Consider the following 57671-nt stretch of genomic DNA (forward strand, 5'->3'; position numbering starts at 1 on the left):
GGCGACTACGGGGCCTCGGAGGCCCTCGATGCGGCGGATGCCGCGCTCCCGGGCGCGGCCCTCGACCAGCGTGCGAAGCTCCACTCGGCCCGCATCGCGGCTCTCGTCGCCCGTGACGACCTCGACGGGGCCGAGGGTGCCCTGCGGGACCGCCTGGACGCCCTGCGGGCCGCGGGACGCGACGCAGAGGCGCACGTCGAGGAACGCGCCGGCCTCGCGCTCTTCGGGCGCGGCGCCCCCGATGACGTCGAGACGCTTCGCGCGATCCTCGCCGACGGCGACAGCCTGCCGCCCCGCCTCTACGCGGTCGTCGAGGTCGTCCTGGGCATGGCCGTCGCCGAGAGCGACCCGGAGACGGCGCGCGAGCTCCTCGACGACGCCCGCGACCGCGAGGCCGCGCTCGGCGACGATGACCTGCGCCGCATCGTCGCGCTCGCGCGAGCGTCGTTCCAGGGAGCCGTAGGCGCCTTCGACGACTGCGACGCGACGATCGCCGCGGCCCTCGAGAACCCTGCACTCGGCGCCGGCGCTCGTGCCCGGCTGCTCGGGCTGCGCGCCCGTATGCGCGGCGGCCAGGAACGGTTCCTCGACGGCGTAGCCGACGCCGACGAGCTCTGCCGCATCCTGGTCGAGCTCGACGCGCGCAGCGTTCTCGCCGGGGCGTATGTGCTCGCGGCGGCTCTCAACGAAGACGCCGGCGCTCCCGGAGAGGCTGTCGCGCGCTACCGATTCGCCGAGCGCGCCGCGACCGAGAACGGCGACGCCGTGACCGCGGTGCAGTACCGCCTCGCGCGGGCGCTGCTCGCTTCCGGCTCCGCCGACGAGGCCGCTGAGCTGCTCGTGAACGTCTACTCCGACGAGACCGACCGCGAGGAGCCGGCAGCCTCTCGTGCCCAGACGCTCATGCTGCTGGCCCGCGCCTTCGAAGACGCCGGCGAACCCGGCCGCGCCGTCGGTGCGTGGGAGTTCGCCGCCGAACTGTTCGACGAAGGCGAGGCTCCGGCAGGGCGGGCGAACGCGCTGCTGTCGCACGGACGTCTGCTGCACCGGTTCGGCGAATTCGACGACGCCCTCGCCTCCCTCACGACGGCGGTCGAGATCGCGCGCAGCGAACCGGACCAGGCCGGGCTGCTCGCCGAAGCGCGGCACTCTGAGGGCCAGGTGCGGGCCGCTCGCGGCGAGCAGGAGGCGCTTCCGGCCCTCGACGAGGCGCGGGAGGTCGCGAGCGGTATCGGCGCCCCGTGGCTGGTCGCCGACATCACCGACTCGCGGGCGCGGGCGCTCGCGATGCTCGGCCAGGCGGACGAGGCGGTCGCCACCGCGCTGCACGCCGCCGACGCCTTCGCCGAGGTCGGCGATGCGGGCTCGGCCGGGGCGTCCGAGCTGTTCGCCGCTCGGCTCCTCACCCAGAACGAGCGTGCAGGCGACGCCGTCCCGCTCTACCGGTCGGTCATGGAGCGCGCCGCGGAGATCCCGCCACTGCTCCAGGTCGCGGCGGGCGAGCTCGGTGACGTCTACGAAGCCCTCGGCCGTCCGGCCGAGGCAGCCGAGGTGCGCTCGCTCCTCGACGCCTGAGCCCGATCATCCACGACGAAGGGCGCGCCGATTCGCTCGGCGCGCCCTTCGTATTCGTCCGCGGGCTCCCCTCGACGGATCAGGCGCCCGTGCGAATGAGCTTCTTGTTCACGAACTCGTCTGCGGCGAGAAGCCCGAGCTCCCGCGAGGTGCCGCTGCGCTTGACTCCGCCGAACGGCAGTCCGGCTTCGTCCGCGAGCACGAGATTGATGTAGACCATGCCCGCCTCGATCGCATCAGCCACACGCGCGGCCTGCTCCGGCTCCGTCGTGAACACGTACGACCCGAGCCCGAACGGTGTGTCGTTGGCGAGCTCGATCGCCTCGGTCTCGTCGGCCACGCGGTAGACGACGCCGACGGGTCCGAAGAACTCTTCGCGGTAGGCATCCATCTCCGGTGTGACGCTCGTGAGCACCGTGCCCGGGTAGAAGGCGCCGTCGCGGCGCCCACCGGTCACGAGCGTCGCCCCCTGAGCCACGGCACGATCGACCTGCTCGGCGAGCCGCTCGGCCGCAGTGAGCGACGACAGCGGCCCGAGGACCGTGTCGTCGGCGAACGGGTCACCGACCTTCGCGTCGGCGAGTGCAGCGGCGAACTTCTCGACGAACGCGTCGTAGAGCCCATCGACCACGATGAACCGCTTCGCCCCGTTGCACGACTGGCCCACGTTGTCGAGGCGCGCCTCGGCGGCCGCCGCCACCGCGGCATCCAGGTCGTCGGTCGAGAGCAGGATGAACGGGTCCGACCCGCCGAGCTCGAGCGCGACCTTCTTGAGGTTGCGTCCGGCGATCTCCGCGACCGCCGACCCTGCGCGCTCCGACCCGGTCACCGATACCCCCTGCACGCGACGGTCGGCGATCACGTCCGCGGCCTGTTCGTTGCTCAGATACGCGTTCGTGTACACACCGGCGGGAAAACCCGCGTCACGGTAGATCGCGTCGATCGCGGCGGCCGACTCCGGGCACTGCGGAGCGTGCTTGAGCAGGATGGTGTTCCCGACCGCGATGTTCGGCGCCGCGAAACGGGCGACCTGGTAGTACGGGAAGTTCCACGGCATGATGCCGAGCAGCACGCCGAGAGGGCTGCGCCGGATGACCGCGGTGCCCTCCCCCTCGATCGGGATCGGGGTGTCACCGGTGATCTCGTCGATGTGGTCGGCGTAGTACGCGGTGATGTCGGCGGCGAAATCGACCTCGCCCTCCGCAGCGGCGAGCGGCTTGCCCATCTCGCGCACGATGATCGCGGCGAGCTCGTCGCGGCGCTCACGGTGCAGCTCCGCGACTCGGCGCAGCCGGTCGGCCCGCTCGGCCGGCGCGACGACGCGCGACCAGGCGCGGTACGCCTCGTCCGCGCCGGCCAGGGCGCGCTCGACGTCATCGTCGGTCGCGGGATCGTACGTCGCCAGCGTCTCGCCGGTGGCGGGGTTGGTCACGGCATACGTGCTCATCGGTTCTCCTTCGTCTCGTCAGTCGGCGGGGATCAGGGTGTACTTCGTCGAGAGGTACTCGTGGATGCCCTCGAGTCCGCCCTCGCGCCCGATGCCCGACTGCTTCACACCGCCGAACGGGGCCGCCGCGTTCGAGACGACCCCCACGTTCAGCCCCATCATGCCGGTCTCGAGCCGATCGATCATCCGATGCCCGCGCGCGAGGTCTCGCGTGAAGACGTACGAGACGAGCCCGTACTCGGTGTCATTGGCCAGGCGCACAGCCTCGTCCTCGTCCGCGAAGGTCGCGATCGCGAGGACCGGTCCGAAGATCTCCTCGCGGAGGATGTCGCTGCCCGCGGCGACCTCGGTCACCACGGTGGGCTCGAAGAAGGTCCCCTCGCCGTCGATCGCCGATCCGCCGGTGCGCACCGTGGCGCCCCGGGCCACGGCATCCTCGACGAGCGCACCGGTCTTCGCGACCGCCCTCTCGTCGATGAGCGGCCCGATCTGCACGCCGTCCTCGGTTCCGCGACCGATCTTCATCGCCGACACGCGTTCGGTGAGCCGGTCGGCGAACTCGTCGGCGATGGACTCGTGCACGATGAAGCGGTTGGCTGCCGTGCAGGCCTGCCCGATGTTGCGGAACTTCGCGAGCATCGCGCCCTCCACCGCCTTGTCCAGGTCGGCGTCGTCGAACACGACGAAGGGCGCGTTGCCGCCGAGCTCCATCGACACGCGCAGCACCCCCTCTGCGGCCTGTTCGATGAGCTTGCGGCCGACCGGGGTCGAGCCGGTGAACGACAGCTTGCGCAACCGCGGGTCGGCGATGATGGGCGCTGCGACCTCGCTCGAACGCGTCGCGTTCACGACGTTCACGACACCCGCCGGGAGGCCTGCCTCCTGCAGGATCTGAACGAACAGCGTCGTCGTGAGCGGCGTGAGCGCCGCGGGCTTGACGACGACCGTGCAGCCGGCCGCGAGCGCCGGAGCGATCTTGCGCGTCGCCATCGCGAGGGGGAAATTCCACGGCGTGATGAAGAACGACGGGCCGACGGGGCGCTGCGAGACGACCATGCGCCCGGTGCCCTCGGGATTCAGGCCGTACCGCCCCGAGATGCGCACCGCTTCCTCGCTGAACCACCGCAGGAACTCGCCGCCGTAGACGACCTCGCCGCGCGCTTCGGCGAGCGGCTTGCCCATCTCGAGGGTCATCAGCAGCGCGAGGTCCTCCTTGCGCTCCTGCACGAGATCGAAGGCCCGGCGCAGGATGTCGCTGCGCACGCGCGGCGCGGTGGCAGCCCACTCCTCCTGCGCCGCGACGGCGGCGTCGAGGGCTCGGATGCCGTCGGCCGGCGAGGCGTCGGCGATCTCGATGAGCGTGCGACCGGTCGAGGGATCGGTGACGGCGAACGTCGCGCCGCCTTCGGCGTCCACCCACTCGCCGCCGATGAAGAGGCCGCGCTCGATTCCCGCCAGCAGTCGTGTCTCGTTCTCGTGCGTCATCGCGCCACTCCTCTCGCGCGCCGGCTGACCGGCGCATCCTTGGTCAAAGTCTCGCCCCGGAAGAACGCGGGGCGCTTCACGGCCTGCCACACCATCACGACGACGCCGACGAGGATGACTCCCACGCCGAGGATGAACACGAGGCCCACGCCGCCGATCTGCGACCCGCTGCCGTAGGCAGGATCCATCGTGTCGATGAGCGTCGTCACGAACAGCACCGCGAGGATCGCCCCGCCGATCAGCGGGAAGAGGAACGTGAAGAAGACGTTCCGCACCGAGTCGAACCACTGACGCCGGAAGTACCAGACGCAGGCGAACGCCGTGAGGCCGTAGTAGAAGCAGATCATCATGCCGAGGGCGAGGATGGTGTCCCACAGCACGTTCTCGCTGACGATGCGCATCACGACGTAGAAACCCGACGCGACGACCGCCGACACGATCGTGGCGTATCCGGGAGTGAAGAACCGGGGGCTCACTCTCGCGAAGCTCTCGGGGAGGGCGCCGTAGTGCCCCATCGCGAGCAGCGTCCGCGCCGGCCCGACGAAGGTCGACTGCAGCGACGACGCCGAGCTGGTGAGCACGGCGAGCGAGACCAGGAACGCGAGCGGACCGAGGATCGGACCCGAGAGGTGGAAAAAGACGTTCTCCTGGATGTCCTCGTTGCCGAGTCCGAGCTCGCCCGTGCCGACACCGGCGAACATGATCATGGCGATCGCGAGCAGCAGGTAGAGCGCGACGATCATGACGACCGTGATGGTGGCCGCTCGGCCCGGCGTGCGCTCGGGATCCTTGGTCTCCTCGTTCATCGTCAGGGTGACGTCCCATCCCCAGAAGATGAAGATCGACAGCGACAGCCCGGCGGCGAAAGCGCTGAACGTCGGCACCGCGAACGGGTTGAACCACGACCAGTCGAACGCCGTGGCGTCGAACGCGTTGCCCGAGACGGCTTCGACGATCGCCGCGATGGCGAACAGCACCAGCACGACCACTTGGAAGGCGACCAGCCCGTACTGCAGCTTCTGAGTGGTCTGCATGTCGCGGTACGAGATGAACGTCGCCGCTGCGACGAACACGACGCACACGAGCACGTTGATCCAGACGACCGAGGCGAGGTCGGCGATCGACTCCTGTCCCGTGAGCTGCGCGATCAACAGGAAGAGGAAGTCGACGGCGACGCCGGCGAGATTCGAGAGCACGAGGATGGTCGCGGCGACGAGCCCCCACCCGGCCATCCACCCGATCCACGGGCCGAACGCGCGCGTCGCCCAGGTGAAGCTCGTGCCCGAGTCGGGCATGCGGTTGTTCAGCTCGCGGTATCCGAATGCGACGAGGAGCATCGGAATGAAGCCGACCAAGACGATCGCCGGGACCTGGGTGCCGACGACGGATGCCGTCGGCCCGACCGCCGCCGTGAACGTGTAGGCGGGGGCGATGCAGGAGATGCCGATGACGACCGCGCCGATCAGGCCGACCGTCCCGGCGCTCAGGCCTTTCCGGGAGATCCCCCCGGTGACGGGGTCGCCCGCGGGCACCCCCGCCTGTTCTGCTCGGGTCATGCGCTCGCTCCTTCGCGGTCGCTGCGGGTGCGGGGCACCACGATCATGGGGGCGGTGACGACGCGCAGCATCCGTGCGGCCGTGGAGCCCAGGAACAGCCGACGCGGCTGCGCGAGCCGGCTGGAGCCGACGATCACGACCTCACCCGCCTCCCATTCGAGGTGCGACACCGCGTCTTCGATGCCGTCGCCCGCCGCGACCACCGCGGTCACCTCGGCCTCGGGCGGGAGCGCCGAGCGGACCTCGTCGAGGACCTCCTGCGCGTGGTTGTCTCCGACGGTGCGGATGGCACCGGTGTCGAGGCCTGCCGGGAGGTCGAGGGCGACGAGCGAGAGGAGCCGCACTGGCGCCGACGTGGCCGCGGCGAGCTGGATGGTCGCCTCGACGAGAAGCTCCGTGCCCTCGCGCTCCCCCACCGCCGCCGTCAGGCGCGTGATGCCGGTCTCCGCCGGCACCCGGCGGGCACCGCGCGGCACCAGGGCGACCGGCACGTCGGACGAGTGCACGAGCTCGGTCGTCGTCGTGCCCAGTCGATGCCGCCCGCGATGACCGCCGTCGGCGGCGCCGACGACGATGAGCGAGGCGCCGAGCTCGTCGGCGGTGTCGATGAGCCCCGCCGCGACCGACTCCCCGTAACGGACGTGGGCACGGTGCGATATCCCCTCGGGCACCTCGGCAGCGCCCTCGCGCAACCAGCCGGCGGCCTGCTCGCGCAGCAGCCGTTCGTACCCGGCGTCGGGCGGCACGATCCCCGGCTTCTGGGCGGGCAGCACCAGCACGAGATGGAGCGCGGCTCCGGATGCCGTGGCGAGGCGACTCGCGAAGGCGACGGCATCCCGCCCCGCCTTGGTCGCGGTGTAGCCGACGACGATGCGGCCGCCGGACTCCGGGCGGCTCATGCGCGGTCTGCTTCGAGGATCTCGTCCGCGACACGGTGGCCCATGCGGATCGCCCCGTCGACGTGCTGGTACCCGAGCCCGGCGAGGTCGCTGCACGCGACGTGCAACGGCGCGACGAGCTCGAGCTGCTCGGCGCCGTAACGGGTCAGGCCGCCGAGGTCGAAGCTCGCGGCGTACGCACCGCGCGTCCACTCCTCGCTGCCCCAGTCGCTCTCGTAGTAGACGATCGGGTTCTTCGCCTCGGGTCCGTAGTAGTGCGACAGCGACTCGAGGATGCGCTCACGCCGCTCGTCGGCCGAGAGGCGGAAGAGGTCGTCGGCGTTCTGGTCGGAGACGAAGCCGACGAGAGTACCGCGCTCATCGCCGTGGTTGGTGTTGTCGTACGCCTCGTGCGACAGCTCGTAAGGGCTGAACGCCGTGCCCGACAACCCCTGCTCGCGCCAGAATGGCCGGTCGTAGACGGCGTGCACCTTGATGACGAAGCCCATCGAGAAGTGCTGGTGCATCTGGTGCTTCAGGCGCGGCAGCGGCGGCGAGAACGAGATGCGGTTGTAGAGCACGGGGGCCAGGGCGAGCACGACGTGACGCGCACGCACTGTGACCTCGTCGGCACGGACGACGGCACCCGAGTCGGAGTACTCGATCGAACGCACCGGCTGACCCAGCAGCACATCCTCGCCGAGTCGCTCGGCCAGGCGCAGCGGCACCTGCTGCAGACCTCCCACGACGCGCTTGTCGAGGATGAAGTCCGCGTCGACGAGGTGCGAGTACGACCCTGCCGACGCCGCCATGAGCAGCGACTGGAGAAGCGAGAAGGTGTGGGTGGGCTTGGTGAGCATCGCCGAGCCCGTGGCGAACGCGAGGTTGCGCACCGCCTCGTCGTCGTCGGTCTGCTGTCGCAGCCACGCGTCCCATGAGACGCGGTCCCACTCGGCCGCCTTCTCGTGCGCCCACGGGCGATCGGGATCGATCTCGGCGACCATCGCGTCCAGGCGCGCGGTGATCTCGTCGATGATGCGCTCGGTCTCCGGCGCCACGGGGAACATCTCGCCGCGGAAGCGCCGCGCCTGTCCGTCCGGGCCGACGTACACGCTGTCGCCGTCGCGGTACCGCGTGTACGTGTCGAGCCCGAGGTCGGCGAGCGTGTCGATCAGGGCGTGCTGGTCGGGCGAGACCCACTGGCCGCCGAGCTCGAGCATGGCGCCGTCGATCTCGTCCGTCCACAGCCGCCCGCCGACCCGGTCGCGCGCTTCGAGCACGACGACCGACAGCCCGGCCTTCCTCAGGTCGTTCGCGGCGGTCAGTCCGGCTGCGCCGGCTCCGACGATCGCGACGTCGCGGGTGATCTCAGTCATTTCCGACTCCTTCGTTGGCAGAACCCGAGACCGGGGCGACACTCTCCCGGTCGAGCCGACGGGCGCGCAGGTTGCGGCGCACGAGCGGCCAGAACACCAGTAGTACACCGGTGGCGATGAGACTCGTCCACACCTGCGAGCGCCCCGACTCGGTCGTGAGCATGACCACCACGACGGCGGCGATCGCGACGACGAGGAAGATGTTGAGCCACGGGTGCAGCCACATCTTCAGCTTGAGCGCGGCCACCTCCTCGGGCGTCATCCGCTGACGCAGACGCAGCTGGGTGAGGGCGATGAAGACGTAGACGAAGAGGGCGACGAGCCCGGCCGAGTTCATGATGAAGTCGAAGATGCCCGAGCCCGGAGTGAGGAAGTTGACGAGGGTCGCGATGAGCCCGCCGATCGTCGACGCCAGCAACGCCATGACCGGGACGCCGTTGCGCGAACGCTTCGCGACGATCCTCGGGGCGAAGCCCTTGTCGGCCAGGGCCGAGAACATCCGCGACGCCGAGTACAGCCCCGAGTTGAGGACCGAGATGACGGCGGTGAAGATCACGAGCTGCATGATGACGTCGGCCCCGGGGATGCCGAACCGCGACAGCGCGATCGTGAACGGCGCGTTCGCGACATCCGTCGGCGCCGGCAGCTCGTCCCACGGGACGACGGTGACGATGACGAGGACCGAGCCGACGAAGAACAGCAGGATGCGCCAGATGATCGTGCTCGTCGCCTGCCGGATGCCCTTGGCGGGATCGACGGACTCGGCCGACGCCATGACGGCGATCTCGGTGCCGAAGTACGAGAAGATCACGAGCGCGACGCCGGTGAAGGCGACGCCGATGCCGTGGGGCGCGAAGCCGCCGTGCTCCCACAGGTTGGGGACGGAGAAGGTCGCCTGCGGCCACAGTCCGAGCGCGAAGAGGATGCCGGCGCCGAGGAACACCACGATCGCGAGCACCTTGATGCTGGCGAGCCAGAACTCGACCTCGCCGAAGGTCCGCACCGAGATGACATTCGTGCCGACGAAGACCGCCAGCAGGATCAGCGACCAGCCCCAGGAGGGGACGCCGGGGAACCAGGTGTGCATCGTCTCGCCGCCCAGCACCGCCTCGTAGGCGAGCACGCCGACCCAGAAGTACCAGTACAGCCACCCGACGAGATAGGCGGCCCAGTCGCCCAGCCCGACGCGGGCGTACTCCATGAACGAGCCGATCGCCGGCCGCGAGGCGGCCATCTCGCCGAGCATGCGCATCGCGAGGAAGACCAGCAGGCCGCCCAGCAGGTACGACAGGACCGCGGCGGGGCCGACCGTGCGGATCACGTTGCCGGATCCGACGAACAGACTGGCGCCGATGATGCCGCCGAGCGTGATCATCGTGACGTGGCGCGACCTCAGCTTGTTCGAGCGCGCCTTCGTCACCGCCCCGAGCCCCGCGGACGTCTCGGGCGAGACCGGGTTCTCCCAGCCGCTGGAGCTCGGGGCCGCCACGCTCAGACCCGCCCGAGCGCCGCGGCGATGACGTCGAGCCCGTCGTCGAGCAGCTCGTCGCCGATCGAGAGCGGCGGCAGGAAGCGGATGACGTTGCCGTAGGTGCCGCACGTGAGGACGATGACCCCCTCGGCGATGCAGGCCTTCGCGATCGCGGAGGTCAGGGCAGCATCCGGGGCGCCGGTGGCCGGGGCGACGAACTCGGCGGCGATCATCGCGCCGAGACCGCGGACGTCGCCGATGCGGGGGTCGGTCTCGCGCAGGGTGTTCAGCCGGTCCGTGAGGCGTGCGCCGATCTGCTGGGCACGCTCGACGAGCCCGTGGTTCTCGAACGCGTCGATCGCCGCGAGCGCCGCCGCGCAGGCGACGGGGTTGCCGCCGTACGTGCCGCCGAGGCCGCCGGGATGCGACGCGTCCATGAGGTCGGCACGACCGGTGACGGCCGCGAGCGGGAGGCCTGCGGCGATCCCCTTCGCCGTCGTGATGAGGTCGGGGACGATCCCGAAGTGCTCGCTGGCGAACATGGCACCGGTGCGCGCGAAACCGGTCTGCACCTCGTCGGCGATGAACACGACGCCGTTCTCGCGGCACCAGTCGGCGACCGCCGGCAGGAACCCGTCAGCAGGCACGATGAAGCCGCCCTCGCCCTGAATGGGCTCGATGACGACGGCGGCGAGGTTGTCGGCTCCGATCTGCTTCTCGATCTGCGAGATCGCGCGGGCCGCGGCATCCGGACCCGAGAGGCCGTCGCGGAACGGGTACGACAGCGGCGCACGGTAGACCTCGGGGGCGAAGGGCCCGAACCCGCTCTTGTAGGGCATCGACTTCGCGGTGAGCGCCATCGTGAGGTTCGTCCGGCCGTGGTAGCCGTGGTCGAAGGCGACGACCGCCTGACGGCCGGTCGCCTTGCGTGCGATCTTCACGGCGTTCTCGACCGCTTCGGCGCCCGAGTTGAACAGCGCGGTCTTCTTCTCGTGGTCACCGGGGGTGAGCCGGTTGAGGGCCTCGGCCACCGCGACGTACGACTCGTAGGGCGAGATCATGAAGCACGTGTGGGTGAACTGCGCCACCTGGGCCTGCACCGCGGCGACGACGGCGGGATGAGCGTTGCCGACCGAGGTGACGGCGATCCCGGACCCGAGGTCGATGAGCGAGTTCCCGTCGGCGTCGACGACGACTCCGCCGCCCGCGGCGACGGCCTGGATCGGCACCGTGTGACCGACACCTGCCGGCACGGCGGCGGCCTTGCGGGCCAGCAGTTCCTCGGATCGGGGTCCGGGGATCGCGGTGACGACGCGGCGCTCCTGCGGGAGGGTCGGGCCGCCGAGGGGGATGGTCGGCGTCGAGGTCGAGGTGCTCATTCCGCGACAGTAAGACGCGCATCGCGCAACCCGCATTCGCCGGGATGTACAGTTGCCGCACCTCTTATCGCCCGTCTGTACAGGATGCCGATGCCCACCGCCACTCCCCCGTCGCCGACGATCCGCGCGCTGCTGGCCCGGCGCGAACTGGATCTGCGCCTCTCGACACCCGCCGACGACCCCCATCTCGACGCACCCGTGCGCTGGGTCCACAGCTCCGATCTCGCCGACCCGACGCCCTTCCTCTCGGAGGACGTGGTGCTGCTGACGACGGGCACGCAGTTCACGGCCGACCTCGATGCGGACGCGGAGGCGGACGCCTACGTGAGCAGGCTTCGGGCGCGCGGCATCCGCGGCCTCGGGTTCGGTACCGAGGTCGTGCGCGACGGCATCCCCGGATCTCTGCGGAATGCATGCGCGGCCGCGGGGATGCCGCTGTTCGAAGTGCCCTACCGCACGCCGTTCATCGCCGTGGCGCGGGCGGCCGCCGAGGCCATCGCGGCGCAAGCGTACGCTCGGCGCAGCTGGGCGCTCGACGCGCAGCGCGCCCTCGCGATCGCCGCCCTGCGCCCCGACGGCTTCGACGCGACGCTCGCCGAGCTCGCGCGTCAGCTCGGCGCCTGGGTGGGCCTCTACGACGCCTCGGGGACGCTGACGCACGAGCACTCCTCCGCCGGTTCGTCGGTCGACGACGAGCTGCGCCGAGCCGTGGACGCGGAGGCAGCGGCCCTGCTGCGCCGGGGCGGTGGAACCGGTGCCGCGATGCGGCTGGCGGGGCACCCGGTCACACTGCAGACGCTCGGATCGGGGGGTCGCCGGGGCGTCCTGGTCACCGCCGGAGTGGAACTCGATCAGGACGCCCGGGCCGTCGTCACCGCCGTCGTCGCGACGACCGGCCTCGCCCTCGAGCAGCGCCGGATGACCGCCGGGGCGTGGAGCGGGCTGCGGGCTGCCCTCGTCGACCTCCTCGCGGATGGGCACCTCGCCCTCGCCCGTAGAGTCGCGACCGACGCGTGGGGCGGCTTCCCCGCCGCGCCCTACGTCGTCGCCGTCGCCGATGCGCACGCCCCCACGGGCGCCCGGGAAGTGCTCGACAACCACGCGACCGCCGGCCGGCTGTTCTACGGCCGCGACGAGGACGGGGTTCTCCTCATCGTGGGGGCGTCCGAGCGCGGGGTCCTCGACGGCATCGCCGCGCGCTTGTCGTGGCGGATCGGAACCGCCGCGGCGGCGACCGATGATGACGTGACCTCGGCGCGCGATCGGGCACGGCTCGCACGCGACCGCGGACGGCCGGGGGCGGCGACCGATGTCGTCGACGCTCCGGGCGACCTGCTCGACGATCTCGCTACGGCTCCCTCGCGCGCCCGCGCCGGCGCCGAGCTCGCCCCGCTGCGCACCCACGACGCGCGGCACGGCACGGCGCTCGAGGCGACGCTCGTCGCGTGGCTCGACCATGACGGCGCCCACGAGGCCACGGCCCGCGCGCTCGGCGTGCACCGGCACACCGTCCGCACGCGCATCGCCCTCGCGCAGCGCCTGCTCGGCCGCGACCTGACGACCTTCGCCGATCGCGCCGCCGTCTGGACGGCACTGCGCCTCTCCCCCTGACCCGCCCCTGGTTCCGTCGACTCGCCACGAAACGCGGGTCCGGGCCCCGCCGCATCGGCCGTTTCTGGCGACTCGACGGGGAAGGATGAGAGTCAGGCGCCGAGATTGTCGGAGAGGACCTCGAGCACCTGCGCGCGCACGGCGTTCGCGCCGCCGGGCAGGCGGGCGGCCACCTCGTCGGCGAGAGCCTCGACGAACAGCGCATGCGCGGCGCGCGACGTGTGTTCGAGCTCATCGCGGAAGCTCGTCCCCGCCGGCGCGATGACGAGCGCGTGCGTGGCTCGTTCGACGAGCGGGGATGCCGCGAACGAGGTGATCGCGATGACGACGGCTCCCCCGGTGGCAGCCGCCGCCGCGGCCCGCAGACTCGCCTCGTTCGCGCCCGAGCCGCTCACGACGATGCAGACGTCACGACTGCCGAGCTGCCGAGCGGAGATCTGCTGCGCGATGACGTCGGCGATCACCTCGGCCGGTCGGCCCACGGCGGTCAGGCGCATCGCGAGATCGCTCGCGACCGGCGACGAGAGCCCGTTCGCCACGACCAGAAGCCGCCCGGCGCCCACGACAGCCGTCACCGCTCGCTCGACCTCGTCAGCCTCGAGCAGACTCGTCGACGCCGGCAGCGACGCCGCGGCTCGATCGATCGAACTGCGCAAGCGCCCGAGTGCCCCGTCGCCGTGGTCGGATGCCGCCGGCGCGGCCGCTCCGAGCTCTGCGGCGAGCGCGACCCGCAGCTGCGGATAGCCGCGGAACCCGAACGTCTGACAGGCGCGGACGACCGACGAACGGGCGACCCCCGCGCGATCGGCCAGCTGCTGCGCGGTGAGTTCGACCACGACCTCGGGCGCGTCGAGGATCACGTCCGCGACTCGACGCTCGGTCGGCTGCAGCCCGTTGCGGAGCGCCTGGATGCGCACGGTCGGCGGAGCGTTACCGGACACGTGCGCCCTCCATGATCCGTCGGCGGATGCGGCCCGAGATGCCGTCGATCGTCATCGTGACGACGATCACGACGATCAGCAGCATCCCCACCGTCGACCATTCACGGTACTGGGTGTAGGTCGTCAGCATGTCGCCGATCCCGCCGACTCCGATGAGCCCGAGGACGGCCGACGAGCGCACGTTGATCTCGAAGCGGTAGAGCCAGAACGACAGGAACACCGGGGTCGCCTGCGGCCAGACGCCCCATCGCAGCACCTGTGCCGAGCTGCCGCCGGCGGCACGCGCCGCCTCGACGGCACCGACGGGAACGGCCTCGACGGCTTCGTAGCCCCACTTACCGAGGGTGCCGATGCCATTGATCGCGAGGGCGAGAGCCCCCGTGAGGGGAGTGAGACCGGTCATCGAGAGGATGATGATCGCGAAGATGATCTCGGGCACCGCGCGGATCGTCGAGAACACGAACCGCAGGATCGCGCGCAGCCATGCCGGACCGAAACCCCGGGCCGCCACCAGGCTGAGCGGCGTGGCCACGATGACCCCGAGCACGGTCCCTACCCACGCCATCTGAACGCTCTGCCAGGTCTGCCACAGAGCGTCCGGCAGCTTCCCCCACGTCGGCGACGAGAACATGAGCCAGCCGTAGCGCACGAGCTCGGCGGGCAGGTCGGCCAGCCGCGACCAGGTGATGTCCGCCGACCAGAAGGCCAGGATGACGACAACCGTCACGGCGGCGGCGATCACGGTGCGCACCCGTCGACGCGGGCGGGAGGGCACGGCTTGCGCTGACGTGTGTCGCGTATCGGCGAGAACGGGAGCGGTCATGCGAGCCTCCGTCGCAGGGCGGAGCTGGCGGCGTCGATGACGAGCACGACGACGAGGATCTCCAGGATGATGAGCGACAGCTGGTCGTACCGGTAGAAGGTGCGCACGGCGTCGATGATGAGGCCCATGCCACCGGCGCCGACGAGTCCGAGGACAGTCGACGCGCGGACGTTGAGCTCGAGGACGTACAGCGTCTGCGCCGCAAAAGCGGGCCAGGTGTCGGGCAGGGCGAGGGCCCGATTGATCTGCAGCTGCGTCCCGCCCGCGGCGCGGCCCGCTTCGAGGGGGCCCGTGTCCATCGCGTCGATCTGTTCGGAGACGAGCTTCACGATGATGCCGACGTTGAAGATCACGAGGGCGAGGATGCCGGGCAGCGCGCCCACCCCGACCATCGCCACCAGGATCGCCGCCGACAGCAGGTCGGGAACGCTCCGGACGATGTTGAGCATCGCGCGGACCGCGCCCCGCAGTACCGGATGCGGGTTGGTCGGCCGCGCCGCCCACAGACTCAGCGGCAGCGAGAGCGCGGCCCCCACCGCGGTGCCGATCACCGCCATCTGGAGCGTCTCCAGCAGCGGGGCGACGGTCCGCGGGAAGAAGGTCCAGTCCGGCTGCAGCAATCCGAGCACCTTGTCGGCTCCGTGCTGCCAGTTGCGCGCGATGCCCGACAGGTCGAGTCCGACGCCGATTCCCGGGAGGCAGGTGACCACGGTGATCGCGGTGACGATCCCCGCGACCAGCCACGGCACCGCACGTCCGCGGGGCCGCGGCGGGATGACGAGTGCGGGCGCGCTCATGCGTCGAGCCGGTCCTCGGCCGTCAGCGATCGCCCGTAGATGCCGGCGAAGTCCGCGTCGGAGGCGTCCGCTGCCGTGCCGTCGTAGACGACCTCGCCCGCCCGCATCCCGATCAGCCGCACGCCGTAGGTGCGCGCCAGGTCGAGCAGGTGAAGGTTCACCAGCACCGTGATGCCGAGCTCGGTGTTGATGCGCTGAAGGTCTTTCATGACTCCGTGCGCGGTGGGCGGGTCGAGGCTCGCGACCGGCTCGTCGGCCAGGACGATGCGCGGCTGCTGCGCGAGGGCGCGCGCGATCGCGACACGCTGCTGCTGACCTCCCGAGAGAGCGGCGGCGCGATCCCAGACCCGCGGCAGCATCCCCACACGTTCGAGCGCCTCGAAGGCGAGGCGGCGATCGTCCGACCGGTAGGCGCCCAGCAGGGTGCGCCACACCGGGGTATGGGCGAGGCGACCGACGAGGACGTTGTTGAGCACGCTCGTGCGACCGGCGAGGTTGAAGCCCTGGAACACCATGCCGATGTCGCCGCGCAGGCGGCGCAGCTCGCGCCCGCGCGCCGTGTCGACGCGCACGCCGCCGACCTCGAGGACGCCCGAGGTCACGGGGACGAGGCCGTTGATCGTGCGGATGAGGGTCGACTTTCCCGATCCCGAGAGACCCACGACGGCGACCATCTCGCCCGCACCGATCTCGAGTGAGACCCCGCGCAGGCCGAGGGTGCCGTTCGGGTAGCGAACCGTGACGTCGTGCAGCCGGATGTCCGACGGCGATGCCGGGGCCGAGGCCCCGGCATCGCGTGCAGTGGTGTCGGTCACTGCAGTCCGAGCGCCTGCGCGGCGCGTGCGACGACGTCGAGCGACGAGGCGTCGGCGGGGGCGAGCTTGGTGATCGAGTAGATGCTCTGCAGCACTTCCGAGCCTTCCGGGGTGTTCGAGAAGTCCTCGAGCGCGGTCGCGATGCGCTCGCGCAGCTCCGGCGAGAGGTCCGAGCTCAGCGCGACACCGTCGTTGGGGATCTCTTCGGTCATCGCGAACACGACGACCTTCTGCCCGACATCCGGGGTGTCCTTCTTCACGATCGTGCGCGCGTCCCAGAAGCTGAACCCGACCTCGGCGTCGCCGTTGTAGACCGCGAGCACGGACGCGTCGTTCGCGGTCACGGGCAGCTGATCGATGTCGCTGTTGGTGTCGAGCCCGGCCTCCTGCAGCGCGAGGATCGGGTAGATGTAGCCGGCGGGCGACCCGGGGCCGAGCACGGCGACTTTCGCACCCTTGACCTTGGTGATCGAGTCGAGGCCCGCGGGGCCCGTCATCGCGTCGGCGCCGTTGCAGAAGAGCATCCCGTCGCGCTCGACGGGAGCGTCATCGCAGTACTTGTCGGGGTCGTTCGTCATGAACTGCGCGGGATAGCTGATGTTCCCGTTGCGCTCGGTCTGCAGCACGACGTCAGCGCCGTACATGTCGTTGGCCTGCCACAGCTGCAGCGACGGAAGGAAACCGATCTGCGCCTGGCCGGCGCCCATCGCCTCGACCGCGGCCTGGTAGTCCTTCGAGACCACACCGGTGACCTCGATGCCGAGCTCGTCGCTCAAGTAGTCGGTGAGCGGAGCCGCGGTCTCGACGAGCCCGTTCTGGTCCTGCGAGGGGACGAGCGCGAGCACGAGCGAGGTCGGGTCGGCGGCGGCCTGGGGGGTGTTGCCGGCGGCGGGCGAGCCCGCGCAGCCGGCCAGGGTGATCGCGGCGATGGCGCTGACGGCAGCCGCGGCGACAAGTCGGGTGGTGCGCATGAGTGGATGTCCTTCGGGTGTTGTGAGAGGTGTACGGGATCAGGGGGCGGATGCCGCGGCCCACGCCTCGATGCGCGGCAGCAGTTCGGTGAGCGTGTCGGCGTGGAAGGTCGGGGATGCCGCAGCATCCGTCCACGGCCCGACGAGCGCGGTGTCGTATCCGCGCCGGTGCGCGGGCTCGAGGTCGTTGCGCCAGATGTCGCCGACCGCGAGCACCCGGCGGTCGCGGACCTCGGGCGCGTCGAGCAGCCGTTCGAGTCCGGCGGGCTTGCCCGCGTCGGTGACGATGCGCGCGAAAGCGTCACCGAGCCCGAGCGCGTCGAGGGTCTCCGCGACGCGGACCGCCGGGGCGTTGGTGACGAGGACGCACTCGGCCGGAAGGCGTTCGGCGACCGCGGCGAGCCCGACCGGCGCCTCGACGGGAGCGAGATCAGTCCCCAGCAGCGCGCGGCTGTCGAGGTAGGCGCGCGACAGCGCCTCGGCGCCGACCCCCGCATCCTCGGCGACGAGGCGGATCACGTCGTACGCGTCGAGGGGCGCCCCGGCCCCGACGGGTCGGCCGCGCATCCCGTCGTCGACCCGGGCGAGGAACCGGTCGGGCTCGCCGGAGGCAGCGGCGGCAGCACGCGCGTAGGCGAGCACCGGCCCGTCGCCGAGGGCGACGGTTCCGTCGAAATCGAAGATGATGAGAGCAGGGTTCGGCACGGATCGGACTTTCTGAGTGGACGCTTCGTCCATCGTTAGGTGCACACGTGGACACAAATCCCACAGTCGATGAACTGCGGATGAACGAGATCCAACGGCTCGATGCGGCGGCCGCGACTACCGCGCGCGGCGACGCCGGGCGGGCGTTCGACGTGGTGCCCTGGCTCTCGCGGTCGATCGCCGAGGATGCGGCATCCGGTCGCTTCGCGCGCTGGTCGCGGTCGACCATCGTCGACGAGAACACCGGTTCGCCGGTGCTCGACCGTGCGGTGTTCGACCGGTTGCACGATCTCGCCGGCGAGCCGAGTGCCTGGCCGGTCGGGAACGCCGGCCTCCTCCACGTGTACGGCTACCTGCTCTCGCTCACACCCACGCCGTACGGCCTGAAGCGCGAACGCTGGCTCGGCCCCGAGCTCGCCCGCGCGTTCGGGCTCGCCGATGACGCGTTCGCGCCCTGGGCGGACGGGCCGACGCTGCTCGAACGGGTCACGGATGCGGCGACGAGCCTGCTCCACTCCCCCGCGGCGGCGCGATCCGAGGCCGACGGCGAGTACGTCACCGTGCTGTCGGCATCCGCGGGTCCCGCGGCGCTCGTATACGCGCGTGTCGCCGACGACGGCATCCGCCTGGTGACGACCTTTCCCGTCGCGGACGCCGCCGCCGTCCTGACCACGATCGAAGCGGCTCCGCCCGCCCCCGGCGCCCCCTACCGCCTCCGCTGGAACGCCGCGCCCTGAGTCCCGACTCCTCCCGTCGAGTCGCCACGAAACGCGGGTCCGGGCCCCGCTGCATCTGCCGCTTCTGGCGAGTCGACGGGATGCGGCGCCGGTCAGGAGGGGGCGTGCGCCTCCAGGAATGCGTAGAGGTCGGTCGTGTCGACGCCCGGGAAGGCTCCCGTCGGAAGGGTCGCCAGCAGCGTGCGCGGGGTCTTCACATTCGGCCAGGCGGCGGAGCGCCACCGCTCCTCGAGATCGGCCGGCGCGCGCCGACAGCACACGTCGACCGAGTGCCGCGACACTCCGCGATGGGGCGTGTCGCGCCCGAGGAACCACTTCGTATCGTCGAACCGCACCCCGACGCTGACGGAGTGCGCACCCTCGCTCGAATGCTCGACGCGGGCCGTGCACCAGTAGGTGCCGTTACCGGTGTCGGTGTACTGGTAGTACGGGTTGAACCGGTCATCGACGTCGAAGACGGTGCGACTCGTCCACTCCCGGCAGCACAGCTGTCCTTCGATGGCCCCCAGGCGGTCGGTCGGGAAGTCGACGTCGTCGTTCTCGTACGCCTTGGTGATCGTGCCCGACTCGTGCACCTTGAGGAAGTGCACCGCGATGCCCAGGTGCTCGGTCGCGAGATTCGTGAACCGATGCGCGGCGGTCTCGTACGACACCGAGTACGCGTCGCGCAGATCCTCGATCGAGATCGCGCGGCGCTCCTTCGCCTCACGCAGCGCCGGTGCGGCATCCGCTTCGGGGATCAGGAGCGCGCCGGTGAGGTAGTTGGTCTCCACGCGCTGCCGGAGGAACTCGTCGTAGCTCGTCGGCTCGGTGTGCCCGAGGATGCGGCTCGACAGCGCCTGCAGCACCGCGGTGCGGGGATCGGCGGGGGTCGACGCGGAGAGACGACTCGACAGGTAGAGCCGCCCGTTGGCGAGGTCCGCGACGCTGCGGGTCGTCTGCGGCAGATCGGCGACGTAGTGGATGCTGAAGCCCAGATGACCCGCGATGTCGCTGGCGGTGCGCTGCGTCACAGGTCCGCCCGGGTGCCCGACCGCCGCGAGCAGCTCCCGCGCCTGCTGCTCCAACTCGGGGAAGTAGTTGTTCTGCGTCCGCATGAGGCGGCGCAGGGCGACGTTGGCGCGTCGGGCCTCTTCGGGGGTCGCCGCACGCTCGTCGTGCAGCCGCTCGATCTCGCCCTGCAGCGCGAGGAGGGCGCGCAGGACCTCGTCGGGCACCGCCCGCGGGATGCGGAACGGCGCGATCCCAGCACTGCGGAAGGTCGGACCCCCCATCGCCCGGGCCACATCGATCTCGAGCGCGGCGCGAGGATCGAGCTCTTCTGATTCGAGCAGCGCGTCGAGCGAGGTCCCGAGTGCGCGCGCGATCGTCCGCAGCAACGAGAGCTTCGGCTCGCGGCGGCCGTTCTCGATCATCGAGAGCTGGCTCGGCGCCCGTCCGACGGCAGCGGCGAGGTCATCCAGGGTCATTCCGCGTCCGGTTCGGATCTGCCGGATGCGCCGGCCGATCGTGAAGGCGTCCATGTCCTCATCGTCGAGCGCCGACCCTGCGGCGGCGACGGCATCCTCGCGCGTCATGGCGGGATTCTGTCACGAAAGCAGAAGATCGGCCGATCTTCTCCGCGGATCCGCCCGGGACAAGACCGCTCCTTCGCACACAGTGGTCTCCACGACGGGCAGAGCAGCCTGTTCCGACGAAGGAGACCGAGATGACCACGATTCCCGCTCCGGGTCCGCTGCGGCCCGGCGACCAGACCCAGACCGCTGTCGAGCTCGAGGAGCTGTGGCAGAACGACCCGCGCTGGGACGGCATCGAGCGCACCTACGGCGCCCACGACGTCATCCGGCTGCGCGGCTCGGTACGCGAGGACGCGACCCTCGCCCGCCGGGGCGCGGAGTCGCTGTGGAACCTCCTCCACACCGAGGACTACGTCCGCGCGCTCGGCGCCTACACGGGCGGCCAGGCCGTCCAGCAGGTGCGCGCCGGCCTGAAGGCGATCTACCTCTCCGGATGGCAGGTCGCCGCTGACGCCAACCTCGCCGGTCAGACCTACCCTGACCAGAGCCTGTACCCCGCCAACTCCGTGCCCGCCGTCGTCCGGCGCATCACGAACGCGCTGCTGCGTCAGGACCAGATCGAGCACGCCGAGGGCGACCGCACCCGCGACTGGCTCGCTCCGATCGTCGCCGACGGCGAGGCGGGCTTCGGCGGTCCGCTCAACGCCTACGAGCTCGCGGCATCCCTCATCGCCGCGGGCGCGGCCGGCACCCACTGGGAGGACCAGCTCGCGAGCGAGAAGAAGTGCGGCCACCTCGGCGGAAAGGTGCTCGTGCCCACCGCCCAGCACATCCGCACGCTCAACGCGGCGCGGCTGGCCGGGGATGTCGCGGGCGTCCCCGCGATCGTCATCGCTCGCACCGATGCGCTGGGCGCCGACCTCATCACGAGCGACGTCGACGAGCACGACCGCCCCTTCCTCACCGGCGAGCGCACGAGCGAGGGCTTCTACCGCACGCGCCCCGGAATCGACCCCGTCATCGCGCGCGGTCTGGCCTTCGCGCCCTACGCCGACCTGCTGTGGGTCGAGACCGGCGAGCCCGACATCGAGTTGGCCCGCGAGTTCGCCGCAGCCGTGCACGCCGAGCACCCCGGAAAGCTGCTCGCCTACAACTGCTCGCCGAGCTTCAACTGGAAACGGCACCTCAGCGACGCGCAGATCGCCACGTTCCAGGCAGAACTCGCCGACCTCGGGTACCGGTTCCAGTTCATCACCCTCGCGGGATTCCACGCCGTCAACCACTCGATGTTCGAGCTCGCCCGTGGCTACGCCGATCGCGCCATGAGCGCCTATGTCGAGCTGCAGCAGGCGGAGTTCGACGCCGAGGCCCACGGCTACACCGCCACACGTCACCAGCGCGAAGCAGGCACCGGCTACTTCGACACCCTCTCGACGGCGCTCAACCCCGACAGCGCCACCCTCGCCCTGGCCGGATCGACCGAGGCATCCCAGTTCTGACCCCGCCCCGTCGAGTCGCCAGGAATTGCCGGTTCGGCACCCCCGACATCCGCGCATCCTGGCGACTCGACCGCGAACCTCCACAGGAGACGAGACCATGACCATTACAGAGACACACACCGAGACACACACCGAGACACCCGCAGAGACACGGCGGCGCGCCTGGACGGGGCCCGTCGCGGTGCAGACCCACGAACCCGCGATCGAGGTGCGCGGCGAGATGCACCCGCGCTTCGACGAGATCCTGACCCCCGATGCCCTCGACTTCGTCACGGCGCTGCACGACCGCTTCGCGGGGCGACGCCACGACCGACTCGCCGACCGGATGCGGCGCCGCTTCGAGATCGGCAACGGCGTCGACCCCTCGTTCCGCAGCGACACGGCGCACATCCGCGAGGATGCTTCGTGGCGGGTCGCGGGCGCCGGCCCGGGCCTCGAGGACCGCCGGGTCGAGATCACGGGCCCGACAGACCCGAAGATGACGATCAACGCCCTGAACTCCGGGGCGCGGGTGTGGCTCGCCGACCAGGAGGACGCGACCTCGCCCACCTGGCGAAACGTCATCGGCGGGCAGCTGTCGCTGCGCGATGCGGTCCGCGGCGAGCTCGAGCACACGGGCCCCGACGGACGGCGGTACGCCGTCACCGCGGAGCGCACGCCGACGATCGTCATGCGCCCGCGCGGCTGGCACCTCACCGAGAAGCACCTCGCCTACACCGATCGCACGGGTCGCACCCTCGACGCGTCGGGGTCACTCGTCGACTTCGGCCTGTACGCGTTCCACAATGCTGTGCGGCTCGTCGAGAACGGCCGCGGGCCGTACTTCTACCTCGCCAAGCTCGAGTCGAGCGCGGAAGCGCAGCTGTGGGACGACGTCTTCTCGTTCACGGAGCGACGCCTCGGGCTGCCTCACGGCACGATCCGCGCAACCGTTCTGATCGAGACGCTTCCCGCGGCCTTCGAGATGGACGAGATCCTCTTCGCCCTCCGCGACCACTGCGCGGGCCTCAACGCCGGCCGCTGGGATTACATCTTCTCGATGATCAAGAACTACCGCGGTCGCGGGGCCCGGTTCGTGCTGCCCGACCGCAGCGCGGTCACGATGACGGTGCCGTTCATGCGTGCCTACACAGAGCTGCTCGTGAAGACGTGCCACCGCCGCGGGGCGCATGCCATCGGCGGAATGAGCGCGTTCATCCCCAACCGACGGAACCCCGAGGTCACCCGAGCTGCGTTCGAGAAGGTCGCCGCCGACAAGCGGCGCGAGGCGAGCGACGGGTTCGACGGCACGTGGGTCGCGCACCCCGACCTCATCCCCGTCGCTCGCGCGGAGTTCGACGCCGTGCTCGGCGAGCGCCCGAACCAGCTCGACCGCCAGCGCGACGACGTCGAGGTCGCGGCATCCGAACTGATCGACTGTCACATCGGACTGCCGATCACCACGGCCGGGGTTCGCGCCAACGTGTCGGTCGCCGTGCGCTATCTCGAGGCGTGGCTGCGGGGCATCGGCGCCGTCGCGATCGACGACCTGATGGAGGATGCCGCCACGGCCGAGATCAGCCGCTCGCAGATCTGGCAGTGGATCCACCAGGACCGGACGACGGATGACGGTAGGCCGATCACCCGAGAGTGGGTCGATGGGCTCGTCGACGATGTCCTCGCCGAGGTCGAGCGCCGCGACGACGACCGCTTCGACGACGCCGCCGCCCTGTTCCGCGAGGTCGCGCTGGGCTCGGACTTCCCCGCCTTCCTGACCCTCCCCGCCTACGCGAAGTACCTCTGACCCCCGGTCACCCCGTCGACTCGCCACGAAACGCGGATCCCGCACCCCACGCATCCGCAGTTGCTGGCGAGTCGACGGAGAGAGGGATGGGGGGTCAGGGGGTGGGGAGGGCGGAGAGGAGGAGGGCGATCAGCTCGGGCGGAGCGGGCCGGGCCTGCAAGTCGGTGCCGACGACGCGCTGGCAGCCGTCGAGTTCGACCGTCACCGGCACCGGAGCGTCGCCGGCGCTCGTCGCGCGCGGCTGCACCACGACGAAACGGGATGCCGCCTCACCACAGTCCCGGGCCGCGGTAGGGCTGGCGGGGGCGGCCGCGGCGGTGAACACCGCACGCGCCGATTCGGCGTCGAGCAAGAACGCCCCGGCGAACAGGCCCCCATCGCCGATCACGCTCGGCGTTCCAGCTGGGGCGCCCGGGACTTCGGAGGCGTCCGCCTCGTAGGCGCACACCATCGCTTCGGCGACGTCGACCGGCGCCTGCGTCTCGAGAGGCCTCCACCCGAGGATCTCGAGCGGGGCCACGCCGGCGCGCGTCGAGCAGCCCGCCGCCGTCGCCTCACGGAGCTCGACGCGCACGGCGTCCGAGAATGTACGGTCGACGACCTCGAGCCGAGCCAGGGCGGCGAGCGGCTCGTCCTCCTTCGGGCCGCCGCACGCGGTCAGCGGGAACGACAGCGGCGCGAAGCGGCCCGCCGCATCCGTCGCCCAAAGAGCGCGGAATCCGTACCCGACGGCCGGGCAGACCTCTGCCGGACCGGGGTCGCTGGGCGCCGCCATCGCGTCGAGGAACTCCGACAGGTCGCCCTCGTAACGAACGATCTCGGTTCCGGCGATGACGCCGTCGGCATCCTCGCGCGTCACCCCGTTTGCGCACTCCAACACCGCCACGGCCTCGAACGCTTCCGGGAGAAGACCGGCACCGGCAGGCGGATCGGCCGTGAACTCCGGGCACGAGATCGTGTCGGAAACGGTCGCGACGTCACGGATGGGCGGCGGCCCGAAGGGGATCGCCGCGCACCCCGCCAGCGACAGCACCAGCGCACCGCCCGCAGCCGCCGCAGTAGCAGCCGGCATCCACCTCCGCATCCCGACCCGCACCCGCATCCGGCTTCTCCCCCGTCGTCCCTCGCACCCACGCTAGAACAGCCCCCGATCCCCCACGTGACGACCGCGTAACGATCGTCTCGGGCGCAGGGTCAGGGAAGCAGGCCGCGCTCCAGCGCGAGGGTCACGGCTCGGGTGCGACCGTCGACGCCGAGTTTGTCGTACACGCGCAGCAGATGCGTCTTGACCGTCGACTCGCCGATCCCCAACTGCACCGCGATCTGCTTGTTGCCGTGCCCCGCCGCGACGAGGCGCAGCACGTCCGTCTCGCGCGGAGTGAGAGCGGATGCCGCGGCCTCCGGTTGCCGCATCCGTTCCACCAACCGCACCGCGACGGCCGGCGAGAGAGCGGTCTGCCCGGCGGCGACCGACCGGATGCCGGCCACGATCTCCTCGCGCGGCGCGGCCTTCAGCAGATACCCGCTGGCTCCGGCCTCGATCGCGGCGAGGATCTGGTCGTCGCTCTCGTAGGTGGTGAGGATCAACACCCGCGGGCCCGCGCCGCCGTCGCGCGCCGCCACGATGCGTGCCGTGGCCGCGACGCCGTCGAGCACCGGCATCCGCAGGTCCATGAGGACGACGTCGGGACGCGTCTCGCCGGCGAGGCGGACGGCCTCGCCCCCGTCGGCGGCCTCCGCGATCACATCGAACCCGGGCTCGTCCGCGAGCAGACCGGCCAGACCCGACCGGACGATCGGGTGGTCGTCGGCGATCAGCAGGCGGATCATGCCCGCACCCCCATGGGAGCCCGCGGCGCGGTCGGCGCGGGCAACCGGATCGACAGGGTCGTCCCCGCACCCGCCGCAGCGGCGACCTCGACGGTGCCGCCCGCGAGCGCCACCCGATCGCTCATGCCGTCGAGGCCGTAGCCGGTGCGCGGGGACGAGACGTCGAACCCGCGCCCGTCGTCCTCGACGACCAGCCGAAGGGCGCCGTCCTCCTCACCGGAGAGCGACACCGTGACCCGCGCGGCTCCCGCGTGCTTGCGCACATTGGCGAGCGCTTCCTGCAGGCAGCGCAACGCGACGACCTGGGTCTCGCGATCGGTTCCGGATGCCGTGTCGACGACGGAGATCTCCAGCCCCGTGTCGGCGCGGAAGCGTTCCGCGAGTCGTTCGACCGCGGCACCGAGCACGGGGTCGGCGGGGACGGCGGCGGTCCGCGCGACGATGGCGCGCGCCTCGGTGAGCGCGTCACGGGCGGCCACTTCGAGGCGCTCGACCGCCGCGGTGGCACCCTCGACGTCGCCCGTTCGCGAGCGCCGTCCGGCCTGTTCGGCGAGCATGACGATCCCGGCGAGGGTCTGCGCGAGGGTGTCGTGGATCTCACGGGCCAGATGCTCGCGCTCGTCGGCGGCGCCCTTGTCACGGCTGAGTGCCTCGACCTGCTGCTGCGCGCGCGAGAGCTCGTCGAGCAGACGCGCACGCTCCGTGCCATACGCGGCGATCGCCGAGATCCACCACCCCATCGCGATCGAGAACGCCGCCGAGAGCACCGCCACCACGGTGGCCTCCAGCAGGGCGTCGGGAGCGAAACCGAAGCCGCCGGCGTACCCGACGAGCATCCCCGCGCCGACCAGAAGCGATCCCACGACACCGTCACGCCGCAGCGGGGCGAAGATCCACACCAGCGGATACACGATGACCTGCATCGTCGCGAGGGAGACCTCGCCGAAGGTCATCGCCGCGATCGAGACCGTCGCGACGGCGAGGAACACCGCGAACCGCCGGGGATCCTCCGCTCCGGCGGAGGGCCGTGCGAAGAGATACGCCGCGAGCAGGAGCACCAGGCCCGCGACCGCCCACGGCAGCCGGGCCGTCTCTCCCGCGGCCGCGAGGATGCCGACGCCGAGGGCGAGCACGACACCGACGGCGACATCCACCCAGCTGCGACTGATCACGACACCATCCTGCCCTCAGCGGATGCGGGCGCGGATGCGGGCGGCGGCGAGCACCGTGAACGCGACGGCAACCACAGCCAGGACGACCGCCGCGACCCAGACCGGTACGGTCGCCGTCCCCACCTGAAGGTCGAGTCCGTAGATCCGGCTCAGCTCCTCGACTGCGCCGGGAGCGCCGCTCGCGAGGCGATCGAGCGGATCGACGGCGAACTCGCGTCGGACGAGCATCGCCGATTGGGCGAACGGGAGGACGCCGACGGCATCCCGCACCGCGTCGGGGAACGAGCCGACGGGGATGTACGCCCCCGCGACGAAGCCGGTCAGGGTTCCGACGAGCGTCGACAGCCCCGAGTACGAGCCGCTCGTGCGCAGGAACGACACCACGAACGCCCAGAGCGCCGTGTACGCCGCCACCGAGAGCACGGTCCACAGCACGATGCGGGTGATCTGTCCGGCGTCGGGCAGGGTGCGGCCGGTCAGCCCGAGGTAGGCGAGGGCCACGACGAGCACGATGAGCGTGGTGATCAGGCCGATGATGAACGCCGACCCGAGATAACCGAGCACGAGCTGCGCGCGACGCACGGGTGAGACGAGGAAGTCGCGGAACCGTCCGGTCGCGGCGTCTTCGACGAAGGTCGACAGCGCACCGAGCGGGGTCGTGACGGCGGCGACGGCGACGACCCCGGCGAACATCCACGAGTCGACGAAGTCGCGGGCCGCATCGGCGTCGAACCCCGGCGTCGCCGCGAGCGAATCGACCTGCATCTGCCCGAGGAACAGGGCGTACAGCAGGAACACCACGAGGGCCCCGGTGAGAGAGAAGAACACCCCGAGCGGGTCTCGGTAGAACAGCCGGAGATTGCGCCCGACGTAGGCCTGCACGGTCTTCATCGCGTCGCCTCCCCCGTCGCCGCCTGCCCGGTCGCCGCCTGGCCGGTCAGCGCGAGGAAGACGTCGTCCATGCGCCCGTGCCGGAACTCGAAGTCGAGGACGGCGTCGCCCCGTTCGGCGAGGATCCGCCGCGCCTCGGCGGCATCCGCCACCGCGATGCTCTCGGGGCCGGCGGCGGTGACGAGCGACAGGATGCTGGAGCTGTACCGCGCGCGCAGCTGCGCTGGAGTGCCGTCGGCGACGATACGCCCGCGGTCGATGATGCACACCTGGTCGGCCTCCTCGGTCTCTTCGAGGTAATGGGTCGTGAGAAAGACCGTCAGCCCCACGCGCTCGCGCAGCTCGTGAATCGTCCGCCACACCATCTGCCTGCTCGCGGGGTCGAGCCCGGTCGTCGGCTCGTCGAGGAAGACGATCTCCGGGTCGTGCAGGAGCGCTCGGGCGATGTCGGCCCGTCGACGCTGGCCTCCCGAGAGCCGCCCGTAGCGGCGGTCGACGAACTCGCCGAGGTCGATGACGTCGGCGAGCCGCTGAATGCGATCGCGGATCGCGGCGGTCGAACCGAGGTAGGGGCGCGCACGCACCGTCAGGTTCTCGCGGACGGTGAGGGCCGAGTCGAGCAGGGAATCCTGGAAGACGACGCCGATCGCCCGGCGCACCGCGTCACCATCGGCCCGGACGTCGTGACCGGCGACCTCGAGCTGACCGGCATCCGGCTCGATCACCGTCGTGAGGGCTCCGATCGTCGTGGACTTGCCGGCTCCGTTCGTCCCGAGGAACGCGAACACGCCGCCGGCGGGCACGTCGAAGCTCACGTCGTCGACGGCCGTCACGTCGCCGTATCTCTTGGTCAGGCCGCGCACGACGGTCGGTGCGCTCGCTCTCGTGGTCATGTCTCCAGCGTGCCGCGTGCGGCGCCGGTGCGGCAGGGGTCATCCGGTCGATCCCCGTCCACCATTCGGTGGACCACGCCGCTACTCTCGAAGGGTGACCGAACGCGCACCGCTGTCCCGCAAGCTCTCCGCCATCGCCGAGTCGGCGACCCTCAAGGTCGACGCGAAGGCCAAGGCCCTGCAGGCCGCCGGCCGGCCGGTCATCTCGTACGCGGCCGGTGAGCCCGATTTCTCGACGCCGCAGTTCATCGTCGAGGCCGCCCAGCACGCTCTCGCCGACCCTGCCAACTACCGGTACACCCCGGCCGCCGGCCTCCCCGTGCTGCGTGAGGCGATCGCCGCCAAGACGCTGCGCGACTCGGGCCTCGAGGTGCAGCCCTCGCAGGTCATCGTGACCAACGGTGGCAAGCAGTCGGTTTACCAGGCCTTCCAGACGGTCGTGAACCCGGGTGACGAAGTGCTGCTGCCGGCTCCCTACTGGACCACCTACCCCGAAGCGATCGCCCTCGCCGACGGCATCCCGGTCGAGGTCTTCGCCGGCGCCGACCAGGAGTACAAGGTCACCGTCGAGCAGCTCGAGGCTGCGCGCACCGAGCGGACCACCGCGCTCGTCTTCGTCTCGCCCTCGAACCCGACGGGCTCGGTGTACACCCCCGAAGAGACGACGGCCATCGGCCAGTGGGCGCTGGAGCACGGCATCTGGGTCATCAGCGACGAGATCTACCAGAACCTCGTCTACGAAGGCACCCGCGCAGTCTCGATCGTCGAGGCCGTTCCCGAGCTCGCCGGCCAGACGATCCTCGTCAACGGTGTCGCCAAGACCTACGCGATGACCGGGTGGCGGGTGGGCTGGATGGTCGGCCCCGCCGACGCCATGAAGCTCGCCGGAAACCTGCAGTCGCACCTGACGTCGAACGTCAACAACGTCGCGCAGCGCGCCGCCCTCGCAGCACTCACGGGACCGCAGGACGAGGCCGAGCAGATGCGGCTCGCCTTCGACCGTCGCCGCCGCCTGATCGTCGACGAGCTCGCGAAGATTCCCGGAGTCGACGTTCCCACTCCCCTCGGGGCGTTCTACGTCTACCCCGACGTCACCGGTCTGCTCGGACGCTCGTGGGGCGGCGTCGAGGTGAACACGAGCCTCGAGCTCGCAGACCTGATCCTCGAGCAGGCCGAGGTCGCCGTCGTGCCCGGCGAGGCCTTCGGCCCCTCGGGCTACCTGCGCCTGTCGTACGCGCTCGGCGACGACCAGTTGCTCGAAGGCATCCAGCGCCTCCAGCGCCTCTTCTCCTGAGGTTCCCTGGTTCCCCTCTCCCTGACCCGTCGACTCGCCAGAAATGGCGGGTCCCGGGGCACTCGTACCCGCCGTTCATGGCGAGTCGACGGCTGAGGGAACCGGGTCAGAGCTCGACGCCGACCAGCACGGGCTCGGGCTGGAGGATCAGACCGAACTCGGCCTGGACGCGCTGCTGCACGAACCGGGCGAGCGCGGCGAGCTCGTCCGCCGTCGCTCCCCCGCGGTTGGTGAGGGCGAGGGCGTGCTTGGTCGACAGCCCCGCCCGCGAGCCGGGCAGCGAGAAGCCCTTGCCGATTCCCGCGTGCTCGATGAGCCAGGCAGCGCTCACCTTGACGTCCGGTTCGGCCACCGCGCCCGTCGGCGAGACGCCGTAGTACTCCGCGAGCGGGATCACCCGGTCGGCCACCGGATCGGGAGCCACCGGCCAGCGCGGGCACGCGTCGGGCAGCGTCCGTGCGAATGCTGCGGTGACGACGGCGTTCTGGAAGAACGACCCGGCGCTCCAGGTGTCGGGGTCGGCGTCGTCGAGCACCATCCCCTTGCTGGCGCGCACCGAGAGCACGGTCTCGCGCACCCATCGCAGCGACACGGTGGCCTCGGGATCGAGCCCGAGAGCGCCGCGCAGCTGCGGGCCACGGATCGCGAACTCGCCGTGTCCGACCTGATCGAGTTCCAACGTGATCGAGAGGATGACCGCGGACCGCGCCGCGACCGACCCGTGGTGATGCTTGAGCACGGATGTGCGGAAGCCGAGCCCGAGCTCGGACGCCGGCACGACGCTGACGTCTCCCGTCGACTCGTCGAGCAGCTCGACCTCGACGAGCGTCTGCACGACCTCCTGACCGTATGCACCGATGTTCTGGACGGGTGCCGCTCCGGCAGTGCCCGGGATGCCCGACATCGCGGCGATCCCGCTGAGGCCCGCCGCGACGGCGTACTCGACGAGGTCGTCCCACGAGTGCCCGGCCTGCGCCTTCAGGCGGATGCGGCCCGGATGCGGCGACGGCAGCTCTTCGATGCCCGTCGTGCGTATCGCCACGACAGTGCCCTCGAAGGGCTCGTCGCCCGCGAGGAGGTTCGACCCGCCCCCGACGACGAGCCACGGCTCGTGCGCCCCCCACAGCTCCCTCATCGTGGCGACGAGCTCGTCTGTCGTGTGCACCTCGACCATGCGCTCGGGCGCCGCGCCCGCGCGCAGCGTGGTCAGCTCCGCGAGGGGCCGCGGTTCGATGTCAGCCACGGTCACTCCGCGGTGCGGACGCGCACCTGGGCCTTGCCGAGCACGACGGTGTCGGCGTGGCTGACGGTCAGGTCGATCCGGGCGACGCCCTCGTCGACCGCCCCGACCTTCGCGACGACGGTGAGGGTCGCGCCCGTCTCGGGATCGACGACGACAGGACGGGTGAACCGCACGCCGTACTCCACGATGCGACCGCTGTCGCCGAGCCACTCGACGATGGTCTCGACGGCCAGACCCATGGTCAGCATGCCGTGGGCGAGCACACCGGGCAGGCCGACGCGGGTGGCGACGTCGTCGCGGTAGTGGATGGGGTTGAAGTCCCCCGACGCTCCCGCGTAACGCACGAGCGACTCACGGGTGAGCTCGACGGTGCGCTCGGCGACGACGGTTCCGACGGTGAGTTCGCTCATGCGTCTTCCCCTCCGATCAGCAGCACCGAGACGGCGGTCACGACGTGGTCGCCGGCGACGTCACGGATCTCGGCCTCGCTGGTCACCATGGCACCTTTGCCGAAAGCACGGATGCCGGTCACCGAGAGCTGCGCGGTGAGCTCGTCGCCCGCCACGATCGGCCGGGTGTAGCGGAAGCGCTGCTCGGCGTGCACCGTGCGCTCGAGGGCGATGCCCGAGTCGGGCTCGCCCAGCAGCTGCTGCAGCGTGAGGTCCTGGATCACCATCGCGAAGGTCGGGGGCGCGACCACGTCGGGGTAACCCAAGGCGCGCGCCGCTTCAGGGTCGGTGTGCTGCGGGTCGGTCGCGAAGACGGCGCGGGCGAACTCGCGCACCTTCTCGCGACCCACGAGGTACGGGGCGGTCGGCGCGAAGGCGCGTTCGACCAGATCGGGGTTCACGGACACCGTCCGATTCTACCGCTGGCCCTCCGACGACAGCGCAGCCCGCTTCTCGGCCCGCGCCGCGCGGTGCGTCTTGACGGCACGCACCGCCATCTGCGAGGCGATGAAGGTGAGGAACGCGGCGAACAGGATGTTGGCGGTGAGCGGGTTCAGGAGGGTCGCTATCCAGGCGCCGACCGCGGTCGTGGTGCAGGCGGCGAGTCCGACGACCAGGGCCGCCACGAGGTCGACGTTGCGTCGGCGGGCATTGCCGACCGTGCCCGAGATCGCGGTCGGGATCATCATCAGCAGAGACGTGCCCTTGGCGATGAGGTCGCTCGTGCCGAAGAGGAACATCAGCGCCGGCACGACGATGACTCCGCCGCCCACACCGAGCAGACCGGCCATGATGCCGGTGAAGAGTCCGAGCCCGGCGAGCCCGATGCCGACGGGCCAGCTCAGCTCGAGAACGGCATCACGCGAGGGCACCACGATGAAGAGCATCACGATGACGACGCCGAGGAAGCCGACGAAGCCCCATCGCAGCGCGTTCTGAGGGATCTTGGCCAGCAGCCAGCTGCCGATCTGCGCACCGATCACGGCACCCGCGGCGAGGATGATCGCCGGGATCCAGGCCACCGAACCGGTGACCGCGTAGGAGATGACACCGACCGAGGCGGTGGGGACGATTGCGGCGAGCGAGGTCCCGGCGGCGAGCCGCTGATCGAACCCGAGCAGCAGGACCAGGAGCGGCACGATGACCGTTCCGCCGCCGACGCCGAACAGTCCCGACAGCAGGCCAGCCGCGAGCCCGACCCCGGCGCACGCCAGGTAGAACCGCGCGCTCCGGCGCGCACCCCGCTCCCCCATCACTGCTCGACGTAATCGTCGATGAGCCAGCCGGAGCCGCCCGGAACGAGCGTGTACAGCGCCGAGAAGCTGCTCGGAACGGGGTTCTCGAGCGGAGCGCCGGCGGAATCGGCCGTCTGGGTGAAGGTCTCGACGGTCTGGACGTAGATCGTGTCTCCCTCGCGGGTCGTCGAGATGAAGCTGATGTCGTAGTCCTCGACGGAGTTGTTGAACTCGAGCGCGGCCTGCGCGAAGTCGGCGCAGTCGGACAGCCCGCCGCTCGAGAGGAACTCGGGGGTGACGATCGCCTGATAGGCCGCGCAGTCCATGTCGTCCCACGCGTCGTCGTAAGCATCGACGACGTCTTCGGCCGCACGCAGATCGGCCCCCTGCACCGAGCTCGAACCCGGGCGGTCGGCGCTCGGGGAGAGGATGTCGGCCACGAAACGCGGAATGAGCACGGCCGCGAGAACGATGAGACCGATGAGTACGGCGCCGAGCGCGACGAAGAGGATCCAGAGCTTCGAGCGACGTGCCGGAGGAGGGATGTCCTCGCCGCGGGCTCCGGTCATCGCCGCCGTCGCCGTCGTGGGGTGTGCGCCGGGATAGACCGGGGCATAGCCGCCCGGCGCGGGCGGGATGGGCGGCAGCGTGTCGGTCGGCGAGGCGGTGTCGGATGCCGCGAGACTCTGCTGGCTCTCGGCGATCGATGCCTCCGTCACCGCCGGTGGTTCTTCGATCGGCGCCTCTTCGACCGAGGGCTCGGGCTGCGGCTCGGGCGAGGGCTCGACAGGGGTGTGGGTGTGCTCGGTCCAGCCCGCACCGTCCCACCACCGCAACGCGCCGTGACCGTCGTCGTACCAGCCCGCAGGCGTAGAACCGCTCAACTCTGCCTTCTCTCGCGTCGGGCGCCGATCCGCCTCGTTCAGACTACCGATCGGCGGAGACCGGCCGGCTGTCCGCTTCGTCGTCTACCGAACCGAGCTCGGCGACCGCTTCCACCTGCTCCGTCGCCGCCTGCTCGAACTGCGATCGGTAGAGGCGCCAGTAGGCGCCCTGAGCGGCGATCAGTTCGTCGTGCGAACCCTTCTCGACGATGTCGCCGTGTTCCATCACGAGGATCAGATCGGCGTCGCGGATGGTCGAGAGCCGGTGCGCGATGACGAACGAGGTGCGTCCTTCGCGCAGCGCCGACATCGCCTGCTGGAGCAGCAGCTCGGTACGCGTGTCGACCGAGCTCGTCGCCTCATCGAGGATGAGCACCGCCGGCTGCGCCACGAAGGCGCGCGCGATCGTGATGAGCTGCTTCTCGCCGGCCGAGACGTTCGCGGCATCCTCGTCGAGCACCGTGTCGTACCCGTCGGGCAGCGAGTGGACGAACCGGTCGACGCGCGTCGCGATCGCCGCCTCGACGATCTCGTCGTCGGTCGCGCTCTCGCGGCCGTAACGGATGTTGTCGCGGATGGTCCCGGCGAAGAGCCAGGGGTCTTGCAGCACCATGCCCGTGCGCGAGCGCACGTCGTCGCGGGAGAGCTCGGAGATGTCCTGGCCGTCGAGCAGGATGCGGCCGCCGTCGAGCTCGTAGAAGCGCATGAGGAGGTTCACGAGCGTGGTCTTGCCCGCTCCCGTCGGACCCACGATCGCGACCGTCTGCCCCGGCTCGACCCGGAACGTCAGGTCGGTGATGAGGGGCTTGTCGGGCGAGTAGGCGAAGCGGACATGCTCGAACTCGATGACGCCGCGACCGCCGCGCACCGGCTCGGCGTCGGGCGCGTCGGGCTCCTGCTCGTCTTCGTCGAGCAGCTCGAACACCCGCTCGGCCGACGCCGTGCCCGACTGCACGACAGCAGCCATGCCGCCGAGCTCGGACAGCGGCTGGGTGAACTGCTGCGAATACTGGATGAAGGCCTGCACGTCGCCGAGCCGCAACTGACCCGAGGCGACCATCAGCCCGCCCAGCACCGCGATGCCGACGTACGTGAGGTTTCCGATGAAGGTCATCCCGGGCATGATCAGGCCCGACAGGAACTGCGCCTTGAACGCCGCCTCGAACAGCTCGTCGTTCTCGGCGGCGAACTTCTCGCGCGCGTCGCGCTCGCGGCCGTAGACCCGGACGAGGGCGTGTCCCGAGAAGGACTCCTCGACGCGGGCGTTCAAGCGCCCGACCTTGCGCCACTGCACGGCGAAAGCCTTCTGCGACCGGGGTCCGATCACACCGAAGATCACCGCCATGAGCGGCAACGAGACGAGTGCCACGAGCGCGAGCTGCCACGAGATCGAGAACATCATGAAGAGCACACCGACGACCGTCAGCACGCTCGTCAGCGCGGTCGAGAGCGACTGCTGCATCGTCTGGGTGATGTTGTCGATGTCGTTCGTGACCCGAGAGATCAGCTCGCCCCGCTGAACACGGTCGAAGTACGCCAGCGGCAGTCGGTTGATCTTCGCCTCGACCGACTCGCGCAGGCGCCACATCGTGCGGACCATGATGATGTTGATGACGAAGCCCTGCAGCCACGTCAGCACCGCGGAACCGACATAGATCGCCAGGACGGTGACGACGACCCACTTCAGACGGTCGAAGTCGACGCCGGCGCCGACCTGGAAGTTCTGCATCGCACCGACGAGGTTCGCGATATCGGTCTGACCCGCCGCGTTGAGGGCGGCGACGACATCCTCTTGGCTCGTTCCCGCGGGGAACTGCGAGCCGAGGTTAGCCGAGACGACGCCCTCGAAGATCAGGTTGGTCGCGTCACCGAGGACGCGGGGCGCGAGAACCGCGAGGAGCACGCCGACCGCGCCGAGAACCGTCATGAGGCCGAAGACGAGCGCGTAGGGACGCAGCAGACCGATCATCCGCAGGAAGCTCGGCCCGAACTTCGCCGCTTTGCCGGGCGCGACGCTGTCCCAGCTGCCTGAGTTCTGACGGGCCTGTTCCGCGAGCTCGAGCTCGGCCCGCTCCTCTTCGGTGAGGTTGTCGGCGCTCATGCGTCCACTCCCAGCTGCGATTCGACGATCTCGCGATACGTCTCGTTGGACTCGAGAAGCTCGTCGTGCGTGCCGAGACCCGCCATCCGCCCGTCGTCGAGGACGAGGATGCGGTCGGCGCCGGTCACGGTCGAGATCCGCTGGGCGACGACGATCTTCGTGACCTGCGGCAGCTCGCGCCACAGGGCCTCGCGCAGGCGCGCGTCGGTGGTCAGGTCGAGCGCCGAGAACGAGTCGTCGAAGACCAGGATGTCGGGGCGACGCACGATCGCCCGGGCGATGGCGAGTCGCTGACGCTGCCCGCCGGAGACGTTCGTTCCGCCCTGCGCGATGCGAGCGTCGAGGCCGCCTTCCATCTCGGCGACGAAGTCGCGGCCCTGCGCGATCTCGAGCGCCTGCCACAGCTCGTCGTCGGTCGCCTCCTCGCGGCCGAACCGCAGATTCGAGGCGACCGTGCCGGTGAACAGGAAGGCACGTTGCGGCACATAGCCGATGCCGCCCCAGAGGAGATCGAGGTCGGCCTGCCGCACGTCGACCCCGGCCACGGTGACGGCTCCTCCGGTGACGTCGAACAGCCGAGGTATCAACGAGACCAGTGTCGTCTTGCCCGAACCCGTCGACCCCACCACGGCGACCGTCTCACCGGGCGCCGCGCGGAACGAGATTCCCTCGAGCACCGGCGAGTCCGCGCCCGGATAGGTGAATGAGACGTCGTCGAACACGACGGCGCCCGGCTCGGGGAACTCTCGCACCGGTGACGTGGGCCGCTCGAGGGCATCGTGCGAGGAGAGCACCTCGCCGATGCGGTCGGCCGACACGGCGGCTCGCGGGATCATGATCGTCATGAACGTCGCCATGAGCACACCCATGAGGATCTGACCGACGTACTGCATGAAAGCGAAGAGCGTGCCGATCTGCACGTTGCCCTGATCGACCTGGATGCCGCCGAACCAGATGACGCCGACGACCGTGACGTTGAGCACGAGCATCGCCAGCGGGAACATCAGCACGAACAGCGACCCCACTTTGCGCCCGACGATCATGATGTCGGTGTTGGCTCCGCGGAAACGCTGCTCCTCGATGCGCTCGCGAACGAAGGCCCGCACGACCCGAACGCCCGTGAGCTGCTCGCGCATGATGCGGTTGACGTTGTCGAGGCGGGTCTGGAACTGCCGGAACAGGGGCACCATACGGCCGATGATGAGCCCCGCGACGACGAGCAGGAGCGGCACTGCGACCCCGATGAGCCAGCTCAGTCCGACATCCTGCTGCAGCGCCATGATGACGCCGCCGATCGCCAGCATGGGCGCCGTGACGAGCATCGTGGCGCCCATCATCGCGAGCATCTGCACCTGTTGCACGTCGTTGGTGTTGCGCGTGATGAGCGTGCCCGGGCCGAAGCGCGAGACCTCGCGCTCGGAGAATCCGCTCACCTTCTCGAACACGTCGCGTCGGATGTCGCGCCCCGCAGCCATCGCGGCACGCGCCGCGCACAGGGTCGCGACGACCGACGCGACGATCTGCCCGAGGGCGATGACGAGCATGATGGCGCCGCGTGACCAGATGTAGGCCGTGTCGCCGCGCGCGACGCCGTTGTCGATGATGTCGGCGTTCAGTCGAGGGAGGTACAGCGAGGCCATCGCGGAGCCGAACTGGAAGACCAGCACGCCCAGGAGGAGCCACCGATAGGTGCGCAGGTAGCGGAACAGGAGCTTGCCGAGCATGGGTCTCCTTGAGCGAGTCGGCCGGACGGTTCATGCTAACGCCGGGTTCCGACACGCACCGGGCCCCGGGGTTGCGCCTCCGGCGAACGACTGACGATCCTCACAGCCGCCGCCGATGCCACCTCTGTACCGTCGATCCCATGACGACCGGCAGCTCCGTGCCCCCGCTCTCGATCACCGACGGTCTGCAGAACTTCTCGCCCCAGGAGCTGCGGAGCCTGCGCGACGAGTTCCAGCAGTTCCTCCTGGAGTACCGCTTCGGGATGCAGGAGATCGAGACGAAGCTGCAGATCCTGCGCGATGAGTTCCAGCAGTTGCACGACTACAACCCGATCGAGCATCTGTCGAGCCGGCTCAAGTCACCCGACGGCATCGTCGAGAAGGTCGTCCGGAAGGGCGTCGAGCCCGAGTTCGCGTCGATCCGCGAGCACATCACCGACATCGCCGGCGTACGCGTGACCTGCAGCTTCACGCAGGACGCCTACCGGCTGTTCGATCTGCTGACGGCCCAGGACGACATCGAGGTGCGGACCGTCAAGGACTACATCGCCGAGCCCAAGCCCAACGGCTACAAGAGCCTGCACGCGATCGTCGAGGTGCCCGTCTTCCTCTCCACGGGACGCATCACCGTTCCCGTCGAGGTCCAGTTCCGCACCATCGCGATGGACTTCTGGGCGAGCCTCGAGCACAAGATCTACTACAAGTTCGCCGCGAACGTGCCGGCGGAGCTGATCGCGGAGCTCAAGGACGCGGCCGAGACGGCCGCCGAGCTCGACGCGAAGATGGAGAGGCTGCACCGCGAGGTGCGGCACCGTCCCCGCGTCGTGCGCATCTGAGCACTCGACGCGGGGAGGCGGCGATCAGTCCTCCGAGACCGTGATCTCGACGGGGATGTTGCCGCGGGTCGCGTTCGAGTACGGGCAGACCTGGTGCGCGGCGTCGGCGAGCTCCTGCGCGACGTCACGATCGACGCCGGGGAGCACGACCTCGAGCACGACGGAGAGCGAGAAGCCGCCGGCATCCGTCGGGTGGATCTGCACCTGGCCGCCGACGGCCGAGTCGGTCACATCGATCTTCTTCGAGCGGGCCACCATCTGCAGGGCGGAGTGGAAGCAGGCGGCGTAGCCGGCGGCGAACAGCTGCTCGGGGTTCGAACCGTTGCCCGAGCCGCCCATCTCCTTCGGGATGGCCATCTCGAGGTCGACGCGACCGTCGGTGGTGCGGACGTGACCGTTGCGGCCGGCGCCCGTCGAGAGTGCTTCGGCGGTGTAGAGAGCGCTCATGCGTGCTCCTCCTTCATTTCCTTGTGGGTGGTGGTCTTCGCGGCGCGGGAAGTGGCGCGCAGATCGGCGGTGGTGTCGCGCATCCCGTCAGCCAGCTCCGTGAGGGCGGCGATCAGCTGGCGAGCGCCGTCGACCGTCACGCCCATCCCCCCGGCTATGCAGGCGGGGATATGAGCGAGGTCCGTCCGCAGCTCGCGGCCGCGCGCCGTGAGCGAGACGGTCACGACCCGCTCGTCGGCGCTGTCGCGACCACGTTCGACGAGACCGTCGCGCGTCATCCGACGCAGCAGCGGCGACAGGGTGCCCGAGTCGAGGTCGAGCGCCTCGCCCAGGTCGCTCACGCTGCGGCTGTCGCGGTTCCACAGCAGGACGAGCACGAGGTACTGCGGGTAGGTCAGCCCGTGGGGCTCGAGGAGAGCCGCGTACGCCTTCGTCGTCGCTCGCGACGCGGCGTAGAGGGAGAAGCAGACCATATGCTCCGTCGGTTCCATACATCCACTGTACACAACTAGGTTGTGCACAATCAATATGTCGAAGACGTGCGCCGACAGCCCAGGCCGCCGGCGCACGTCTTCACGATGAGATCAGGGCGTGGGCATGCCGCCGTTGACGTTCAGCGTCTCCCCCGCCACATAGCTCGACTCCGCCGATGCGAGGAACACATAGGCGGGCGCGAGCTCGGCCGGCTGGCCCATGCGTCCGAGCGGGGTCTCCTCGCCGAAGCTGTCGATCTTCTCCTGCGGCTGGCCGTCGCTCGGCTGCAGCGGCGTCCAGATCGGGCCGGGTGCGACCGCGTTCACGCGGATGCCCTTCGGTGCGAGCTGCTGGGCGAGGGCCTTGGTGAACGTGTTGATCGTCGCCTTCGTCGAGGCGTAGTCCACGAGCGTCTCCGACGGCGAGTAGGCCTGGATCGACGTGGTGTTGATGATCGAGGCGCCGGCCGGCAGGTGCGGGAGCGCGGCCTTCGTGATCCAGAACATCGCGTAGACGTTGGTCTTGAAGGTGTCGTCGAACTGCTCGTCGGTCAGATCGGCCAGCTCGTACTGGAAGATCTGCTTGCCGCCGTTGTTGACGAGGATGTCGATTCCGCCGAGTGCCGAGACGGTGTCGGCGACGAGCGAGCGGCAGTACTCCGGATCGCGCAGGTCGCCCGGGAGCTGCGCGACGGTCACACCGGCATCCTTCAGGATCCCGGCGATGCGCTGGGCGTCCTCTTCCTCCTCGGGGAGGTACGAGATGGCCACGTCGGCTCCCTCGCGGGCGAAGGCGATGGCGGTCGCCGCGCCGATCCCCGAGTCGCCGCCCGTGATGAGCGCCTTGCGCCCGGCGAGGCGGCCGCTGCCGCGGTAGCTTTCCTCGCCGAGGTCGGCCTTCGGCGTCAGGTCGGCGTCGAGGCCCGGCTCATCCATGTGCTGCTTCTCGGGCTCGATGTCCGCGTACAGCTCGGCGGGGTTGACGAAGGTGTACTGGTCACGGGACATGGTGTCTCCTTCCATCGGTCTTCCTAGGGGTGGTCGTCTGGCGAAACCGTCGATCAGTCGATCGACGAGGACCCGAACGTGTGGATGCGGCGGCCGGTCGCTCCCGGTGCGAGCCGGAAGATCCCGCCCGAGAGGGGATGCCGCTGCAACTGCTCCTCGGTGAGGTTCTCTCGCGCCGACCCGACGAGGAGCACGTCGAGGTCGGGCCCGGCGAACGCCACCGAGGTGATATTCGGTGAGGGCATCGCGATCTCCGCGACGACGTCGCCGTCGGCGCTCCAGCGGGCCACTGTCCCCTCGCCGTACAGGCCGTTGAAGAACGAGCCGTCGGTCGCCAGAGTCAGTCCGTCGCTCGCCCGCCCGACGAGGAAGGGCTCGAGTTCGCCGAGCTCGCCCTCCGATCCGTATGCCGCGCGGTAGACCGTCGAGGTCGCGGTGTCGGTGACGTACATCGTGCGGCCGTCGTCGGACCACTCGAAGCCGTTGGCGACGCCGTACCCGCCGCCGAGCACGCGGACGCCGCCGTCGGGTTCGACCGACCAGAGCGTCGCATCGGGATCGTCGCTCGTGAGCTCCATGGCACCGACGACGAAGCGGCCGAAGGGGTCGACCTTGCCCTCGTTCAGACGCATCCCGTCGTGACGGTGGCGCAGCGCCGCGAGATCGCGCTCGATGCGGCCGTCCGCGTCGAGCAGGACGACGCGGTCCTTCAGCGCGGCGACGTACCCGCCTCCGGCAGCCGGCTGCACGGCGGACAACGGCGGCGGCAGCTCGACGACCCGGTCGTCGCTGCCGTCGACGGCGCCGTCGAGGGGGCCGCGATGCAGAAGGCCGGCCGTGATGTCGACCCACACGACTTCGTCGGTGCGGTCATCCCACCAGATGCTCTCGACGAGCACGGCACGCGTGTTGCGGAAGACCTCGATCTCATCGGCCACGGAGGGCCTCCTCGGGGACGACGTCGCGAATGGTGAGCACGGTCGCGATGAACGCGAGGTGACTGAGGGCCTGCGGGGTGTTCCCCCACGCTGTGCCGTCGTCAGCGTCGATCATCTCGGCATAGATGCCCACGTCGTTCGCCAGGGCGACGAGCCGGTCGACGAGATCGAGCGCCTCGTCGTGCCTGCCGACGCACGCGAGTGCCTCGGCGCGCCAGAACGCGCAGGCGACGAACGTCTTCTCCTCTTCGAAGACCCCGCTGTAGCGGTACAGCAGCGGCCCGGCTCCCAGTTCGTCGGTGAGGGCGTCGATCGTCGTCGACATCCGTTCGCCCCGGTCGAAGCCGGTGGGCGCGTGCAGCAGCACGGAGGCGTCGAGCTCGTCGGACCCGGCGTAGAAGACGTACGCCGACTTGGCCTCGGACCAGCAGTTCTCGTCGATCCAGAGCCGGATGCGCTCGCGCTCCGCCTTCCACCGCTCGGCGCTCCCGGGAATCGCGCCGCTCTCGGCGAGCGCGACGGCGTCGTCGAGGGCCTTCCAGCAGCCCATCTTCGACGAGGTGTAGTGCCGCTCTTCCGGCAGCTCCCACATGCCCGAGTCGGGGTTGCGCCACAGATCGCAGGTGCGATCGGCGACGCCCGCCAGCATCCGTGCCGTTCCGACGTCGAGCACGTTGCCCGCGTCGACATACGTGCGGCAGATGGCCATGAGGTCGCCGTAGACGCCGAGCTGGAGCTGCTCGCGCGCCGGGTTGCCGGTCACGACGGGCTGGTTGCCCTGCCAGCCGGGCACGGGGTACTCGCGAGCGTCGGGCACGAGCTCGCCGTTCAGCGTGTACATGACGTGCAGCTCGGGGCCGTGATCGCGGATCGTGCGCAGCATCCATGACAGCGCAGCGTGCGTCTCTTCGCGGAGCCCGAAGCGCACGAGCGCGTGCGCGGTGTAGGCGAGGTCGCGCACCCAGGCGTAGCGGTAATCCCAGTTCTTGCCGCCCGCGGGGTTCTCGGGCAGAGAGGTGGTCGCAGCGGCGGCGATCGCTCCCGTGGGGCTGAAGATGAGGAGCTTGAGGGCGAGCGCGCTGCGCTGGATGCGTTCCTGCCACGGCCCTTCGTAGGAGAAGACCTCGGACCAGTGACGCCAGTTCTCGATCGTGCGGTCGATGCCGACGTCGACGTTGCGCGGGTCGGGGAGGTGCAGGGGCTCGTCGTGCGTCGCGGCGAGCGCGATGAGGTGGCGCGAACCGGCCGAGGCGGTGAACGACCCGGTCAGGCGGGGGCCGCTCGTACCGTCGGGATCGGGGGCATCCGGACCGTGCTCGAACCCCACCACGACGAGGGCGGTCTTGCCGCTGCGGATCACGTCGCCGTGCTGGGTGCGCTCGATCCAGGGCGATGCCGTGCGAAGCGATGTTCCGGGATGGATGCGCCAGGCCATGGGCACCGTGCCGTCGAGGCCGTCGATGCGGCGAGCGAGCTCCGCCCACGGCATGCGTCCCGCGACGCCCGACACCATCGCGTCGGTGACCGTGACGGACCCGCGAACGGTGGTGAAGGTCGTCTCCAGGACGTTCGTGTCGGGGACGTATCGACGCGTGGTCTCGTAGTCCTCCGTAGGGGTGAGTTCGAGGCATCCGCCCGTCTCACTGTCGAGCAGGCGCGCGAAGACGGGCGTCGAGGTGAGGTCGGGAAGCGGCAGCCAGTCGACGCTGCCGTCCAGGCCGATCAGTGCCACGGTGCGGCCGTCGCCGATCGGCGCGTACGACTCGATACCGGCGGTCACATGCCCTCGTCGTCGATGTCGCCCTCGCCGTCCTCGCCGAGTTCGGCGATGACCGGGTCCTCTCCCTGGGTCTCCGGCTGCTCGTACGCGGACGGCAGGTCTTCGGCCGGGATCTCGTCGTCTTCCGACGGGATGTGCGCGGGGTCGTCGCTCGTCGCGGTGGCCGTGTCGAGCTCGGCGGGGTCGACACCGGCGTCGAGCGCCTCGTCGATCGCCTCCGTACGGTCCCACTCGCGCTGGGCGGGGTCGAGATCGGGGTCGGCCACGCTGGTCGCATCGCCGTCGCGCAGCGGCTGGATGCCGGCGTCCTCGGCTGCGGCGGGGCGGGCGAGGTCGTCGTTGAATGCGTTGGACATGACTCCACGATGCGCGGGGCCGATGAATCCGTCGAGCCACTTGCACCGGGCCCGGACGCGCGGTAACGGGGCCTGCCACAGGTCGCTCAGGCGGTCACGGGTAGCCTGGAACGCTCCGTCGTCGTTCTCTCGGAGGTCGCCCATGCCCGTCGCCCGAATGCTCTTGGATGCCGGTCGCGGCGCTCTGATCGGCTCGGTCGAGATCATCCCCGGTGTCAGCGGCGGCACCGTCGCACTCATCGTCGGGGTCTACGAGACGCTCATCGATTCGGCCGGCCACCTCGCCCGAGGTGTGGCTCGCTTCGTCGCCGACGGTGCGCGCGGCCGGGGCCTCGCCCGCGCCCGGGCGGAGTTCGCCGCCGTGCGCTGGTCGGTCGTCCTCCCCGTCGGGTTCGGCATGATCGCAGCGGTCCTCGCGGCGTCCGCGATCCTCGCTCCTCTCATCGAAGCCGAGCCCGTCGCATCGCGGGCGCTCTTCGCCGGCCTCATCCTGGCGTCGCTCGTCGTTCCGATCCGTATGGTCGGCGGGCGCTGGCGGATGCGCGAGTACGCGGTCGCCGTCGTCGGAGCGATCGCGGGGTTCGCCCTCACGAGCCTCCCCCAGATCGATCCGCTCGAGCCGCCCCTTCCCGTTGTCGCGCTCGCGGCGGCGTTCGCCGTGTGCGCATTGGTCGTGCCCGGCGTCTCGGGCTCGTTCATCCTGCTGGCCGTCGGCATGTACGCGCCCACCCTGGCCGCGGTGAACGAGCGTGATCTGGTCTATCTGGGCGTCTTCATCCTCGGCGCGATGGTCGGACTCGGCCTCTTCGTCTCGGTGCTGCAGTGGCTGCTGGTCCACCGACGGCGCGTCATGCTGGCGATGATGACCGGCCTGATGGTCGGCTCGCTCCGCGCCCTGTGGCCGTGGCAGGAGGATGGCGCGGTTCAGCCTCCCGGACCGGATGCCGTGACGGTGCTGCTCCTCGTCGTGCTGGGCGCGGCCGCTGTGGGCGGTGTGCTGCTCATCGAATCGGCGGTGCTGCGCCGCGCCGCTCGACGGCTCGAGTCCGGCGCGGCGGGGTAGCACACGTCGGCATGATCCGCCTCCCCCTCGGCTCGTCGGCGCCGAGGTGTGAGCGTGGAGTCATGACGTCTTCGATCACCGCCGCTGCACGCACGCTGACCGACGACTCTCCGCAGCTGCTGCTGCGCGGGTACGGGTTCGGCGAACGCATCTGGAAGCGGGTACGAGCCGGCGCACGCTCGGCCCCCATGGGTCTGCTCGGCGATCCCGCCATCTTCGTCCGGGGTGCGGAGGGTGTCGAGGTGTTCTACGACGAAGACCGCGTTCACCGTCACGGTGCGATGCCGGGCATCGTTCAGGAGACACTGTTCGGACACGGGTCTGTGCACAGCCTCGACGGGCAGGACCACCGCCACCGCAAGGCGACGTTCCTCGACGTCGCTTACGAGGACGAGCAGGTGGAGCGGCTCCGACCTCACCTGGTCGCGCAGTGGCGGAGCGAAATCGACGAGTGGGTCGCCGGCGGTGATCGCTCTGCCTACGACGCGGCGGTGGGCGCCTTCGGGCGAGCCGTCATGCAGTGGGCGGGGCTTCCGGGAACCCCCGCGGCGAAGACACGATGGGCGGCCCGGCTCGCGCAGATCGTCGACGGTTTCGGCGTTCCGTACTCCCCCGAGTACCTCCTCGCCTGGGTGAATCGCCGCTGGTCGGACCGTCACGCCCAGCACCTCATCGAGGCGGTGCGCGACGGCGATCTCGATTCCGACCCCGGCACCGCCCTGGACGCGTGGGCCTGGCACCGCGACCGTGCCGGCGTGCTTCTCCCGGCCCGGCTGGCCGGCATCGAGCTGCAGAACAGCATGCGCCCGATGATCGCGGTTGCACGGTTCGTGGCTTTCGCCGCGAAGGAACTGCACGATCGTCCCGAATGGCGCCAGCGCATCGCCGCGGAAACGGCCGAGCGCGAGACGCTCGACGGCGGCCCGCTCGCCGTCGCGTTCGCCCAGGAAGTCCGCCGAACAGCCCCGTTCGTGCCGATGCTTCCCGCGCGCGCGGTCGCCGACATCGAGCTCGACGGCCAGCGCGTCGCGGCGGGCGGCCGCATCGTGCTCGACATCCTCGGGACCAACCTCGATGATCGCTCGTGGGAGCGCGCCGGCGAGTTCACGCCCGAGCGCTTCATCGGTGTCGACGACTACGAGGCACTCCCCGCCTTCATCCCCCACGGCGGCGCGGATGTCGCCACGGGCCACCGCTGCCCCGGCGAGAAGCTCGCGATCGCGGGGCTCGCGACGGCGATCGCCGCGCTGAGCCATCCTGGCGTCACGATCCTCGGCGACGGCCTCGAGGTGAACACGCGCCGGCTGCCGACCAAGCCCGCGTCAGGGGGCCGTGTTCGCGCCACGGGCGCCGGTGGCGGCTGCCCGTTCCATCGGCGCTGACCCGCGCTACCGAGGTGCGAGGACCGTGTCCCCCGAACGGCCGACTCGACGGACCGGCCGGGAAGCCCTAGCGTCGATGACGTCGACGATCTTCCCCCCGGATCGTAGAACGCCCCGCATCTTCGGATGTCGGGGCGTTCTGGTTTCCGGGACGCGAGAGGAGCCCGGCGTCATCCGATCGGATGAAATCTCGCGCCGAACATCGACGTCGATGACCGTCTCAGACCAACCTAACGCGGCATATTTAAGGCGCTTGACCAGCTTTTTCTGGCCGACGGCGAGACGCAGCCCGCGTGCGCCGGCTTTCTGCCATGCGAGGCATGATCGTGACGTCGGGTGCGATCTAGCGCTGATGGGGAGCAGGGCGGGCCTGCTCGACACCTCGGCCGCGAGTTAGGTCCTCGTCTCGCGCCCGACCTGCGCCCGGGGCTCTGGAGGGGCCCCGGGCGCCTTCTCGTTCCCGGGCACGTCGCCGCTGACCTGCCCCGCTGCCCCGCTGCCCCCGGGAGGTCCCACTTGGGCCGGGTTTGCCGTCCACTTTCCCGGCCCAAGTGGGACCTCGAAGGATCGAGAAGTGATGATGGGTCGGGATACCACAAGGTTCGGCTGATTGCGTCGACGCGGCGCCCATGCTGCGTCTGGCCCTAAGCACAAGGACGCGCCGAGCCCGATTCGGTTCGATGCTCGAACGTGCCCGGATACGACAAAACCCCCGGGGATTCCGGGGGTTGTCATCTGTAGCAGGAGCGGGGCTTGAACCCGCGACCTCACGATTATGAGTCGTGCGCTCTCACCAACTGAGCTACCCTGCCGCAACGCATCCGAGGATGCTGCGAGCCCCGAGTCAGGATTGAACTGACGACCCCTTCCTTACCATGGAAGTGCTCTGCCACTGAGCTATCGGGGCGTGCCACCCGCAAGCGGGCAACTAGAAGAGGATACCATCTCGGCGCCCTCAGACCGAATCAGGTCAGCGCTTCGTGTGCTCCTCGAGCCACGCGATCGGATCGGTCTGGGTGGTGCCACCGAGCAGCACCTCGAGGTGCAGGTGAGCACCGGTCGACTTGCCGGTGCTGCCGACCTTGCCGATGATCTCGCCGGGCTCGATCGTGTCGCCGACCTTCACCTTGAGCGAGCCGTACTGCATGTGTCCGTACCGGGTCGAGACCAGTTCGCCGTCGATGTTGTGGTCGATGACGACGGTCACGCCGTAGTCGCCGCCCGCCTCGGTCGCGATGCGCACTGTTCCCCCCGCGACGGCGTGGATCTCGGCGCCCGCTCCGGGGGTCAGGTCGACGCCGCGGTGCGGACGGGAGAACTCCGACAGGTAGGAGACCGAGCCGAACTGCGCCGAGATCGGAACTCCGACCGGGAACGGCCACTGGATCGCGGCGTTGGGGTCGTTGACCCACGTGCCGGCGAAGTTCGTGACACCCGAGTCGGCGGCGATCTCCGAGACGGAAGTCACATCGAAGGTGTCGCTGCGATCGAAGGTCACACCCGTCGTGGGTGAGGAGACATACGCCTGGATCTCTTCGGGCTCGACCGACGCCGCCGTGCGGGGCGCTTCGGCGGTGATGTCGCGACCGGTGTCACCAGAGGCGAAGACAGCGGCGGCAGGGCTCGTCAGGCCGACGGCGAGAAGGCCGACGGCGGCGACGGCACTCATCGAGACGGATGCCGCTGCGACGCGCTTGCCCACACGGCGCAGACGTCCGGGGCGTGCGACCGTGACCTCGCGCGTGCGCTGCTGGTGCTCGGCGATGGACGCCTCGGCGACCTGCACCGGGGTCTGAGCGGTGAACGAGAACAACCGTGCGGCGAACTCGAACTCGTCGACGTCGTGCGTGTCGGAAGACTGAGTGCTCTCGTCCGCCGCGCCCGAAGCGCCTGCCGAGTCCGCGTCACCGGCATCCGCCCTCTCGGCGTTCGAGGAGTCGACGGCAGCAGGGCCGAACGACTCGCCCTGAGCTGCGGGGCGCTCGATCGTCGAACCTGCGCGACGACGCCGCGAGGGCGTGATGAGATCGGAGCCCGCGTAGGCGTCGCCGTCGACGACGGTGAGAACCAGCTCGTCGGTCTCAGCATCAGCCTCGTCATCGCGCTCGGTACCGGCTGCGTCGACCGTTGCGCTCGTCGCGGCGACGGGGATCTCGGCGCTCGGCGCCTCGGGCGCCTGATCGATCTTCGCGACGTCGTCGGTCGGGATGTCGGCCGCCTTCGCGGCGAGCTCGGCCTCGGCCATCAGCCGCCGCCACTGCGCGCGCGTGAGACCCGTGCTCTGCGTGAGACCGGTCGCCGGGGTGGGCGACGGTTCCCCTGCCGAGGGTCGCGAGGACGCGGCCTCGGTGGGGGTGGTCTCAGAAGTCAAATCGCAGGCTCTCGAAAACAGCGCGCGCTCGTACGCGGCGGAAACTTTCCGGGTGGTGTCCGGCCTCCGGATCGGGTTCCGAAGATAACGAACGGGTAAACACTAACGACTTGCGGCTGGGAATGCGATCTACGCGTCAGCTTTCGTGGAAAACCCGTTCGGTCAGCTGGCTGTGGAGAGCCGGCGACGCCGCGATCGTCATGGTGCGCCCAGGGCGCTCTCCGGGCATCCCGGTCACCACTCCCCCGGCCTCGGCGACCAGGAGCGCGCCCGCCGCGTGATCCCAGGGCTGCAGGCCGCGCTCGACGTAGCCGTCGAGCCGCCCGGCCGCGACGTAGGCCAGATCGAGCGATGCGGCCCCGGCGCGGCGGATGTCGCGCGCGATGGGCATGATGCGTCCGAGCCGAGCGAGGTCTCCCGCGTGGGTGGCGGGGTCGTAGCCGAACCCCGTGGCCAGCAGTGCGCCGGCATCCGTCGGCTCGGACACCGCCAGACGCATATCGCCCAGCCACGCACCTTCGCCCACGGTCGCGCGGAACAGCTCGTCGACGACCGGCGAGAAGACGGCCGCGGCGACCGCCTCCCACTCCTGCGGATCGGGTTCGCCATCGACCACCGCGATGCTGACGGCGTAGTGCGGGATGCCGTAGGCGTAGTTCACCGTGCCGTCGATGGGATCGACGACCCAGGTGAGGCCGCTCGCGCCGCGCTCGGCTCCGGATTCCTCACCGAGGAAGCCGTCCTCGGGTCGCGCCTGGGCGATGCGATCGCGGATGAGGAGCTCGACCTCACGGTCGGCCTCGGTGACGATGTCGGCGAGCGCTGACTTCGTCGCGGCGATGGCGACTCCCTCGCTGCGGCGACGGCGCGCGAGCGCTCCCGCCTCGCGGGCGATCTCGATGGCCAGGTCTGTGAGCTCTCGCGCTTGCACCATGCCACCCACGCTACGGGGTTCCCGGGCTCACCGAGCCCGGGCCGTCAACGGGGAGCGATCGGCTGGTCCGGCAGCGGCGGGGGCGGCGGGTAGTCCTGGTAGCCCGGCTGGGCGGGAGCCGCCGCGGGCGGCGCTGCCTGTGCGGGCTGTGCGGGTGCGTAGGCCTGCGGGTAGGTGGGACGCCCGGTGTAGTAGGCCTGCCAGTCGGGCGATCCGTCGCCTAGGACGGGCAGCGGCGTGCGCCCGTCGGCGTAGGTCGGCCACGGCGCCGATGCGGCCGGCTGAGGGGCGCGCGGCATCAGCAGGGCGTTCACCAGTGGAACCAGCGCGGTGCCGACCGCGGCGAGGATCGTCAGCGCGACCACGACGCGCCAGTAGATCGGCAGGAAGTCGAACCACTCGCCGCCGACGAGCGGCACGATCAGCATGACGGCGACGATCCCGAGGAAGGCGATGGTCGTGTAGGTGACGATCGAGAGGAACGTCGTGGGGTTGCGCGAGTAAGCCTTCGTGAAGAGGCGCAGGTGCAGCAGCGCCAGCTGCAGGATCAGCAGCACCAGCAGGAAGCGCATGAACCGCTCGTAGCCCCATCCGAAGCTCTCGGTCGGCGACGGCAGCCAGATCATGACGGCGCCGATCAGCAGCGCGACCACCCAGCTGCCCATGCTGGTCAGAGCGAACCAGGCGGGGCGACGACCGGCGAGGTGCGATTCGAGGATCGAGATGCCCGCGAAACCCGCGAGCAGCAGCACCGTCATGAAGGCGCGGGCGACGATTCCGGTACCCGACCCGACCAGCACCCAGACGACGCAGACGATCGCGGCGGCGATGAGCGCGCCGATGGCGACCCAGATCGCGGCGCGCAGCAGCTTGTTCGATTCGGGAGATGTGATGGGCTTGCTCATCGACAGGTTTCCTTCCGCGCTGACTCATCACATCCTGGCATGCACGGGCCTTCTCTGCGGGGCTGAGAGGATTCTGTGGTGAACCCACCCCGAGAGCCCGGCGTCGGATTCGACGAGTCCGCGACGCGCACCTTCTTCCGCACGCGTCGCGCGTCGGCGATCCTGGTCGCCATCGTGTCGGTGATGACGACCCTCCAGGTGCTCGCGACGCCGATCACCGCGATGTTGGCCGGCCCCATCGACTGGCCGTTCTCGGTCTCGATACCCGTGCTGTGCGTCATCCTCACCGTGGCCTGCGTGGCCCAGGCGTCCGCGCTTCTGCTGAGCGATCGGTGGCCGCGCACGGCGGTCGTCGCGACCGTCGCGGTGTACCTCGTCCTCCTCGCCACCTTCGACGTGCCCAACTGGCTCATCGGCATGTACCTGGTCGTGGCGCTCGCGCAGTTCCTCCTGGCGAGCCGGGTGCCGGCGACGTCGGCGATCGTGTGCTTCCTCGGCGTGGTCATGCTCGGCATGGGAGGCCTCTTCGTCTGGGCCGTCGTCTACGCGGGCGACGCCGGGGCCGCCGTGACCTTCATGGCGAACGAGTTCTTCCGGTTCACCGCCCCGGCTCTCGGGGCGACCGCGTTGGGGATCTGGTGGGGCGCGCAGGTGCGGAAGGTCACGCTCGCCCGCGAGCAGGCCGAACTGGCGCGCCAAGAGCACGATGCGCGCGTCAACGACGCTCGCGAGCGGGAGCGCGCCCGCATCGCGCAGGAGCTGCACGATGTCGCCGGTCAGCACCTGGCCGGGCTCGTGACGCTCGCCGACGCCGCCATCTCGCTTGCGCCCGCCCGTCCCGACGAGGCGATCCGTCTGGTCGGCGAGGTACGGAACGAGGGCCGGTTCGCGGCGGCGAGCCTCGCGGGCGCGCTGAGCGACCTGCACGCCGAAGCAGCGGCACCCGCGGAGACGACACGCGACCTGCGTCGTGCGGGCGAGCTGGTGGAGTTCTGGTCGCAGCGCGGCATGCCGGTCTCGTTCGAGCTGTCCGGTGCGGTGTCCGACCTTCCGGCCGTCGTCTCGACCACCGCGTACCGCGTTCTCCAGGAGGCCCTGACGAACGCCGCCAAGCACGCTCCCGGGGCGCCGGTCAGTGTGACCGTGACGGTGGCCGAGGCTGAGGACGAACTCATCGTCCGCGTCGTCAATGGGGCACCGAACAGCGAATCGATGCCGGTCCCGGGCCTCGATCTCGGCTGGGGCCTGCGGGGAATGCGCGAGCGCGTCGAGCTACTGAGGGGCACACTGTTCGCAGGGCCGACGCCGACCGGCGGATGGGACGTGCGGATCACGATCCCGATCGACCCGATCGCCTGACAGGGAGAACGGTATGACTCGTGGAGCCGAGCGCATCCGCGTGCTGATCGCCGACGACAATCGTGCTGTGCGCCGAGGGCTGCGGCTTCAGCTGGAAGGCGCCCCCGGCATCCAGGTCGTCGGCGAGGTCTCGAACGGCATCGACGCCGTGCACGTCGCCCGAACCGAGCGTGCCGACGTCGTGCTCATGGACATCCAGATGCCGCAGATGTCGGGACTGTCCGCGACACGCCTGCTCGCGCGCCCCGAAGACGGCCGCGCGCCCATCGCCGTCATCGTCATGACGAGCTTCGCCATCGACGGATACGTCAGTGAAGCACTGGATTCCGGTGCCGTCGGCTACCTGCTCAAGAGTCACGACTCCGACCAGCTCGTCGGTGCGATCTATGCGGCGGCCCGGGGCGAGGCCCTCGTGTCGTCGCGAGTGACGGCGCCCCTGATCCGTGAGTTCGTCCGCCGCGGCGGAGGGCCCGAAGACCCGGAGGCGAGCGCTCTGCTGACCTCGGCCGAGCGTCGCGTGATCTCGGTGCTCGCCGGCGGCGTGACGAGCAACGAGGGCATCGCCGAGAGGCTCCAGGTCTCGGTGCACACCGTGCGATCGCAACTGCATTCCGCGCTCAAGAAGCTCGATCTCGCCGACCGGACGCAGCTCGCACTGTGGGGAACACGCAACCGGCTCTGAGTTGTCTCATCCGTCCGGATGAAATATCGGTGCCGGTTTTCCGTCGTCGATCGCCCGCTCCTCCGGCGGGCACGAGGGCGTGACTGCGCCCCCTCGCCGTCGAGCGAGGGGGCGCAGCGGGCCTCACCGTGTCAGCGTCGACCGCTGACGGTGCACCCGGTAACCGCCCATGATCACGAGCAGACCGACCATCATGCTGCCGAGTCCGAGGATGAGGGCCAGGTGTGGCGCCTCGCCGCCGGTCGCGGGGAGCGCGCTGTGTCCGGGGACGATCGGCTCCCCTCCGCGAACGTCGTTGACGAGGGCGGCATCCACGGTTCCGCCGGGTTCGATCTCCACCGTGACGGGGTCGGCCGTGGCCACCTGCACGAGCGCAGTGCTGCCCGACTCGGTCTCGGTCACGACGCAGTTCGTTCCTGCGGGCAGATCCGCGTACACCTGCTCGTAGTCGCCCGCGCGACTGCGAGCCGGGATCACGAACGTCTCGTCGAGCACGTCGCCGTCATCGCAACGGACGCTGAGCTCGATGGCATCCTGCAGACCCGCGCCTCCGCCGGTCACGGTCTTCACGACCCGCAGCGACCCCGGCAGATACGACACATCGTTCGACAGCGCGGCGTCGACCGTCGCGCCCGGCTCGATGGCCACGGTGACGGGGCCGTCTGACGTGACGTCGACCTGTGCCGTCGCGCCCGACTCGAGCTCCGTGACGGTGCACTCGGTACCAGCCGGGATGTCGGTGAAGAGCTGCTCGTACTCCCCCGCGGTGCCGGCGGGAATCTCGAAGGTCTCGTCGAGCACTTCGCCGCAGACGATGCCGAGTTCGATCGCGGCCTGCTGTCCGGCCGCGACTCCCGCGATCGACTTGACCACGCGAAGTGATCCAGGACGGTAGGTCACGGTGTTCGCGACTGCCGCATCGACCGTCGCACCCGGCTGGATCTCGACGGTGACGGGGTCGCCCGTCGCGACCTCCACCTGCGCGGTGCTGCCCGTCTCCGTCTCCGTGACGGTGCACGCGGTGCCGGCGGGCAGGTCGGAGTACACCTGCTCGTAATCGCCGGCGGCGCTTCCGGCCGGGATCTCGAACGTCTCGTTAAGAACGTCACCGCAGACCACGGTCAGGCGAATCGCACCCTGCGCGCCTGCGGCGTCACCGGCGATGCCCTTCACCACCCGCAGAGCGCCCGGAAGGTAGGTGACGGTGTTCGTGATCGTGATCGCGGCACCGCCCTCCGTGATCTCCGCGGTCTGGCCCGCATCGGTTTCGACGTCGACCACCGTGTTGGCGCCGGTGACGGGTTCCGTCACCGTGCAGCTCGTCCCGGCCGGTATGCCCGAGTACGTGAAGGTCTGCGTCGTCGCCGTGCCGGCGGGGATGTCGGCGGTGTAGGTGTACCCCTCACCGCAGTCGATGGCCAGCTGGATGTCGCCCTGAAGACCGAGCGCCTCGCCGGCGAACGCCTTGCTCACCGTCAACGAGCCGACCGCGAAGAACTCCGCGGTGGCCGAGGCGACCGCGTCCAGTTCCGTCGTGTCGGCCAGGATCAGTCGCTGCGCATCGTCCAAAGAAGGTGTGTTGCCGTCGTACAGATACACCTGCCCCCGCTGGACCGTCACCGCTGCGCGCGCGTTCAGCACGGTCTCGCCGGGCGAACCGCTCGAACTCCGCACCCATATGTCGGTACCCGTGGGCACGGAGGCCGGGTTCGCGAGGGGCTCCGCCCCTTCCGCGTCCGTGAACATCGCATAGCCGCTGGGAACGGAGACGGTGACCTCGGTCGCGCCCTCGGCGACGACCGTGAAGGGCCCCGCGCTGGAGATCGACGCGGCGGAATCGGAAGCGGGTGTGATGCTCGCTTCCGGCGCAGGCGGTTCGACGACCGGTCCTGCCGCCTGAGCTGCGGCGACGATCGCCGCCGTCGCCTCGCGAATCGTCGAGCTGGCCGCCGTGCTCACGACATATCCATCCGTGAAGTACCAGATCGCGGACTGGACGGCCGCTGCCTGCTGATTCGCCGAGAGACCGGAGGGTTCGGAGGTCGTCGGGTAGTAGTTGTTGAGGATGTAGGTGACGTATCCGATGTTCGGGACGTTCGATTCCTCCCACGTGCCCGACTCGTACCCGATGCCGACGTTCGTGGCCACCCGGAGATTGATGCAGTACATCTCGGCGGTCAGCGACGGGTCGGAGATGCTCGACGCGATGATCGTTCCGCTGAAGGGCCTCACCGACGAGTATCCGGCCGGATTGCTGGTGGGGTAGGCAGCCAGCGGATCTTGTGTGATGGGCGACGGCGGTTGGAATCCCTGGACATTTGCGCCGGGCCCGAGGGCCGTGACCTGGATTTCCGTGTTCGGGCCGATCTCGGCATCCGCGATCGGCGTCGCATCATCGATGCGCGCGTGGGCCGTCTGGCCGAGGGGCATGACGATGAGTGCCGCCACGACCAGGGCGCTCAGCGAGGCGATGACGCTGCGGACACGCCTACCGGCTCGGGGATGCCGCACCCGGGCGGTCGATCGCGTCGTCACGCCGAGTCCTTCCCGTCGGTCATTTCGTGATGTGAACCGTTATGGGTTGCGCGAATCATGATCTCTTCCTTTCACGCGGGGGGATGCGGACGCCCCCTCCAGGGGACGCGTATTGGTCACCATCACTCAGGTGCGATGGCGATCGGCAGTGCCATTGGTCCCGCCGCGCGTGACGTCATCGTGCGTCATCCGATAAACGGCGGCTTGTGTGCGACTCTCCAAATGCAGCTTGGCGAGCAGCCCGGAGACGTAGTTCTTGATGGTCTTCTCTGCCAGTCCGAGCCGATTTCCGATTTGACGATTCGTCATCCCGGCGGCGATGAAACGGAGTACCTGACGCTCGCGCAGCGTGAGGTCAACGGTCGAGGGTTGGTTCGCTGGCAGGCCCGCACCGTGCACCGCCTGCAGGCTGTGCACGTCTCCGCCGCGTGCGAGCCGGCGCACGAGCTGCAAGACGTCCTGCGCGTCGGCGTCATCGAGGAGGTAGCCGTCGGCGCCCACAGCCCACGCGACTCGCTTCGCCTCTTCGGCGTCGGTGCGTCCGTGGACGAGCAGCGGCACATCGATCTGCACGCGTCGGATCTTGTCCACCGCGCTCACGATCTGCTCCGGAGGCTCCGTCGCGTCGAGGATGGCGACGTCCGGGTCGGCCCGATCGATCATCGGCCACGCTTCGTCGAGCCGCGCCATCTCTCCGACCACGACGAGATCGCCCGCATCTTCGATGACGGCACGCAGTCCTCGTCGCACGACATCTCGGCGATTGACGAGGAGAACCCTCACCTCTTCTTCGACGGCCGCGACATCGTCAGCCGGGTCGAACGGCAGTGCCGTTTCGTCCTTCATAGCGTTTATCCCTCCCCCGGGTGAACTAAGTCAAACACCTCAATACCAACGCGACCAGGGGGGTCGTGTTTTCGACGGTTTTCGGGTCTTTAGTCCTTGATGCAGCCGAGGCTGCAGCCGCCAGCCCCCGGCGAGCTTCATCCATTCGGATGAATTTTCACGCTCCAATTGTCGACCGAGAACAGAAGCCCCGTCCGGGTCGCGACGGGGCAACGCCGGGCCGCACGCGCGTCTTTTCACCGCCCGGGACGCGGGCGAGCCCGTGCGCGCCGACCGATGATGACCCTGGGCCCGCCGTACCGGGCCGTGGGGGAAACAGATGGATCCGATCTTCGGGCGTTTCGCGACACGGGATCGGATGTTCTACGACTCCCCGAGCGCGGACGGCGCCGGCACCGACACACCGGAAGACACTCACCGCTATGCGCCGGCGACGGCCGCCTCGTGGGCTGACTGGCGGCGGAGCCGACGGCATCCGTGGACCGTCTGGATGCCGCCTGAACCACACCTGCCCGACCAGGGGTGGAAGGTGCATGTCACGGCCCTGCCCGACGCGGCCGCCGCCGTGCTCGAGATCGTCTCGGCCTACTGCCACCGGCATGGTGTCGCGTTCAAGCATCTGGTCGACAAGCGAGCGCTCGACGCCGTACTGGCGAAGGATGCCGGCCGGTCGGGAGCGGGCAAGTTCATCACGCTCTACCCACCCTCGGTCGAACGCCTCGAGCACTGTCTGGTCACGCTCGACGAGGCGCTCGGCGGGCGACCCGGCCCCTACATCCTGTCGGATCTGCGCTGGAACGCCGGTCCGCTGTTCGTCAGATACGGCGCCTTCACCGACCACGAGGTGATCGTCGACGGCGAGGCCGTGGCGGCGGTACGCGATCCACGAAGCGGCACCTGGGTTCCCGACCGGCGCGAGGCGGGCTTCCATGTGCCGCCCTGGGTCGAGCTGCCGGGCTTCTTGCAACGCCAGCTCGAGGCGCTCGGCAACGAGCCGCCGGCGGGTTTTCCGGAGATCACCGGGGCCCTGCACTACTCGAACGCCGGCGGTGTCTACACCGGAATCCTCGACGGGGCGCCCGTCATCGTGAAAGAGGCGCGGCCGTTCGCCGGTTGGACGCCGGACGGGAGGGATGCCGTTGCGCGGCTGCGCGACGAGGAGCGCACCCTGCGTGCCCTCGGCGGCGTCGTGCGCGTACCGGAGGTGCGAGCCTCGTTCGACGCGCACGGCCATCGCTTCATCGTCCTCGAGCAGCTGCCGGGCCAGCCGCTCGACCGGGTCGTCTCGACGACGAGCCCGCTCACCGCCGCGGTGTCCACCGCCGAGGAGCGCCACGCGTACCGCGACCGGATGCTGCTCGTCCTCGATGCCCTGCGACGGGAGATCTCCCGCCTGCACGCCTCGGGCCGCACCCACGGGGACCTGCATCCGGCCAATGTCCTCGTCGACGCGGACGGATCGGTCGGTCTCATCGATCTCGAGATGTCGGTGCCCGCCGCCTCCCGCGCCGCCGCCGTCCTCGGCGCAGCCGGATTCGCGCTGCCCGACGAGACCGATCCCGTGCGACGCGACGAGCACGCGCTCGCGTGCATCGAGCTACACGTCTTCCTGCCGCTCACGAGTGTGCTGGCGCTTCAGCCGGCGAAAGCCCGATCGCTGGTCACGGAGGCGGCCGCGACCTTCGACCTGCCTCGCGACTGGTCGGAACGCGTGGCGGCGAGGCTCAGTCACGAGCGCGGCGACGACAGCCGCGGAGGCGGGCACAGGCTCTCGCATCCGACGTCGACCCCGACCATCAAGCAGGTCGCGGAGCAGCTGCTCGCCGATGCGACCCCTCACCGGCTCGATCGGCTGTGGCCAGGCGACCCGCGCCAGTTCCGCGAACCCAGGTTCTCGCTCGCCCACGGCGCCCTCGGGGTCGCCCTCGCGCTCGGCGCCGCCGGCATCGCGCTCCCCGCCGAGCTGCGCACATGGGTGGAGCAGTCGATCTCGGAGGCGTGGGACGACCACCCTCGCCTCGGGTTGATGGATGGCGCCGCCGGCGCGATCTGGGCCTGTCGCCGCCTCGGGTTCATCGCAGAAGCTTCGACTCTCCGCGAGCGGCTGCACGGCGTCGACCTCGCCGATGCGACCGTCGGATCCGACCTCGCCTCGGGCCTTCCCGGCATCGGCCTCGCCCTCCTCGCCGAACCGGGCGATCCCGGCGCTCTGGAGCCGGCGATCGCCATCGTCGACCGCCTCAGCGAACGCTGGGGGCTCATCGGCGCAGACGCGCCGCCAGCACCGGTGGTGTCGCCGCGTCGGGGCGGCCTCATGGGCGGCGCGAGCGGAACCGCACTCCTGGCGCTGCGGCTGTTCGAGCGCACCCGAGACCGGCGGTTCCTCGAGATCGCCCGACGCGCCCTCGCGGTCGACCTCCGGTCGCTGCGCCGCGATTCGGACGGGTCGTTGCAGGTGGATCAAGGGTGGCGCCTGCTCCCCTACCTCGCCCACGGGTCGGCCGGCATCGGCCTCGTGCTCGCGCAGTATCTGTCGCACGAGCCGGACGACGAGCTGCATGACGCGCTGCGCGGGATCATCCGCGCGGCGTCGGCACCCTTCGTCGTGCAGCCGGGCCTCTTCGCGGGCCGGGCCGGGCTCGCGATCTTCCTCCAGTCACTGGAGGCGACCGGC

The 57671-nt window shown here is 70.2% G+C and carries 49 protein-coding genes and 2 tRNA genes (2 of these 51 running past the window's edge); 12 read left to right on the forward strand and 39 right to left on the reverse strand.

Features of this window, described 5'->3' with window-relative positions:
• Positions 1 to 1575 carry the 3' portion of a hypothetical protein gene (locus ACU6RU_RS01100; RefSeq protein WP_446725685.1) on the forward strand. Its footprint begins 1212 nt before the window's first position, so 1575 of the gene's 2787 nt are visible here — the last part of the coding sequence; its start codon lies beyond the left edge, outside the window; it ends in the stop codon at positions 1573 to 1575.
• Positions 1576 to 1654: 79 nt separating this feature from the next.
• Here ACU6RU_RS01100 and ACU6RU_RS01105 read toward each other — a convergent pair whose 3' ends face one another.
• From ACU6RU_RS01105 to gabT, 7 genes are read right to left on the reverse strand one after another with little or no spacing between them, the layout of a single operon-like run.
• The gene (locus tag ACU6RU_RS01105; protein WP_446725686.1) at positions 1655 to 3022 is read right to left on the reverse strand and encodes an NAD-dependent succinate-semialdehyde dehydrogenase; all 1368 of its coding nucleotides are present in this window, start codon (positions 3020 to 3022) and stop codon (positions 1655 to 1657) included.
• Between the two features lie 18 nt (positions 3023 to 3040).
• Positions 3041 to 4507, reverse strand: a complete 1467-nt coding sequence (locus ACU6RU_RS01110; RefSeq protein ID WP_120263252.1) for an NAD-dependent succinate-semialdehyde dehydrogenase — start codon at positions 4505 to 4507, stop codon at positions 3041 to 3043.
• Positions 4504 to 6063: an APC family permease gene (locus tag ACU6RU_RS01115; RefSeq protein WP_120263253.1), complete on the reverse strand. Its 1560-nt coding sequence runs from the start codon at positions 6061 to 6063 to the stop codon at positions 4504 to 4506. The genes ACU6RU_RS01110 and ACU6RU_RS01115 overlap by 4 nt, the downstream gene beginning before the upstream one ends.
• Positions 6060 to 6962 (reverse strand): universal stress protein, encoded by a 903-nt coding sequence (locus ACU6RU_RS01120; RefSeq protein WP_120263254.1) that lies wholly within the window; start codon positions 6960 to 6962, stop codon positions 6060 to 6062. Before ACU6RU_RS01120 ends, ACU6RU_RS01115 begins: the two co-directional genes overlap by 4 nt.
• The gene (locus tag ACU6RU_RS01125) at positions 6959 to 8317 is read right to left on the reverse strand and encodes a flavin monoamine oxidase family protein (RefSeq protein WP_120263255.1); all 1359 of its coding nucleotides are present in this window, start codon (positions 8315 to 8317) and stop codon (positions 6959 to 6961) included. The genes ACU6RU_RS01120 and ACU6RU_RS01125 overlap by 4 nt, the downstream gene beginning before the upstream one ends.
• On the reverse strand, positions 8310 to 9806 hold the full coding sequence (locus ACU6RU_RS01130) for an amino acid permease (RefSeq protein WP_446725687.1): 1497 nt from the start codon (positions 9804 to 9806) through the stop codon (positions 8310 to 8312). Before ACU6RU_RS01130 ends, ACU6RU_RS01125 begins: the two co-directional genes overlap by 8 nt.
• Before the next feature lie 2 nt (positions 9807 to 9808).
• A complete protein-coding gene (gene gabT, locus ACU6RU_RS01135) occupies positions 9809 to 11167 on the reverse strand; it encodes a 4-aminobutyrate--2-oxoglutarate transaminase (protein ID WP_446725688.1) in 1359 nt (452 codons plus the stop codon).
• 90 nt (positions 11168 to 11257) lie between these two features.
• On the opposite strand from gabT, the gene ACU6RU_RS01140 reads away from it, so the two are divergent.
• A complete protein-coding gene (locus ACU6RU_RS01140) occupies positions 11258 to 12778 on the forward strand; it encodes a helix-turn-helix domain-containing protein (RefSeq protein WP_289331025.1) in 1521 nt (506 codons plus the stop codon).
• A 92-nt stretch (positions 12779 to 12870) separates the two neighbouring features.
• On the opposite strand, the gene ACU6RU_RS01145 is transcribed toward ACU6RU_RS01140, so the two are convergent.
• From ACU6RU_RS01145 to ACU6RU_RS01170, 6 genes are read right to left on the reverse strand one after another with little or no spacing between them, the layout of a single operon-like run.
• Positions 12871 to 13719 carry a MurR/RpiR family transcriptional regulator gene (locus tag ACU6RU_RS01145; RefSeq protein WP_120263259.1) on the reverse strand — a complete coding sequence of 283 codons (849 nt, stop codon included), beginning with the start codon at positions 13717 to 13719 and terminating at the stop codon, positions 12871 to 12873.
• Positions 13709 to 14542 carry a phosphonate ABC transporter, permease protein PhnE gene (gene phnE, locus ACU6RU_RS01150; RefSeq protein ID WP_446725689.1) on the reverse strand — a complete coding sequence of 278 codons (834 nt, stop codon included), beginning with the start codon at positions 14540 to 14542 and terminating at the stop codon, positions 13709 to 13711. Before phnE (ACU6RU_RS01150) ends, ACU6RU_RS01145 begins: the two co-directional genes overlap by 11 nt.
• Positions 14539 to 15339 carry a phosphonate ABC transporter, permease protein PhnE gene (gene phnE / locus ACU6RU_RS01155; RefSeq protein WP_289331023.1) on the reverse strand — a complete coding sequence of 267 codons (801 nt, stop codon included), beginning with the start codon at positions 15337 to 15339 and terminating at the stop codon, positions 14539 to 14541. Before phnE (ACU6RU_RS01155) ends, phnE (ACU6RU_RS01150) begins: the two co-directional genes overlap by 4 nt.
• Complete coding sequence (phnC, locus tag ACU6RU_RS01160) at positions 15336 to 16154, reverse strand: phosphonate ABC transporter ATP-binding protein (protein ID WP_120263262.1); 819 nt, start codon at positions 16152 to 16154, stop codon at positions 15336 to 15338. Before phnC ends, phnE (ACU6RU_RS01155) begins: the two co-directional genes overlap by 4 nt.
• The gene (locus ACU6RU_RS01165) at positions 16151 to 17125 is read right to left on the reverse strand and encodes a phosphate/phosphite/phosphonate ABC transporter substrate-binding protein (protein WP_446725690.1); all 975 of its coding nucleotides are present in this window, start codon (positions 17123 to 17125) and stop codon (positions 16151 to 16153) included. The genes phnC and ACU6RU_RS01165 overlap by 4 nt, the downstream gene beginning before the upstream one ends.
• A gap of 39 nt (positions 17126 to 17164) precedes the next feature.
• On the reverse strand, positions 17165 to 17830 hold the full coding sequence (locus ACU6RU_RS01170) for an HAD family hydrolase (RefSeq protein WP_446725691.1): 666 nt from the start codon (positions 17828 to 17830) through the stop codon (positions 17165 to 17167).
• Between the two features lie 80 nt (positions 17831 to 17910).
• Here ACU6RU_RS01170 and ACU6RU_RS01175 point away from each other — a divergent pair, with 80 nt between their 5' ends.
• Positions 17911 to 18567 (forward strand): amino acid deaminase, encoded by a 657-nt coding sequence (locus tag ACU6RU_RS01175; protein ID WP_446725692.1) that lies wholly within the window; start codon positions 17911 to 17913, stop codon positions 18565 to 18567.
• A 92-nt stretch (positions 18568 to 18659) separates the two neighbouring features.
• On the opposite strand, the gene ACU6RU_RS01180 is transcribed toward ACU6RU_RS01175, so the two are convergent.
• Positions 18660 to 20144: a helix-turn-helix domain-containing protein gene (locus tag ACU6RU_RS01180; protein WP_120263266.1), complete on the reverse strand. Its 1485-nt coding sequence runs from the start codon at positions 20142 to 20144 to the stop codon at positions 18660 to 18662.
• Positions 20145 to 20275: 131 nt separating this feature from the next.
• Here ACU6RU_RS01180 and aceA point away from each other — a divergent pair, with 131 nt between their 5' ends.
• On the forward strand, positions 20276 to 21583 hold the full coding sequence (gene aceA / locus ACU6RU_RS01185) for an isocitrate lyase (RefSeq protein WP_120263267.1): 1308 nt from the start codon (positions 20276 to 20278) through the stop codon (positions 21581 to 21583).
• Between the two features lie 97 nt (positions 21584 to 21680).
• Positions 21681 to 23366 (forward strand): malate synthase A, encoded by a 1686-nt coding sequence (aceB, locus tag ACU6RU_RS01190; RefSeq protein WP_446725693.1) that lies wholly within the window; start codon positions 21681 to 21683, stop codon positions 23364 to 23366.
• 94 nt (positions 23367 to 23460) lie between these two features.
• Here the strand turns inward: aceB and ACU6RU_RS01195 are convergent, their stop codons facing one another.
• The 5 genes from ACU6RU_RS01195 to ACU6RU_RS01215 form a co-directional block, all read right to left on the reverse strand.
• Positions 23461 to 24438, reverse strand: coding sequence for a hypothetical protein (locus ACU6RU_RS01195; RefSeq protein WP_446725694.1), 978 nt, complete (start codon positions 24436 to 24438; stop codon positions 23461 to 23463).
• Between the two features lie 122 nt (positions 24439 to 24560).
• On the reverse strand, positions 24561 to 25196 hold the full coding sequence (locus tag ACU6RU_RS01200; protein WP_289331017.1) for a response regulator: 636 nt from the start codon (positions 25194 to 25196) through the stop codon (positions 24561 to 24563).
• Positions 25193 to 26368, reverse strand: a complete 1176-nt coding sequence (locus ACU6RU_RS01205; RefSeq protein WP_120263271.1) for a sensor histidine kinase — start codon at positions 26366 to 26368, stop codon at positions 25193 to 25195. Before ACU6RU_RS01205 ends, ACU6RU_RS01200 begins: the two co-directional genes overlap by 4 nt.
• A 15-nt stretch (positions 26369 to 26383) precedes the next feature.
• Entirely contained in the window at positions 26384 to 27259 is an 876-nt protein-coding gene (locus ACU6RU_RS01210) for an ABC transporter permease (protein WP_120263272.1), read from the reverse strand.
• Positions 27256 to 28152: an ABC transporter ATP-binding protein gene (locus tag ACU6RU_RS01215; protein WP_446725695.1), complete on the reverse strand. Its 897-nt coding sequence runs from the start codon at positions 28150 to 28152 to the stop codon at positions 27256 to 27258. The genes ACU6RU_RS01210 and ACU6RU_RS01215 overlap by 4 nt, the downstream gene beginning before the upstream one ends.
• Before the next feature lie 94 nt (positions 28153 to 28246).
• Here ACU6RU_RS01215 and ACU6RU_RS01220 point away from each other — a divergent pair, with 94 nt between their 5' ends.
• On the forward strand, positions 28247 to 29446 hold the full coding sequence (locus ACU6RU_RS01220; RefSeq protein WP_289331015.1) for a pyridoxal phosphate-dependent aminotransferase: 1200 nt from the start codon (positions 28247 to 28249) through the stop codon (positions 29444 to 29446).
• A gap of 106 nt (positions 29447 to 29552) precedes the next feature.
• Here the strand turns inward: ACU6RU_RS01220 and ACU6RU_RS01225 are convergent, their stop codons facing one another.
• Genes ACU6RU_RS01225 through ACU6RU_RS01255 form a run of 7 tightly spaced genes read right to left on the reverse strand, consistent with a single transcriptional unit; the run spans position 29553 to position 37082 of the window.
• Positions 29553 to 30689 carry a UDP-N-acetylmuramate dehydrogenase gene (locus ACU6RU_RS01225; protein ID WP_446725696.1) on the reverse strand — a complete coding sequence of 379 codons (1137 nt, stop codon included), beginning with the start codon at positions 30687 to 30689 and terminating at the stop codon, positions 29553 to 29555.
• Positions 30690 to 30691: 2 nt separating this feature from the next.
• On the reverse strand, positions 30692 to 31099 hold the full coding sequence (locus tag ACU6RU_RS01230) for a MaoC/PaaZ C-terminal domain-containing protein (protein ID WP_120263276.1): 408 nt from the start codon (positions 31097 to 31099) through the stop codon (positions 30692 to 30694).
• Positions 31096 to 31545 carry an FAS1-like dehydratase domain-containing protein gene (locus ACU6RU_RS01235; protein WP_120263277.1) on the reverse strand — a complete coding sequence of 150 codons (450 nt, stop codon included), beginning with the start codon at positions 31543 to 31545 and terminating at the stop codon, positions 31096 to 31098. The genes ACU6RU_RS01230 and ACU6RU_RS01235 overlap by 4 nt, the downstream gene beginning before the upstream one ends.
• Before the next feature lie 9 nt (positions 31546 to 31554).
• Positions 31555 to 32391, reverse strand: coding sequence for a sulfite exporter TauE/SafE family protein (locus tag ACU6RU_RS01240; protein WP_446725985.1), 837 nt, complete (start codon positions 32389 to 32391; stop codon positions 31555 to 31557).
• Positions 32391 to 33257 (reverse strand): DUF2510 domain-containing protein, encoded by an 867-nt coding sequence (locus tag ACU6RU_RS01245; RefSeq protein ID WP_120263279.1) that lies wholly within the window; start codon positions 33255 to 33257, stop codon positions 32391 to 32393. Before ACU6RU_RS01245 ends, ACU6RU_RS01240 begins: the two co-directional genes overlap by 1 nt.
• Before the next feature lie 43 nt (positions 33258 to 33300).
• Positions 33301 to 35358 carry an ABC transporter ATP-binding protein gene (locus ACU6RU_RS01250; RefSeq protein WP_446725697.1) on the reverse strand — a complete coding sequence of 686 codons (2058 nt, stop codon included), beginning with the start codon at positions 35356 to 35358 and terminating at the stop codon, positions 33301 to 33303.
• Complete coding sequence (locus ACU6RU_RS01255) at positions 35355 to 37082, reverse strand: ABC transporter ATP-binding protein (protein ID WP_412938331.1); 1728 nt, start codon at positions 37080 to 37082, stop codon at positions 35355 to 35357. Before ACU6RU_RS01255 ends, ACU6RU_RS01250 begins: the two co-directional genes overlap by 4 nt.
• A gap of 140 nt (positions 37083 to 37222) precedes the next feature.
• On the opposite strand from ACU6RU_RS01255, the gene ACU6RU_RS01260 reads away from it, so the two are divergent.
• Positions 37223 to 37918 (forward strand): GTP pyrophosphokinase, encoded by a 696-nt coding sequence (locus tag ACU6RU_RS01260; RefSeq protein ID WP_023952117.1) that lies wholly within the window; start codon positions 37223 to 37225, stop codon positions 37916 to 37918.
• Positions 37919 to 37942: 24 nt separating this feature from the next.
• On the opposite strand, the gene ACU6RU_RS01265 is transcribed toward ACU6RU_RS01260, so the two are convergent.
• From ACU6RU_RS01265 to ACU6RU_RS01290, 6 genes are all read right to left on the reverse strand, one after another.
• A complete protein-coding gene (locus ACU6RU_RS01265; RefSeq protein ID WP_446725698.1) occupies positions 37943 to 38365 on the reverse strand; it encodes an organic hydroperoxide resistance protein in 423 nt (140 codons plus the stop codon).
• Positions 38362 to 38856: a MarR family winged helix-turn-helix transcriptional regulator gene (locus ACU6RU_RS01270; RefSeq protein ID WP_446725699.1), complete on the reverse strand. Its 495-nt coding sequence runs from the start codon at positions 38854 to 38856 to the stop codon at positions 38362 to 38364. Before ACU6RU_RS01270 ends, ACU6RU_RS01265 begins: the two co-directional genes overlap by 4 nt.
• Positions 38857 to 38949: 93 nt before the next feature.
• Positions 38950 to 39846 (reverse strand): SDR family oxidoreductase, encoded by an 897-nt coding sequence (locus ACU6RU_RS01275; RefSeq protein WP_289331011.1) that lies wholly within the window; start codon positions 39844 to 39846, stop codon positions 38950 to 38952.
• Between the two features lie 53 nt (positions 39847 to 39899).
• Complete coding sequence (locus ACU6RU_RS01280; protein WP_120263284.1) at positions 39900 to 40784, reverse strand: SMP-30/gluconolactonase/LRE family protein; 885 nt, start codon at positions 40782 to 40784, stop codon at positions 39900 to 39902.
• Complete coding sequence (locus ACU6RU_RS01285) at positions 40774 to 42564, reverse strand: glycoside hydrolase family 15 protein (RefSeq protein ID WP_446725700.1); 1791 nt, start codon at positions 42562 to 42564, stop codon at positions 40774 to 40776. The genes ACU6RU_RS01280 and ACU6RU_RS01285 overlap by 11 nt, the downstream gene beginning before the upstream one ends.
• Complete coding sequence (locus ACU6RU_RS01290; protein ID WP_120264380.1) at positions 42561 to 42920, reverse strand: sugar ABC transporter ATPase; 360 nt, start codon at positions 42918 to 42920, stop codon at positions 42561 to 42563. Before ACU6RU_RS01290 ends, ACU6RU_RS01285 begins: the two co-directional genes overlap by 4 nt.
• Positions 42921 to 43062: 142 nt before the next feature.
• On the opposite strand from ACU6RU_RS01290, the gene ACU6RU_RS01295 reads away from it, so the two are divergent.
• Both ACU6RU_RS01295 and ACU6RU_RS01300 read left to right on the forward strand, forming a co-directional pair.
• Complete coding sequence (locus ACU6RU_RS01295; RefSeq protein WP_446725701.1) at positions 43063 to 43983, forward strand: DUF368 domain-containing protein; 921 nt, start codon at positions 43063 to 43065, stop codon at positions 43981 to 43983.
• Positions 43984 to 44045: 62 nt separating this feature from the next.
• Positions 44046 to 45365, forward strand: a complete 1320-nt coding sequence (locus tag ACU6RU_RS01300) for a cytochrome P450 (protein ID WP_446725702.1) — start codon at positions 44046 to 44048, stop codon at positions 45363 to 45365.
• A gap of 738 nt (positions 45366 to 46103) precedes the next feature.
• Here the strand turns inward: ACU6RU_RS01300 and ACU6RU_RS01305 are convergent.
• From ACU6RU_RS01305 to ACU6RU_RS01325, 5 genes are all read right to left on the reverse strand, one after another.
• Positions 46104 to 46177, reverse strand: a tRNA-Met gene (locus ACU6RU_RS01305).
• Between the two features lie 23 nt (positions 46178 to 46200).
• A tRNA-Thr gene (locus ACU6RU_RS01310) sits at positions 46201 to 46272 on the reverse strand.
• 63 nt (positions 46273 to 46335) lie between these two features.
• Positions 46336 to 47736 (reverse strand): M23 family metallopeptidase, encoded by a 1401-nt coding sequence (locus tag ACU6RU_RS01315; protein ID WP_259455229.1) that lies wholly within the window; start codon positions 47734 to 47736, stop codon positions 46336 to 46338.
• A gap of 136 nt (positions 47737 to 47872) precedes the next feature.
• A complete protein-coding gene (locus ACU6RU_RS01320; RefSeq protein ID WP_120263288.1) occupies positions 47873 to 48670 on the reverse strand; it encodes an inositol monophosphatase family protein in 798 nt (265 codons plus the stop codon).
• 44 nt (positions 48671 to 48714) lie between these two features.
• Entirely contained in the window at positions 48715 to 49575 is an 861-nt protein-coding gene (locus ACU6RU_RS01325) for a hypothetical protein (protein WP_120263289.1), read from the reverse strand.
• 78 nt (positions 49576 to 49653) lie between these two features.
• Here ACU6RU_RS01325 and ACU6RU_RS01330 point away from each other — a divergent pair, with 78 nt between their 5' ends.
• Positions 49654 to 50934: a sensor histidine kinase gene (locus tag ACU6RU_RS01330; protein WP_289331007.1), complete on the forward strand. Its 1281-nt coding sequence runs from the start codon at positions 49654 to 49656 to the stop codon at positions 50932 to 50934.
• 13 nt (positions 50935 to 50947) lie between these two features.
• Complete coding sequence (locus tag ACU6RU_RS01335) at positions 50948 to 51616, forward strand: response regulator transcription factor (RefSeq protein ID WP_120263291.1); 669 nt, start codon at positions 50948 to 50950, stop codon at positions 51614 to 51616.
• Positions 51617 to 51739: 123 nt separating this feature from the next.
• Here ACU6RU_RS01335 and ACU6RU_RS01340 read toward each other — a convergent pair whose 3' ends face one another.
• Positions 51740 to 54151: a DUF5979 domain-containing protein gene (locus ACU6RU_RS01340; RefSeq protein ID WP_446725703.1), complete on the reverse strand. Its 2412-nt coding sequence runs from the start codon at positions 54149 to 54151 to the stop codon at positions 51740 to 51742.
• 126 nt (positions 54152 to 54277) lie between these two features.
• On the reverse strand, positions 54278 to 54997 hold the full coding sequence (locus tag ACU6RU_RS01345; RefSeq protein WP_446725704.1) for a LuxR C-terminal-related transcriptional regulator: 720 nt from the start codon (positions 54995 to 54997) through the stop codon (positions 54278 to 54280).
• A gap of 319 nt (positions 54998 to 55316) precedes the next feature.
• Between ACU6RU_RS01345 and lanKC the strand changes: the two genes are divergently transcribed.
• Positions 55317 to 57671: the 5' portion of a class III lanthionine synthetase LanKC gene (gene lanKC, locus ACU6RU_RS01350; protein ID WP_446725705.1), read on the forward strand. The gene runs 267 nt beyond the window's last position; only the first 2355 of its 2622 coding nucleotides appear in the window; its start codon is at positions 55317 to 55319; its stop codon lies off the right edge, out of view.

The sequence above is a fragment of the Microbacterium sp. F1-18 genome (genome assembly GCF_052921305.1).

Excerpts from the sequence above, each read along its gene's own strand:
- ACU6RU_RS01275 (WP_289331011.1), bottom strand. The coding sequence starts at position 39,846 with ATGTCCCGTGACCAGTACACCTTCGTCAACCCCGCCGAGCTGTACGCG.
- ACU6RU_RS01210 (WP_120263272.1), bottom strand. The coding sequence starts at position 27,259 with ATGAAGACCGTGCAGGCCTACGTCGGGCGCAATCTCCGGCTGTTCTAC.
- ACU6RU_RS01265 (WP_446725698.1), bottom strand. The coding sequence starts at position 38,365 with ATGAGCGCTCTCTACACCGCCGAAGCACTCTCGACGGGCGCCGGCCGC.
- ACU6RU_RS01250 (WP_446725697.1), bottom strand. The coding sequence starts at position 35,358 with ATGAGCGCCGACAACCTCACCGAAGAGGAGCGGGCCGAGCTCGAGCTC.
- ACU6RU_RS01175 (WP_446725692.1), top strand. The coding sequence starts at position 17,911 with ATGAACGAGATCCAACGGCTCGATGCGGCGGCCGCGACTACCGCGCGC.
- ACU6RU_RS01200 (WP_289331017.1), bottom strand. The coding sequence starts at position 25,196 with ATGATCCGCCTGCTGATCGCCGACGACCACCCGATCGTCCGGTCGGGT.
- ACU6RU_RS01290 (WP_120264380.1), bottom strand. The coding sequence starts at position 42,920 with ATGTCCAACGCATTCAACGACGACCTCGCCCGCCCCGCCGCAGCCGAG.
- ACU6RU_RS01125 (WP_120263255.1), bottom strand. The coding sequence starts at position 8,317 with ATGACTGAGATCACCCGCGACGTCGCGATCGTCGGAGCCGGCGCAGCC.
- phnE (WP_289331023.1), bottom strand. The coding sequence starts at position 15,339 with ATGAGCGCGCCCGCACTCGTCATCCCGCCGCGGCCCCGCGGACGTGCG.
- ACU6RU_RS01140 (WP_289331025.1), top strand. The coding sequence starts at position 11,258 with ATGCCCACCGCCACTCCCCCGTCGCCGACGATCCGCGCGCTGCTGGCC.
- ACU6RU_RS01230 (WP_120263276.1), bottom strand. The coding sequence starts at position 31,099 with ATGAGCGAACTCACCGTCGGAACCGTCGTCGCCGAGCGCACCGTCGAG.
- ACU6RU_RS01165 (WP_446725690.1), bottom strand. The coding sequence starts at position 17,125 with ATGCGCACCACCCGACTTGTCGCCGCGGCTGCCGTCAGCGCCATCGCC.
- phnE (WP_446725689.1), bottom strand. The coding sequence starts at position 14,542 with ATGACCGCTCCCGTTCTCGCCGATACGCGACACACGTCAGCGCAAGCC.
- aceB (WP_446725693.1), top strand. The coding sequence starts at position 21,681 with ATGACCATTACAGAGACACACACCGAGACACACACCGAGACACCCGCA.
- ACU6RU_RS01295 (WP_446725701.1), top strand. The coding sequence starts at position 43,063 with ATGCCCGTCGCCCGAATGCTCTTGGATGCCGGTCGCGGCGCTCTGATC.
- ACU6RU_RS01240 (WP_446725985.1), bottom strand. The coding sequence starts at position 32,391 with ATGGGGGAGCGGGGTGCGCGCCGGAGCGCGCGGTTCTACCTGGCGTGC.
- ACU6RU_RS01215 (WP_446725695.1), bottom strand. The coding sequence starts at position 28,152 with ATGACCACGAGAGCGAGCGCACCGACCGTCGTGCGCGGCCTGACCAAG.
- ACU6RU_RS01120 (WP_120263254.1), bottom strand. The coding sequence starts at position 6,962 with ATGAGCCGCCCGGAGTCCGGCGGCCGCATCGTCGTCGGCTACACCGCG.
- ACU6RU_RS01195 (WP_446725694.1), bottom strand. The coding sequence starts at position 24,438 with ATGCCGGCTGCTACTGCGGCGGCTGCGGGCGGTGCGCTGGTGCTGTCG.
- ACU6RU_RS01320 (WP_120263288.1), bottom strand. The coding sequence starts at position 48,670 with ATGGTGCAAGCGCGAGAGCTCACAGACCTGGCCATCGAGATCGCCCGC.
- ACU6RU_RS01335 (WP_120263291.1), top strand. The coding sequence starts at position 50,948 with ATGACTCGTGGAGCCGAGCGCATCCGCGTGCTGATCGCCGACGACAAT.
- ACU6RU_RS01110 (WP_120263252.1), bottom strand. The coding sequence starts at position 4,507 with ATGACGCACGAGAACGAGACACGACTGCTGGCGGGAATCGAGCGCGGC.
- gabT (WP_446725688.1), bottom strand. The coding sequence starts at position 11,167 with ATGAGCACCTCGACCTCGACGCCGACCATCCCCCTCGGCGGCCCGACC.
- ACU6RU_RS01345 (WP_446725704.1), bottom strand. The coding sequence starts at position 54,997 with ATGAAGGACGAAACGGCACTGCCGTTCGACCCGGCTGACGATGTCGCG.
- ACU6RU_RS01325 (WP_120263289.1), bottom strand. The coding sequence starts at position 49,575 with ATGAGCAAGCCCATCACATCTCCCGAATCGAACAAGCTGCTGCGCGCC.
- ACU6RU_RS01105 (WP_446725686.1), bottom strand. The coding sequence starts at position 3,022 with ATGAGCACGTATGCCGTGACCAACCCCGCCACCGGCGAGACGCTGGCG.
- ACU6RU_RS01260 (WP_023952117.1), top strand. The coding sequence starts at position 37,223 with ATGACGACCGGCAGCTCCGTGCCCCCGCTCTCGATCACCGACGGTCTG.
- ACU6RU_RS01270 (WP_446725699.1), bottom strand. The coding sequence starts at position 38,856 with ATGGAACCGACGGAGCATATGGTCTGCTTCTCCCTCTACGCCGCGTCG.
- ACU6RU_RS01255 (WP_412938331.1), bottom strand. The coding sequence starts at position 37,082 with ATGCTCGGCAAGCTCCTGTTCCGCTACCTGCGCACCTATCGGTGGCTC.
- ACU6RU_RS01180 (WP_120263266.1), bottom strand. The coding sequence starts at position 20,144 with ATGACGCGCGAGGATGCCGTCGCCGCCGCAGGGTCGGCGCTCGACGAT.
- ACU6RU_RS01300 (WP_446725702.1), top strand. The coding sequence starts at position 44,046 with ATGACGTCTTCGATCACCGCCGCTGCACGCACGCTGACCGACGACTCT.
- ACU6RU_RS01115 (WP_120263253.1), bottom strand. The coding sequence starts at position 6,063 with ATGACCCGAGCAGAACAGGCGGGGGTGCCCGCGGGCGACCCCGTCACC.
- aceA (WP_120263267.1), top strand. The coding sequence starts at position 20,276 with ATGACCACGATTCCCGCTCCGGGTCCGCTGCGGCCCGGCGACCAGACC.